Raw genomic sequence first — 57,671 nt, 5'->3', positions numbered from 1 at the left:
AACCTCGCCGTCAGAGAATGGACTTGTCCAATGGTCACGCTACACAGGACCGAGACTATAACAACGCAGCTAAGAACCTATTGAAAGAAAATAGGTTATTATAGCTTCTCAGGGGGGGACTACCTGTTGAGCTAGGAGATGCTTATCTCGGAGAGATCTTGACCCGGAAGCTCCCACTTCAAGATGAATTCAATCCTTTTGAAGTGGTCAGTAGTTCACCTCATAGATATCAGGGAGGTTTCGGTACTTCTCCTGATAATCCAGTCCATAGCCTACCACGAATGTATCTGGCATAGTAAAGAGGCTGTAGTGAACCGTTACATTCAACAGGCGCTTTTTCGGGTTATCAAGCAAAGTGAGCACCTTCAGGCTTTTTGGAGAAAAAGATTCAATATGCTGCAAGATGGTTCCAAGGGTCAGACCGGTACCAATGACATCCTCCAGGAGCAGCACGTGTTTTCCTTTTATGGGAATGGAAAGATCTTTTATGTAGGTGATGATTCTATTTCTTTCTGTATCTCTTTTCACACCGATGGATAAAAAATCAATGAGAACAGGCCTTTTGAGTGCTCTTGTAAAATCAGTTAAAAAGTAGACGGAGCCTTTTAATATGGCCAATATAACCAGGTCTTCATCAGGTGGATACGCTTCAAGAATGATCGATGACATCTCTTTGATTCTCTTTGCAATCTCATCCTCTGTATAGAGGATTTTTCCTAAACTACTCATCTGCTATCTCCCATTTGCCAAATCTTTCTAAAAGATTATGGAATTCATTTTTATAGACAATGCTGACATTGATTTTAGGATAAAGCTTTTTCATAAGACTCAGCTTTTTCTTTTTATCCTGGGTATACTTCTGGTTCATGACGGTGAGTTCGATATAGGTATCAAATTTTGGCAGGTAAAAGTCAGGAGAAAAGGCTTTCGTGATATTGCCTTCAAGATCCCATTCCAGGGGAAAGGTTCGTGGCTCGTAATCCCATTCGAAATCATATAGATCCAAAACCTTGGCAAATTCTTCCTCTGAAGAGTTCTTGAATATCACTGCACCATTTTTTGATACTTCAGGAGCAGACTGATCCAAATGATAGTAATTCTTCAAGAGGGACAGAGCCTCATTCAATGTAATGCTGTCTGTATTTAGTATCAGATCATAAAGAAGAGAATTGGACCAGTCCTCATGATAGAGTAGATGGATATATTTTTTATGTCTTCTGTCCGTAAGCTCCAGAATTCTCTTTGCATCCTCTTCCGCAAGATTATTCTCCATCATGAGCCGATGGGTTCTTTTCTCTACACTTCCATGGATTTTTATATGTCCTACTGAGGTGTGCCTGCGAAAAATAATCTGAGCACCAAGTCCACTGACAACAGCAGGAGCTTCAGAAACTGCAGATTTAAGTTTACTCTCCACAAACTCCTGAAAGGTAGTGCCAGAAGAAGAGGCTTTCAAAAAATAACCAGGGCTTTCTTCCAGCATATGGAGTTCATGTTTTGTAGCAATTTCAGGCAGCCAGTTTTTCAGAGCGTACTCCCGGTTGAAATAGGAAATATCAAGATCATGAGCCAGTTCTTTTGCAATTTGATCTCCCATACTGCCGGCTTCTCTAGAGAAGGTCAAAAGACTTTTCATGAAAAATTCCTCCTGTTCATTCTGTAACTTCATTTTATCATAAAAGCGGTCTTGTGTTGCGGGGTTACATATTTCCTTTCATGAAGAACAAGTCAAGAGTGAAATAGTGTTGACAAATCATCCCTATAGTGTAATTCATAAAAGATTGTGGTATGATTAAAGTTATACAAAACGGTGATTTTGTTTGCGGAATTCTACTATTTATGGAGGTACATTATGGGGATCAAGGCTGTCGTTTTTGACCTGGATGGAGTTTTGGTCGACACGGACAGATTCCATTATCTTGCATGGAAAAAAGTACTGCAGGATTTAGGGGAAGACTTTACAGCAGAAGATAATGAGCAGATAAAAGGGGTGGCCAGATTCAGAGCCCTGGAAATACTGCTGAAAATGAAAAACGTCGAGATGAGTGAAGTGGAGAAAATGCGGATACTCCGCAAGAAGAACAATCTTTATCTGGAACATGTGACAGATATTGATGATTCTGATATTCTTCCTGGAGTGGAAGAGTTTCTGGAGCTTCTGAAGTTCAATGGCATTACTACTGCAATTGCCTCAACCAGTGACAATACATCCATTATTCTGGAACTCACAGGTCTGAAGAAATACTTTGATGTGGTCATTGACGGACACCGGGTTAGATCACCAAAACCAGACCCTGAAGTTTACTTGGAAACTGCAGGAGAACTTAAAGTGTCGCCAGCAGAGTGTGCAGTATTTGAAGATTCCAAAGCAGGGGTGTTGTCAGGGAAACGAGCTGGGATGTGGGTTGTGGCTGTGAGTGAGAGGCCGATTCTTGAAGCGGATAAGTGGGTCAGCTCTCTGGAAGGCCTGACAGAAGCAATACTGAGATTCTAATCTTTAAGTGAAAGGATGGTCAATGATATGCAAACAGCAGCATTTTTTGATATTGACGGAACCTTATATCGAGAAGTATTTATGAAAGAGCTATTCAAAAGAATGATCCGAAGTGAGATTATCCGGGAAGAAGAGTGGTACAAAGAGGTCAAGCCTTATTACGACCAGTATGACCGTAGAGTAGGTTCTTATGATGATTATCTTCTACGTATGGCGACGATTTATACTGATGCAATCAAAGGATACCACCGGAGTTTTATTGAGCATATTATCCATAATGTCGTACGGGACATGGGGCTTAGAAACTATCTCTTCACCAGAAACCGCATCAAATGGCATAAAAATCAGGGCCATAAAGTCCTGACAATCTCAGGAAGTCCCATTGAACTCGTAAAAGAAATGGCAAAGCTTCATGATTTTGATGATTACAGAGGCTCCATCTATCCTGTGGATGATAAAGAGCGGTATACAGGGGAAGTAATTCCCATGTGGGACAGCAAATCAAAGCAGAAGGCGATTTATGAGTTCAAGGAAAAGTATGATATTGACCTTGATGCCTCCTATGCCTATGGGGATACAGCTGGGGATTTCTCCATGTTTCAACTGGTAGGACACCCAGTTCTCGTTAATCCTACGAAGGAGCTTGTGAATCTTGTCTTGAGCGATCCAGAGGTGAAACATAAGGCGGAAGTCGCAGTGGAAAGAAAAGACCTGATTTATCGGGTAAAGATTGAGGAGCTTGCAGTAGATTAAGAAATGAGGGATGCACATTGCTGAAACAGCAAGAAGTCATTCCAGTGGTAGTGCAAGGCAGTGAACAGACGTTGAAATTTCATGGTAAAGAAATTATCAGAAACGCTATCTTTTTTGATCTTGAACATTATTTATACAAGGAGCCCATTGCCATTGGTGTATTTGGTGCTGCGGTTTATGAGGAAGCAGAAAAAGCTGTCATAACCACCCAGTATATGATTGAGAACAAAAAGGATGCCAGAGCTATCCTGGAAATGACAAAAGAGTATTTTATCAATCAGAAAAATAATGGAAAACAGTATTTGGTGACTTTTTCCGGAAATAATGACTTTTTAGTAATCAACCATTTATATCAGAAATATGATATTTCATACAGCTTTGAAGAGGAGTTCGTACTGATTGACCTTCAGAAGGAATATGAGCAGAAATTCCAGAAGAATATTGGATTGAAGAATCTTGAAAAACTGCATCAGATTGATCGTGGTGGAGAGCTGATCTCAGGTATGACTCTTGCTAAAACATTCTCGAAAATCATCAAAGACCAGGGATATTTTGATCGCATGCCCCTAGAGAAAGTGGAAAAGATTCTAAAGTATAATGAAGAAGATGTTGTGAATCTTTTTAACATCATGAATTGCTGGGAAAGTGTGACCATGGAGGATGTACTGATTCTTGAAGAAAAGCTGCAAAAAGAGAAAATGGAGAAACTTGCATTAAAAGCTCTTCTTGAAGAACAGATAGAACAGGAAGAGAGCAATCATCCATTTAAAGGACAAAAAGAAGAATTAGGATATTCATCTTAACAGATGATGAATGTAAGAGTAATGAAAGCCATGATTAAATCCAAACAGGATTTTCATGGTTTTTTTGGACACTGTAGAGCGATACATCCTGCGGGTTATATAAAAGCGTCATGGAACTAGTGTGAGGTGGAATATGGGATTTAATTTTAGAAAGAGAATACGCTTAGGGAAATATTTCAGTTTGAATGTCGGAAAGTCAGGAGTGAGTCTTTCTGCTGGGAGAAAAGGATTCAGGCAGAGTATCAATACCAAGGGTCAAGCCAGAACAACCATTGGCATTCCCGGTACAGGGCTATCCTACAGTAAAACGCTGAATGCAAAGAAGCTGATAAACACTGTGGGAGGGAATAAACCAGTGCATTCCACTTCACGAAATATCTCGTTTGAAGAGGAAGTGAGGCAATTCAACGAAGATCTGGAATATCTTGTCACATTGCATCATGAGGCGGATTATCCGGAAGATATCGCAACAGGGAGTATTTTAGAGGGGGATATACCCTATAAATCAGGAGAAGATGGGCCTCATGCAAGAGCTGCCAGAGAGGTCATCGAAGAGAACAAGCCAGGATTTTTCAAGAGGATTTTTTCTGGAAAACAATACAGGGACGATTCAGAAGAAATGCTGAATCAGGCAAAGGCTGCAGACGAGGAACTTCTTTCAAAATGGGAGAGAAATAAGAAAATATCCGGAGACCTGTTGAAAATGAAAGAGGCTTCCCCTGTGGAAGTTCTGAAAAATATTGGGCTGGAAAAAGACATGGAGTTTGTTGAAGGGTTTGACTGCTCTCTGGATTCAGGAGGATGTTTGAATATTGAGATCACCATCAATCCAGAGTCAGTGGTGCCAAAGGAATACATTACATTAACGCCAACAGGAAAACTCTCTATAAGAGAATACTCAAAAACGGATTATTATAACATCATCAGCCAATTCACAGCTGCTCTTACACTACGTACCGGAAGAAATGTGTTTAATCTGGTTTCACCGACTGAAATACGTCTGCATGTGCATGAAAAGAAGATGAACGGTGTTTCAGGGCTTCAGTCGGAAGTACTCATCTTGTCTGTCCTTTTGGATAAGGAAACATTCAATAAAATCAACTTTGAGCAAAGTCAACCCTTCGATACTCTTACAGAGTTCAGACATGAAGTGGATTTCCTGAAAACAAAAGGATTTAAAGAAGTTCAACGCCTGAACTGATCATTGAGTATTTCAGATCGTTATGTACTGAAAAAGCGGTAAATATATTTGATATTTAACAGTTGTGAGTTACAACATAAAAAAAAACGAGAAGTTTGTGAAAAAGATGCTTTTGCTAAACGTTTTCTTTTTATAAACTGTAATAAAAAAAATAAATATGATTTTTGTGAAAATTGACTTTCAAAATAAATTGTGGCACATTGTATTAGTTAGACTTTTGTTTGAAACCATTGCGTAGAACAGGAGAAAAGATAATTTGTTAATTATCAGACTAGTGTTGGGAAGGAGGATAAACATGAAGAAACTCATTAAGGATATTATAGAACTGGATAAAGCAGCAAGAACTGAACTTGAGCAAATCAAAGAAGAGTTGGACAAAGTTCCTGCTTATGTTGCCAGCCAAAGACCTTTAATTGAGACAAAATATAAAAGGGATATTGAGCAGCACTTGACGGAACTGAAGGGAAAATTGCAAGCTGAGTATGATGATAAAGTGATACAGACATCGGTGAAGTACGAAAAATCTTTAGAGAAACTTAGGAATCAGTATAAATATAACCGGGAGCGATGGCTGAAGGAGATATTTGAGAACTGTATTGACAGCTAGCTGATGAGGAGGAAGGAGAAAAACTATGGGGATTGTGAATAGTCCTGCTCTTGCCGCCAAAGCAAAATCAATGTACGGGCTTAGACTGAAGAAAGAAGATTATGATGAACTCCTCAGAAAAAGTACAGTGCCTGAAATAGCGGGATACCTCAAGAATGAGACAGATTATGGTTCTACGATGCGAGATATCTATGAGAATCGTATCCATCGAGGACAGCTGGAACAGCTGATAAGACAAAACATGTATGAAAAGATCGAAAGACTTCTCAAATTCTCTATGTTGACAAATCATGAGTTTTATAGATTGAATATCGTGAAACGAGAGATTGAAGTCATCCTTTTGATCCTTCGAGCCATCATTCAGGATGAAGAACATGAGGATATACAGTACAGTACACTTATTTCGGAGATCCCATTGGCTCTTTCAGATTATTTTTCATATGATATAGATAAGATATCTGAGACGTCTTCATTAGAGGATATTCTTGATATATTGCAGGGTACTTCATATCGCGCCGTACTGAAAAAGTATATGGACAAGAAAGAAGAGAAGCTGGACTTACCTGCAATAGAGCAAGAGCTCTTCAGTGCATACTATCAGAATGTGTTTCGAGTCATTGAGAAGAACTTCAGTGGAAGAGTGAAAAAAGAACTGATGGATATTTATAAAACTCAGATTGAACTGATGAACATTGTCAAAATATATCGAATGAAGAAATTCTTCAAGGTTTCCAATGAGTATATCGAAAAGACAATGGTTCATATGAAGTCCAGAATGAGTGATACATTCATCAAACATCTCATCGCGCAACCCGATGCGGAAAGTGTGTTGAGAGTTTTAGAATCTTCTAAGTATAAAATGTATGTAGATGATAAAGAATACACATACATAGAGTACTATTCTGACCAAATCAAGTATCACTTGGCAAAACGATATATGAGATTCTCTATAGATTCTCCGGTAATATATACCGTTTATGTGATATTAATGGAATTAGAAATTTCAAATATAACTAATATTATAGAAGCAGTAAGATATGGAACTCAAAAGAGTGAAGTGGAAAGTCTGCTGATTTATTAAGGAAGGAGGAGTAAAGTATGGCAATTGCTAAAATGAAACTGGTCAATATTTTTGCGGATAATGAGCATTTAGATGAAGTGCTGGCGAAATTCATCGAGCTTGACAACTTCCATCCAGAACCGGCTTCTAAGCTTGTAGGAGCAGTGCATGGATTGACTTCTATGTATTATGACAATCCATATTTAAAGATGCTGAACAGAATCAACGAAATTGTCGATAAGATGCATCTTGAGATTGTGCCAAAAGAAGTAAATGTTCAGGAATGCGATTTAAGTAGAATCGAGCGATTTATTGAAAGAACTTACCATAAGTTTGAAGAAATCACATCAAATGAAAATGAAATCAAGCAGCTGATCCAAGAAGACCAGGATGCTCTAAAACAAGTTCGAAATATCAAATCCTTGGATATTTCACTCGATGATTTGTTTTCTTGCCGTTATCTCATAAGCAGAGTCGGTAGACTGCCTTTGGACAGTGAAGAAAAGCTGAAGTTTTATGATAACAGACCATTTATATGGAACTCATTCAACAAGGACAGCAATTACAGCTGGGGTATCTACATAACGACTAATGAATTCGAACGAGAGGTGGACAACGTATTTTCTTCTCTCTATTTTGACAGAATCCATATACCAGATTTTGTACATGGTACACCTGAAGAAGCAGAAGAGAACCTGCTAAAGGAAATCGACAGCTTAAACAAGGATTTGTTAAAGCTCAAAGAAAGTGAACAAGAGCTTCTTGAGAGAACAAGAGACAGATATTCGTTATTTACCGCAGTGCTTTCTAAGGTCAGCATGATCTTTGAAGCAAGAAAGTTTGTCGTGGGATTAGGTGGAAGATTCTCTATCACCGGATTCATGGCTAAAGATGACTTGGATCAAATCCATAAGCTGTTTGAGGGTATTCCTTCTGTTGAAATTGAAGTGCGTCCAGCGAACAATGATAAAAGGCTTACTCCACCAACAAAACTGAAGAATGGATGGTTTTCTGAACCCTTCGGAATGTTTGTTGAGATGTATGGAGTTGCAGATTATAAAGGGATAGATCCTACACCGTTTGTTGCGCTGACTTATACACTGCTCTTCGGAATTATGTTTGGAGATGTCGGACAAGGACTTGTACTTTCTCTTCTTGGATGGGTCATGTATAAGTTTAAGGGTATGAAATTAGGTGCTGTAGGTATACGTATCGGTATTTCTTCAGCAGTATTCGGATTATTGTATGGGTCTGTATTTGGAAATGAACATCTTTTAGATCCGTTCTTCATCAATGTGCTGGGTCTGCCAGGCAAACCAATCCATACCATGGATCCTGGTTTTACAATGACACTGCTGCTTTCTGCCATCGCCATTGGTTCTGTTCTGATTATTTCTACCATAGGTATTAATATCTATGTGAACTATAAGAAAAAACATACAGTGGAGATGTTCCTGTCACATAATGGCGTGGCTGGATTGGTGTTTTACGGCTTTGTGATCATTGGCGCAGGTCTGATGCTTGGTGGCATAGCAAATCCCTTTAATCCAGTAACATTAGTTCTATTCGTAGGAGTACCACTATTGCTCATGTTCCTGAAGGAAGCAATTGAAAGAAAGGTACATGGAGAGGCGATGTTCCCGAATGGATTTGGTGGATTTTTCACTGAAGCATTTTTTGAACTCTTTGAAATTGTGCTCTCTTATATCACGAATACTATGTCTTATATGAGAGTAGCAGGGTTTGTGCTTTCCCATGCAGGTATGATGCTGGTTGTTTCGAGCCTTATGGAAATGACTGGAAATGCAGGACCAATAGTGTTTATTTTTGGTAATATTTTCGTTATGGCGTTGGAAGGGCTCATCGTAGGTATACAGGTACTGAGACTGGAGTTTTATGAAATGTTCTCCAGATACTATACTGGCGATGGAATTCCTTTTAAAACTTTGAAAGAATATTTATAGTGGAGGATAAAAAATGTTAAATATGATCGAATTATTAGTTCCAATGGTACTTATTGTGTTAATCTCTCTTCCTTTAATAAAGGTGTTTAAAGGAAATATGAGCGCTCAGTCCGCAAAAACCAGGCTGATTACTCATATCGTCATGTTCTTTGTTGTAGTGATTGGTTCAGTCCTTTTCTCTGTAGGAGATTTCTCTGTACTTGCAGCAGAAGGTACTGCAGCTGCTGGCGAATCTATAACTGGAACCATCGCACAGGGATTAGGCTTTATCAGTGCAGCCCTTGCTACAGGAATGTCTGCTCTTGGCGCTGGTATCGCAGTTGCAGCAGCAGCACCAGCAGCTATTGGCGCATTCTCTGAAAATGAAAAGAACTTTGGTAAATCTCTGATTTTCGTTGCCCTTGGTGAAGGTGTTGCGATTTACGGATTGTTGATCTCTATTCTTATTATTAACAAGCTGTAAGATAAGGAGGTTTTCATGAGATTTTTTCTAATAAGTGACAATATTGATACTCAAATGGGGATGCGGATGGCAGGAATTGAAGGTGTTGTCGTTCACGAACGTCGTGAAGTGCTTGAAGAGCTGGAAAAGGCAATGCATCAGGAAGATATTGCCATAGTCCTTATTACAACGAAACTCATCGAAACCTGCGCAGATGTTATTTCTGAATTAAAATTAAGACAGCTCAAACCATTGATCGTTGAAATACCAGACCGTCATGGCCAGCATAAGATTGGTGAGACCATAGACAAGTATGTAAGCGATGCAATTGGTGTGAAATTATGAGGTGAAGAATATGAAATATAATACAATCGCAGAGCTGGAAACCTATTTTAGAAATGAAATCGGTAGATTATCACAAAAGGAAATGGATGATGCCAGAAATGAGATTCAAAGAATCAAGAATAGAAGCATAAAACAAATTGAGGACTACGAAGCGAAGAATACTAATGTGTATTTAGAGCATGAAGTAAAGAGTATAGAAAGTGAACATGCGATTGCCATCAGTAAACTCATTGATGAAAATCAGAGGAAGCTGATGCGTATGAGAAATGAGCTGATTGAGGAGCTGTTTGGTGAACTGAAGTCAAAATTGAAGGCGTATACAGCAACTGAAGAGTATCTCAGCAAGATGAAGGCTAAAATTGAAGCGGTCAGTGGAGCATATGGTTCAAAAGCAAATCTGCTGATATCAGAAAATGATATGAAGTATGCGGAAGAACTTGGAGCATGCTTCAAAGGAGAAGCTCAGGTAAAAGCAAAGAAAGAGATTGAGATTGGTGGCTTTATCATTGAATTCTATGAAGAGAATATTTTCATTGATGAAACCTATGATGCAAAGCTGAAAGAGCAGCACAATAAATTCTATGCGAATTCTGAACTGATTCTAAACTGATATGTGGGCGTTGCATTCAATGCAAAGAGGTGATTAAGTGAGTGAAAATTTAATATATTCAATTAATGGGCCTGTAATCACTGTGAAAGATTCTTCTGATTTTGAAATGTTGGAAATGGTTTATGTTGGCCATAAGAAGCTTATGGGAGAAGTAATTTCCATTACGAATAAATTCACGACGATTCAGGTGTATGAAAGTACAACCAGTCTAAAACCAGGTGAGCCGGTTTTCCCAACAGGAATGCCGATATCTGTAACTTTAGGACCTGGTATTATTAAAAATATCTTTGATGGTATCGAAAGACCGTTGAAGGATATTTCTCAGCTGTCCGGTGCTTTTATTGAACCGGGAAGCAATGTGGAGTCTCTGGATAACCATAAAGAATGGGATGTAACCATGAAGATACAAGAAGGTGAGGCACTTAGCCCAGGTCAGATCTATGCGACTGTTCCTGAAACAAACCTTATTGAACATAGACTCATGGTGCCACCACATCTATACGGAACTGCAGTTTATGTGGCGGAGAATGGCAAGCGTAAAATCCATGACTGTATACTGAAGCTGAAGGATGAAAATGGTGTTGTTCATGAACTGACACTAGTCCAAAAGTGGCCAATCAAGACACCAAGGCCTGTAAAAGAGAGGCTTCCAATATCGATACCACTAATTACAGGACAGAGAGTTATTGATACGCTGTTTCCCATCGCAAAAGGTGGAACAGCTGCTGTGCCAGGTGGTTTCGGGACCGGAAAAACCATGACACAGCATCAGCTGGCAAAATGGTGTGATGCAGATATTATTGTTTATGTGGGATGCGGTGAACGCGGAAATGAGATGACTCAAGTTCTTGAAGAATTCTCAGAACTGATTGACCCAAAATCGAACAGACCTCTTTTAGAAAGAACAGTCCTCATTGCCAATACATCAAACATGCCGGTGGCAGCTCGTGAAGCAAGTATTTATACAGGAATCACTTTGGCTGAATATTACCGGGATATGGGGTATCACGTGGCGATGATGGCAGACTCTACCTCACGTTGGGCAGAAGCTCTTCGTGAAATCAGCGGAAGACTTGAAGAAATGCCAGCAGAAGAAGGATTCCCTGCTTATTTGCCAAGCAGAATCTCGCAGTTCTATGAGAGAGCAGGATATGTGAAAAATACAAATTATTCCGAAGGGTCTGTGTCCATCATTGGAGCAGTATCTCCTCAAGGAGCGGATTTTTCAGAACCTGTAACACAGAATACAAAAAGGTTTGTCAGATGCTTCTGGGCGCTAGATAAACAGCTTGCCTATATTCGTCATTATTCTGCAATCAACTGGAACTTATCCTATTCTGAATATGTGGGGGATCTGTCCAGATGGTACAATAAAAACCTTGGACCTAAATTTCTCACACATAGGAATGAGATTATGACTCTTCTTGCAGAAGAAAACAAGCTGATGGAGATTGTGAAGCTGATTGGTAGTGATGTGCTTCCGGATGATCAGAAACTGATTATTGAAATTTCCAAGGTGATTAGAGTTGGATTCCTTCAGCAGAATGCATTCCATAAAGATGACACATACGTGCCTTTAGAGAAACAGCTGAAGATGATGGAGGTAATCCTTTATCTGAATAGAAAAGCCAGAGAATATATCAGCTCTGATAAATCACTGAATATGCTAATACAGACAGGTATCTTTGAAAATGTAACGCGAATGAAATATGATGTGCCGAACGATAATCTTGGAAAACTTGATGAGTACTACGGTATCATTGACAAAGCTATCGCTAAAGTACATTAGTCGAAAGGAGGAAATCAGTTGAGCCTTCAGTATTTGGGACTTAGCGAAATTAACGGCCCTCTCATTGTGTTAGACAATGTGAAGGAAGTTGGTTATGAAGAATTAGTAGAAATTACAATGAAGGATGGCACGGTGAAAACAGGCCGTGTCGTCCAGATAGATGGGCAACGTGTGGTTGTCCAGGTTTTTGAAGGGACCAATGGTCTTTCTTTAAAAAACACCACGTCAAAGTTCACAGGGAAACCGATGGAATTACCTTTGTCAAAGGAAATTCTTGGTAGAGTATTTAATGGGGCAGGTAAGCCTATTGATGGCCTTGGTAAGATTTTTGCAGATAAAATGATGGATATTAATGGCTTGCCGCTAAATCCTGTATCTAGAATTTATCCAAGAAACTATATCAATACCGGAATCAGCAGTATTGATGCCCTTACAACGCTAATCCGCGGACAGAAACTGCCGATTTTCACAGGTTCAGGAATGCCACATAATGAGCTGGCAGTTCAGATTGTGAAGCAGGCGAAAATATCCGAAGGAGACGGAAAAAACTTCGCAGTTGTTTTCGCTGCAATGGGTGTTAAGAATGATGTTGCGGATTACTTCAAAAGATCTCTGGAAGAAGCCGGTGTAATGGAAAATGTGGTGATGTTCTTGAATCTTTCTAATGATCCAATCATAGAACGTATTCTTGCACCACGTTGTGCTCTGACAGCCGCTGAATATCTAGCTTATGAACATGATATGCACATTCTGGTTATTCTAACGGATATTACCTCCTACAGTGAGGCTCTGCGTGAATTCTCCAACAGTAAAGGAGAAATTCCAGGAAGAAAGGGATATCCAGGATATCTGTACTCAGACTTGTCATCTCTTTATGAGAGAGCAGGAATTATTGAGAATGCAAAAGGATCTGTAACACAGATTCCGATACTGACAATGCCAAATGATGATATTACACACCCTATCCCAGATTTAACTGGGTATATTACCGAAGGCCAGATTGTTTTGGATCGAGACTTGAATCAGCTAGGGATATATCCGCCTGTAGGGGTACTGCCTTCACTTTCCAGACTGATGAAGGATGGTATTGGTGATGGTTATACTAGAAAAGATCACTCCTCTGTAGCGAATCAGCTGTTTGCCTGTTATGCGAAAGTACAGGATGCACGAAGTTTGGCTTCTGTTATTGGTGAAGATGAGTTAAGTGATCTGGATAAGCAGTATATGGAGTTTGGAAAACTCTTTGAAAGCCAGTTCCTGAATCAGGGAATGGATACAAATAGAGATATTCTTGAAACTCTGGACCTCGGATGGGATCTGCTTTCGATGCTACCTAAACAGGAACTGGATAGAATTGATTCCGAAATCCTCGATCAGAACTACAATCGAGAGCGGAGCATGAAAAGATTTAAGATTGCTGAAAGGTCTATCATCCGTGAACTAGCAATGGATGGTGAATAATTATGGCAAATAATCAGGTTTTTCCAACGAAGGGAAATCTCATCGCACTGAAAAAATCCAGTTCTCTTGCTGAACTAGGTTATGAGCTCATGGATCGAAAACGAAATATTCTCATCAGAGAGATCATGATTCATTTAGATGAAATAAAGAGTTTGAGAGACCAGATTTCAGTTACGTTCAATAAAGCCTATATTGCATTGCAAGAAGCTAATACCACGCTTGGAATCATCTCTGATCTCGCTGAAATGGTACCCATAGATGATGGGATATCAATCACCTACCGAAGTGTCATGGGTGTGGAAATACCTATGGTTTCTCACGAGAAGCCTCAAATGAAGCTCACTTATGGTATGGAGAGGGCAAATACGAAGTTTGACTATGCGTATAGAATGTTTCAGGAAGTGAAGGAGTTATCTGTAAAACTTGCTGATATTGAGAATTCTGTGTACCGCTTAGCAAATGCAATCAGAAAATCACAGAAGCGTGCAAATGCGTTGAAAAATATTGTGATTCCTGAGTTTCAGCAGAATATCAAGTTTATTACAGAAGCCTTGGAAGAGAAGGAACGAGAAGAATTCACAAGGCAAAAAGTGATTAAAAGCAAAAAAGACCGAAAAATATAAGAAAAGCTCTCTGTTGTGGGATTCGCTTTGGCGATGAACGTGATAGAGAGCTTTTCTCATAAGTGGGGAAGTGTGTGGATCCTGGGAGGAGCATTAAAACTAGGTTAAAATTAGAAAAAAGGTATTTACAAATCTCCCGGGAGGTGGTATTTTAATAACGTACCTGTTAGCACTCACTTGTTTTGAGTGCTAATAAAAGGAGGGGAGTTAGAGTGTCAACAGAAGTGGATCGAAGAAAACTTGAAATACTGAAAGCGATTGTCACTGATTATATTATGACAGGAGAGCCTGTAGGGTCTAGAACCTTAGAGAAAAAATACAAATTAGGCATCAGTTCTGCTACCATCCGAAATGAAATGGCGGATTTGGAAGAACTGGGTTATTTGGATCAGTTGCACTCTTCTTCAGGCAGGGTTCCCTCAGCAAAGGGCTACCGTATGTATATTGATAAGCTCATGACACTTGAATCATTAAGTCCTGACGAGGTGCGATTTATCAAAGATAAAATCATCACTATGGCTGCTTTTGAAATGGACAAGATCATGAAACAGACAGCGATGATGCTCTCTGAGCTGACGAATCTGGCGGTTATCGCCAAGAAACCCAGTCTTTCAAAAGCTCATGTGAAAAATATTCAGCTGATCCAAGTAGAGAAGAATACAATTCTTGCGGTGATCATGGTAGACCATGGATCAATCACCCATAAGCTTATCAAGCTGAATCACACACCAGAACCAGAAGTGCTGACAAACATCTGCAACCTTCTGAATCTGAAGCTGAAGGATATGACCATTGAAGACATCAATCTTCATATCGTCAACAGTTTGAAAAATGATCTGGAAGGGTATGATGAACTGTTTTTATCGATTCTGTCGGCAGTTTATGACAGTTTAAATGAAGAAGCTTCTGAAGATCAGTATTTTGTGGATGGAACATCAAAAATCCTGAACTATCCTGAGTTTTCAGACATCAACAAAATGAAGGACTTTCTGGGACTTCTGGAGCAGCCTGAACTGCTCTTTCATGATATGGAAGATCTGGATGAGGAAATGATGATCACCTTAGGAGATGAGCTGGCGCTTCCTGAAGCAAAGGATTTCACAATCATCACCACAAGTTATCGAATCAATGATGAAAATGTTGGCACCATCAATCTGATTGGCCCGAGACGGCTGGATTATCAGAAGGTAGTGTCTATCATAAATAATGTGAAGAAAGAGCTGAAAAAGAAGCTCAACGAGGAGGATGTAAATGACGGAGGATAAGAATATGAATCCTGAGGATTTGAAGACAGAGGAAGCAGCCACTGAAGAGAATCCTGTGGAAACATTGGAGGAAGAAACAAATGAGGTGGAATCCAGTGAAGAGCATACTGAAGAAAAAGTTGAGAATACGGTAGATATGAAGGAACTGTTCAGAAAGAAAAAGGAAATGCTGGAAAGCATCAAGAAGCTGGAAAATGAAAACAGTGCATTGAAAGACAGGCTTGCAAGAATCAGTGCAGAATATGACAATTATAGAAAGAGAACACAGAAAGAGAAGGAAGGGATCTATGCAGACAGTATCGTAGATGTTGTGAAGGAGCTTCTTCCAGTTCTGGATAATCTGGAAATGTCTCTGAAAGTGGAGGCTCAGGATGTGGAAGCATTGAAGAAAGGTGTCTCTATGACACTGGCTCAATTTCACGATTCTCTGCAAAAGCTGAAAGTTACGGAGATTTCGACAGAAACTCCGTTTGATCCAAATCTTCATGAGGCAGTGATGCATGTAGAGGATCCAAGTTACACAGAGAAAGAAATTGTTGATGTTTTCTTAAAAGGATATCAAAGAGAAGAAAAAATAATTAGATACAGCGTCGTTAAGGTCGCAAATTAGGAGGAAATATAAAATGGCAAAAGTAATAGGAATTGACTTAGGTACAACAAACTCAGTAGTTGCAGTTATGGAAGGTGGAGATCCAGTCATCATCACCAGTTCTGAAGGTGGAAGAACAACACCATCAGTAGTATCTTTCCAGGCCAATGGGGAGAGACTTGTGGGACAGGTTGCAAAGAGACAGGCTATCACCAATCCAGATAAGACCATTGCTTCAGCAAAAAGATACATGGGAACTGACAAGAAGTTCAATATTGATGGCAAAGACTACACACCACAGGAAATCTCAGCGATGGTTCTTGGAAAGCTGAAAGCGGATGCTGAGTCCTACCTGGGCGAAAAAGTAACACAGGCTGTTATTACAGTTCCAGCGTATTTCAACGACTCCCAGAGACAGGCAACCAAAGATGCAGGTAAGATTGCTGGACTAGAGGTGCTTAGAATCATCAACGAGCCAACTGCAGCTTCCTTAGCATATGGCCTGGATAAGGTGGATGAAGCCCATAAGATTCTTGTATATGACCTGGGAGGCGGAACCTTCGACGTTTCTATCCTGGATCTTGGAGATGGTGTGTTCGAAGTTCTTTCCACCAATGGTAACACAAAGCTTGGCGGAGATGATTTTGACGAAAGAGTCATGAACTATATTGCCGATGAGTTCAAGAAGAGCAATGGCATCGATTTAAGATCTGATAAAATGGCGCTCCAGAGACTGAAGGAAGCTGCAGAGAAGGCAAAGGTAGAACTTTCCTCTTCCATGACCACTTCCATCAACCTGCCATTTATCACAGCTGATGCAACTGGGCCAAAGCATATCGATATGACTCTGACAAGAGCAAAGTTCAATGAACTGACAGCTGACCTTGTGAAGGCTACCATCGAGCCTATGAAGAAATCTCTGAATGATGCAGGGCTTACACTGAACGATATCGACAAGGTAATCTTAGTAGGTGGATCCACCAGAATTCCTGCAGTCATCGATGCAATCAAAGACTTTACCGGAAAAGAACCATCCAAGGGTGTCAATGCGGATGAAGTTGTTGCATTAGGTGCAGCAATCCAGGCTGGTGTTCTTACTGGAGAAGTGAAGGATATCCTTCTTCTTGATGTAACTCCACTGACACTTGGTCTTGAAACCTATGGCGGTGTTGCTACACCAATCATTGAAAGAAACACCACAATACCTACCAAGAAGAGCCAGATCTTCACAACAGCGGCAGATGGTCAGACTTCTGTAGAAGTTCACGTTGTGCAGGGTGAAAGACAGATGGCCGCAGACAACAAGACCCTTGGAAGATTCACACTATCAGGAATTGCACCTGCAAAGAGAGGTATTCCGCAGATTGAAGTTACCTTCGACATTGATGCCAATGGTATCGTAAAAGTTGCTGCAGTTGATAAGGCAACGAATAAAGAAGCGAATATCACTATTACAGCTTCTACAAATCTGTCCGATGAAGAAATCGATAAGGCAGTGAAGGAAGCAGAAAGATTCGCTGAAGAAGACAAGAAAAAGAAAGAAGAAGTAGAAGTCAAGAACAATGCAGATCAGGCTGTTTATCAGACTGAGCAGACTCTGGAAGAACTGAAGGAGAAAATCAGTGAAGAGGATCAGGCAAAGATCACAGAGAAGCTTGAAGTGCTGAAGAACATCAAAGACGGCAGTGACATGGATGCTATAAAGAAGGCAACTGAAGAACTGACCAATGAATTCTATGCAGTATCTTCTAAGATTTATCAGGCAGAAGCAGCTCAGAACCAGGGAACACCAGGAGCTGAAGAGGCTGGACAAGCTGGACCTCAAGGTGATAATGTTGTTGATGCAGATTTCAAGGTTGAGGATGACAAATAAAGAGGGTATAATACTCTAGTACTTGGATGAGGGGTGGGCACATGCTGCTCTTCCCTTATTCAGCTGTAATCCGTATTCTATGCCTTGGCTGAAGGCAGTGCATACTAATAGGTGGTGTAAGAATGGCGAAAAAAGACTTATATGAAGTCCTTGGACTTCAAAAAGGTGCCGATGAAAAACAGATTAAGAGTGCTTTCAGAAAACTTGCGATTAAATATCATCCAGATAAAAATCCAGGGGACAAGGAAGCGGAAGAAAATTTCAAAGAAATAAACGAGGCGTATCAGATTCTTTCTGATCCTCAGAAAAAAGCCCAATATGATCAGTTCGGCACAACAGATTTTAATGCTGGTGGAGCTGGAGCTGGATACAATGCTCAGGACTTTGGAGATTTTGGCGACATCTTCGAATCTTTCTTTGGTGGAGGATTTGGCGGCGGTCAAAGAAGAAGGACAGGCCCAAGACGTGGCGCGGATCTGGAGTACCGTTTGGATCTCAGCTTTGAAGAAGCTGTATTTGGCGTGGAAAAAGACATTCATATCACAAGGACTGAGGATTGCGATGTGTGCCATGGCAGCGGTGCTAAGCAAGGAACATCCAAAGAGACCTGTAAAACCTGCCATGGTCAGGGAACTGTCCGTGTACAGAGACAGACACTCTTCGGCAATATGATACAGGAAGCTCCATGTCAGACTTGTGGCGGTACCGGGGAAATCATCACAGAACCTTGCGAACAGTGCCGTGGAAAAGGTCAAGTTCGCCAGAGAAGAAAAATCAGTGTGAAAGTACCTGCGGGAGTAGATTCTGGGAACGTAATGCCGTTGAGAGGCCAAGGGGACAAAGGAGCAAAGGGAGGTCCTTCAGGAGATCTTCATGTTGTCATCCAAGTGAAACCACATAAATTCTTTATCCGAAAAGGAGATGACATTTATGTGGATACACACATCAACATTGCTGAAGCTGCACTTGGAAAAGAAGTGCGTGTTCCAACAATTGATGGGGATGTATCCTATGATATTCCATCTGGAACTCAGTCAGGAACTTTATTCAGACTGAAAGGCAAGGGCGTAACTATGGTAAATTCCAGAAGTGGAGCACGAGGAGATCAGTATGTGAACGTCATCGTGGATGTGCCAAAGAAACTCAATGATGCTCAAAAAGAAGCCCTTTATCAGTTCCTGGAAGCATCTGGTCAGATTGTGGACCGTGAGAACAGAGAAGATAAAAAAGATAAAAAAGACAAGAAAAAATTCGGTATATTCTAAAAAGGATTATCGGAAGAAAAAAAGTCTCAGGAAAACCTGAGGCTTTTTTTCGGGTGTTTCTTTTCATTCTCTGAGAATGTAATATAATAGATTGAAGAAGTAAGGTAACTACAAAGGAATGTCTTTAACAGAATCTGTAAGGCGCTCTGGTGATTAGAACGAGCATAATGCGATAGGAGAATAAAATGAGTACATGGAATGAAATTAAAATTGTTCTTCAGGAAGAAGATCTGGAGTTTATCCAAGGTGTTCTTTATACAATGGATGTAAAAGGGGTATCCATCGAAGACCCCAGTGATATTTTAGGCAGGGAACAAGGTCCTCTCACATGGGATTTTGCTGACATCAATATTTTTGAGTATGGAAAAGACAAGGCGGTGGTTCGCGCATATTTCAACATAGATGTGGATGTCGCTGAAATCGTGAGAGAAATTGAGGAGAAGATTCAGGAAGCCAAATCTTTTGGTGTGCAGTTCCATGAGTATGAAATATTCTCGGAAGAAGTCAATGAGGACGACTGGGCGAATGAATGGAAGAAATATTATAAACCGACGAAGATCGGAGAACGTTTTGTGGTGAAACCTCTCTGGGAGGAGTATGAGCCTAAGGGAGACGAAATCATACTGCATATGGATCCAGGTATGGCGTTTGGGACTGGAACCCATGAGACAACAAGAATGTGTCTGGAAGCCGTTGAAGATTACATGAAAAAAGATACTACAGTCTTTGACATCGGAACCGGATCGGGTATATTGGCCATTGGTGCTTCCAAACTTGGCGCTTCCAAAGTAGTAGGTGTGGATCTCGATATTGTGGCGGTAGATTCTGCAAAGGAAAATGTGGGATACAATTCCCTCGAAAATGTGGAAATTCTTCATGGAAATCTAATGGATGTGGTGGATGGAACAGCAGACATCATCGTGGCAAATATCATCGCAGAAATTATTTTGGTGCTGATACCCGATGTGAAAAAGAAGCTTCATGCGGATGGTGTGTTCATATCCTCAGGGATTATCCGGGAAAAAGAAGAGATGGTCAGAAATGGACTTAGGGAAAATAGATTCATGGTGAAAGAAGTAAGATATGAAGGAGAGTGGGTCTGCATCATTGCGGAGGTGGCTCATGCATAAGTTTTTCACTGAGGATTTGGATGATGTCTTTGCTTATATCAGAGGAGACGACCACAAGCATTTGAGCCGTGTGCTGAGACTGAAAGAGCAGGATGAAATACTGATCAATGATCTCAAAGGTCAGGATTTTCTCGGCAGAATCGAGTCTATAGAGAAGAATGAGACTAAAGTGGAACTGTGTGAAAAAGTAGCGGAGAGCAATGAAAGTCCACTCAAGGTCACCCTTTTCCAAGGGCTTCCAAAAGCAGGGAAAATGGATCTCATTGTTCAGAAATGCACGGAGCTTGGTGTTCAGAAAATCATCCCTGTAGTGACTGAACGTGTAGTGGTCAAGAACTCATCCGAGTTTAAAAAACTGGATCGTCTGAAGAGGATCTGCCTGGAAGCTGCAAAGCAGTCAAAGCGCAGTGTGCTTCCGGAAATCCTGGAGCCCATCGATTTCTCGGATCTTCTGATGGAGATGAAAAAGCTGGATGTCCTTGTGGTCCCTTATGAGAACCAGGAAGATTATGGATTTGTTACGCTTAAAAAGGAGCTGTCGAGTCTCAGTTCCATGGGGATATTTGTAGGTCCAGAAGGTGGTTTTACTGAAAAAGAGATTGAGCTATTAAAAGGCAGAGGCGCTAAGATCCTTACTTTAGGCAACCGGATTTTAAGAACTGAAACAGCAGGGTTTACAGCTGTGGCCATGGCCCAGCTTTTGTATGGAGATATGGGAGGAAAATAATTGATGAAAGTCGCATTTCAGACCCTTGGCTGCCGTGTCAATGTGTATGACTCAGAGGCCATGATTGAAATGTTCAAGAAAGACGGGTATGAGCTGGTTGATTTCAATGAATCAGCCGATGTGTATGTGATCAATACCTGTACCGTGACGAACATGGGAGATAAAAAGTCCAGACAGTACATCAGCAGAGCCAAGAGGAAGAATCCTCAAGCTACCGTCGCTGTAGTAGGCTGCTATTCACAGGTGAGCAAAGATGATGTGATGGCAATTCCAGGGGTAGATGTCATACTGGGTTCCAGGAATAAAAGTGATATTGTCTATCATGTGAACCAGGCAAGAGCAGAGAAACGTCAAATCGTAGAGGTTACCGACAAACTGATTTTAAACTCAAAGTTTGAAGATTTAGGGGTGACTGGATATGAGGGAAAGACGAGAGCTTTTTTAAAGATTCAAGATGGATGCAACCGATTCTGCACCTACTGTATTATTCCTTACGCAAGAGGAGGATTATCCAGCAAGAATCCCGAAAAAGTTCTTGATGAAATCCGAAAACTGTCTGAGGAAGGGTATACTGAGGTAATTCTTTCAGGAATTCACATTGCATCTTACGGACATGATCTTCAGGAAAAGTGGGATCTTTTGGACCTACTGGATAAAATAGAAGAGATAGATGGTATCAGAAGAGTTAGAATTGGCTCCATTGAGCCCATGTTCTTCAAAGAAGGAAGAATGGACCGTATTGTGAAGCTGACAAAGCTTTGCCCTCATTTTCATCTATCACTCCAGTCTGGATCAGACAGTACTCTAAGGAGAATGAATCGCCGTTATACGGCAAGAGATTTTGAAGAGGTTGTATCGGAGCTTAGGCAGAAGAAGCCTGATGTTTCCATTACTACGGATGTGATTGTTGGATTTCCAGGCGAATCTGAAGAGGAGTTCCAGGAGACCTTTGATTTTCTTGACCGACTGAATCTGACAAAGGTGCATACCTTTAAGTACAGCCAGAGAAAAGGAACACCAGCTTATCAGATGAAAGAGCAGGTTTCGGGTGAGCTTAAAGATATACGAAGCAAACGCATTATGAATCAGAGCAATGAGAAAGAAGCATTATTTCATGAGTCATATCTAGGGAAATCACTTGCAGTTCTTTATGAGGAAGGAAAAGATGGGGTTCATTTCGGATATTCAGCGAATTATCTGAAGGTAAAGGTAGAGAGCATTTTGGATATTCAAGGAGAATACCTGGAAACGAAGATCATAGGGTTGAAAGAGGATTACCTGATCGGAGAGATTATCTGAAATTGACTTCCCCCAGACATGGTTTATTTGATATACTGAATCAAGAAGTAAAATAAGAAAGGTGGATCAGAATGGATTGTTTATTTTGTAGAATTATTCAAGGAGAGATCCCATCTGAGAAAATTTATGAGGATGAATTTGTCTATGCATTCAGAGACATTGATCCTAAAGCGCCAACTCATGTGCTGATTGTACCCAAAAAGCATATTTCGTCGGTGAATGAGCTGGAAGCAGAAGATACCGCTTTACTTGGAAATGTATATAAAGCAGTACAAACAATAGTTGTGGCCGAAGGTATTGATAAATCAGGGTATCGCGTTGTCGTGAACACTCTATCTGATGGCGGGCAGACTGTGGCTCATCTTCATTTCCATCTGCTGGGTGGAAGAAGTCTCACTTGGCCGCCGGGCTAAAAACGTTGACTGTTTTGAAAATATGTACTATAATTACTAGTGTGTTATTTTGCCCGAAAGGCTGATATTTATATTTTTAACTAGCGGAGGGAGGGATAATGAATGTCAGAAATCAAAGTTGGAGAAAATGAATCTTTAGAGAACGCACTGAGACGCTTCAAGAAGAAGTGTGCAAGATCCGGAATTCTTGGTGAAGTAAGAAAGAGAGAACATTACGAGAAGCCAAGTGTTAAGAAGAAGCTTAAGTCCGAAGCAGCAAGAAAGAGAAAGTTCAAGTAGTTTTCTTTTTTTAGAAAAGGTGTGATCAAACTATGATCAAAGAACAGATTCAGAATGATTGGAAAGAAGCGTTGAAAAGCAAGGATAAGGGGAAAGCCAGTGTTTTAAGTATGGCGAAATCTGCAATCCTATATGCTGAAAAAGATGCTCAAACCTCACTGTCTGAAGAACAAATCATTGAGATTCTCGCTAGAGAAGTGAAAATGAGAAGAGATGCTGTAGCTGAGTTTGAAAAAGGTCAAAGAGCTGACCTGGTTGAACAAAGCAATTTCGAAATAGAAACTTTATTAAGTTATCTACCAAAGCAGTTAAAAGAAGATGAAATAATTGAATTGGTTGAGAATACAGCTAAAGAAATCGGAGCAAATAACATGAAAGACATGGGGAAACTCATGGCAGCACTCAAGCCGTTGATTACAGGTAAAGCCGATGGCAAACTTGTGAGCACTCTGGTGAAGAATTATTTAACGAAATAAAAAATGGCTCATCTTGTTTCTGTGAAATAAGATGAGTTTTTTTGTCTCTAAACAAGGTGTAAGAAATCTTGAAAAAGGATATAATAAAGGGAAAATACTTGAGGAAGGGGAACATATGAAAAGAGCATTGATATTGGAAAAGATGGAGGATGGTTCTGTACTAAATTATCAAAATATAGATCTTCTGAATCTTTCAGATGGAGAAGTGAGAATCAAGGTGTCTTATACAGGCATCAACTATAAGGATAGACTTTCTGTGGATGCTTCAAGTAAAGTGGTGAGAAAATATCCAATGGTTCCTGGAATTGATTTTTCGGGGATTGTTGTGGATAGTAAAGCACCAGACTATTCTGTTGGAGACCAAGTACTGGTCACAGGATATGGCTATGGGACAGACCATCCAGGAGGGTATCAGGAATCCGTCGCTGTAAAGCAGGAACATCTGATCAGACTCCCTGAGGAAATGACGTTGAAAGACGGAATGATTTATGGTACTGCCGGGTTCACAGCAGCTTTATCTGTGGATGCCATGGAGAAAGTCCTTGGAAATCTCGAAGGGAAAAAGATTCTTGTTACAGGCGGAAGTGGGGGTGTTTCTTCCCATGGCGTGCTGATACTTCATAAACTAGGTGCCAAGGTATCAGTTGCAACGAGATCATTGGAGCATAAAGAGTATCTGGAATCTCTAGGCGCTCATGAGGTGCTGTTATTTGATGGTTTGCTGGAAAAAAGAAGAGCTTTATCCACAGAGAAGTGGGATGGGGTACTGGATACAACAGGTGGAGAAGCCTTAGGGAATATTCTTACGGAGGTAAAATACGGTGGAATTGTCTGTACCAGTGGGAACTTATCAGGAATCAGGTTTGAGAGTACAGTCTTTCCGTTTATTTTAAGGGGAATTACTTTAAAAGGAATCGATAGCGTGATGGTGGACCATACCATAAGAAATGACATATTTAAAAAGCTTGCTACCTCTTGGCATTCTGAGAATCTTGGAAGAACAGTGAAGAATGTGATTTCTTTCAATGAGCTGCGAGAGGAGCTTTTGAATCCTTCTGAAGGTGTTGGCAGAGTTGTTGTTGACATGAACATATGAGTTCAATCAGTGGTATTTCAGAGCATAGTTTGATAAACTGAATATATAATAAAGTGAAGATGCTATGGAAGTAGAAATTTAGTTATTGAACGTAATACACTGAATATCCTGATATTTAAACATACGATAACATAAGGAGCTGCAATGAGAATAGAAAGAAAAACCTGGTGGAGATATGGAATTTTTCTAGTATCCATCATCGTAACATTTATTATCCTTCTGACGAGTATCGTGAATAAAAAGTATGATCTTAAGGTTGGAGATATTGCGCCTGTTGATTTCAGAGCAAATGTGGATTTGGTGGATGAAGTGACAACCAAAGCCTTAATTGAGGATGCGGTAGCCTCTGTTCAGAATCAGTATACCCAGGAACTGGAAGTAAGAAGAAATGCACTGAAAGAAAGCAATGATTTCTTCAATGGAATCATCAACTCCAGAAATCCTATGGTTTCTTTGGATGAGATCGCCACAGTTTTGTCGGAACGCGGAACATATGGGATAAGCCAAGAGGGATACTTTGCACTGCTTTCCATCGACAACAGTGATTTGAGGTATGCCTTAAACACAATAAATAATGGAATCAACAAAATATATGAGACACCATTAGAAGAAGATGATGAGAACAAAATCACCCGGTCGAGAACTGAAATGTCTGATATTGTGGACAGTTTCAGTTTTAATGAGGCTGCGAAAAATGCCATCAAGCAGTTTGTAGTGACCTTAGTGAAACCAAACTATTTCTATGATGAGGAAGCAACAGCAAGACTGAAGGAAGAAGCTGAAAACAGTATAACCCCTGTTCTCATCAAGAAGAACCAGACCATAGTCAAAGAAGGGGATCCAGTCAATGCCAATCAGCTGGAGATTCTCTCAGAACTAGGATATCTCAGTGAAAGTGGCTTCAATGCTCTACCCTACAGTGGTTTAGTTGTTGCAGTGCTCAGTATTCATCTGATCATTGTTTTTTATCTCATGCGTTTTTATAAAGTTATTTATGATGACACAAAAAAGATCGCGCTGATATTCCTTCTTATGAATCTTGCACTGGCCTTAGCAAGGGTGATGGTGATCATCAGTCCGTTTATTGTTCCCTACACATTCCTTCCAATGCTTTTGACCATTCTTGTGAAAAAACGTGTGGGACAAAGCTTGGCTCTTTATAGCGCTGTTTTTCTAAGCATTGTGACGGGGTTCAATGTACAGGTTCTGCTTCTTCTGATGCTGACATCTATTCTTAGTGTGATTTTTATCAATAAAGTGGAAGAAAGAAATGATATTTTAAAGTCAAGTTTTTATATATCAGTGGTTACTTTTGTGGTTTCACTTTCTTTAGGGTTCCTGCTGTCCAACTCTGTCACGGATTCCATAAGGAATTCCTTGTTTGCTGCAAGTGGTGTAATTTTATCCGGAATTCTTGTGATTGGGTTTTTGCCGCTCATTGAGAATACCTTTAATGTGGTAACAGAGATTAAGCTTCTGGAACTGGCAAATCCAAATCATCCATTGTTAAAGAGGCTTCAGATGGAGGCGCCTGGGACATATCACCACAGTATTATGGTGGGAAATCTTGCGGAAGCTGCAGCTGAAGAGCTGCATGCGAACAGTATTTTACTTCGCGTTGCAGCGTACTATCATGATATCGGCAAGCTTTCAAGACCTCAATTCTTTAAAGAAAATCAGATTGGGTCTAAGAATCCTCACGATGAAATCTCGCCAAACCTCTCCACGCTGATCATCATCAATCATGTGAAGATTGGTTTAGAAATGGCTGAAAAAGCAAAATTGCCACAGGAAATCAAAGATCTGATCGCTCAGCATCACGGTACAACTCTTGTGAAGTATTTTTATCTGACCATGAAGAATAATGCAGAAGACCCAGATTCCGTGAAGGAAGAGGACTATCGATACCCTGGTCCTAAACCCAAAACCAGAGAAGCAGGGATTATGATGCTGGCTGACAGTGTTGAGGCAGCGGTCAGAAGTATTTCAGATCCCACTCAAGGGAAAGTGGAAGCTATGGTCTATAAGATATTTAAAGACAAATTAGAGGATGGACAGCTTGATGAGTGTGACATTACCTTCAGTGATGTATCAAAGATCAGAAAGAACTTTTTGAAAACATTTGGCTCTATTTATCATGAACGAATCGAATATCCAGAGGATAAGAGAAAAAAAGCCAACAGTTAGGAGATAACAATGATTATTATTGAAAATGAACAAGATCAGATTGAGGTTACGGAATCTCTACTGGAAAGCATAAAGGGAGCAATCCTTTTTACTTTGAAAGACCAGAGCGTTGAAGAGGAAGCGGAGATCAGCATGCTTCTTGTGGATAATGATACGATAAAAGAAATGAATAGAGAGTATAGAAACATGGACAAAGAGACGGATGTTCTTTCTTTTCCGATGATTTCCTATGAGGAAGGAAAAGTTTTTGGTGACATATATCTGAACTATAAATTTGGTCCTGAATTTTACGACGGAGATGCTCTTCTTCTTGGCGATGTGGTGCTTTCCATGGAAAAAGCCAATGAACAGGCTTTGGAGTTTGGGCATTCTATCAAAAGGGAAGCATGCTATCTTACGATACATTCGATTCTGCATCTTCTGGGATATGATCATATGACAGATAAAGATAAACAAAGAATGCGTGAAGCTGAAGAACGGATTCTTCAGGCTCTAGACATAACCCGTGAATAAGGTGGTGCTATAATGGATTTAAAGGGCCTACTGGACAGTTTTAATTATGCGATTTCTGGGTTCATCTATGCTGTAAGAACTCAGCGGAATATGAAGATTCATATGGTCGCTGCAATTGTGGTTATACTCTTTTCACTTTTCACCAATATCACAAAGGTTGAGCTTCTGATTCTATTTGTCAGCATGACCTTGGTGATGGCCACAGAACTTCTGAATACTGCGATAGAAAGTGCTATTGATGCCACTACGAATCACTATCATCCATTGGCAAAAATTGCCAAGAACACGGCAGCAGCAGCCGTGCTTCTGACAGCTGTGAATGCATTGGCTGTGGGTTATTTTATCTTTTGGGAGGAAATCACCACATTTACCTATCGGGGAGTACAGCTTGTCAAACATTCAAGTCCTTATCTTGTCATTGTCATACTTGTTATTGTGGCTCTTTCTGTAATTCTCACAAAAGCTGTTGTGGGAGAAGGTACGCCATTAAAAGGAGGTATGCCATCTGGACATGCTGCTGTGGCCTTCAGTTTGGCTACAGTCATCAGCTATCTGTCTGACTCCACCATAGCCATTACACTCAGTTTTATCATGGCACTTATTGTAGCGCAGTCAAGAGTAGACTCGAAGGTGCATTCAATTAAAGAAGTTTTTGTTGGAGGGCTTTTGGGCTTTCTCATTACAATTCTTTTATTCAGAGTTTTCGGTTACTAAATTTTAGAAATGAGGGATAATATGTACAAAAAATTGATTGAGGCAGCTCTCGAAGCCAGAGAACATGCCTATGTTCCATATTCAGGCTTTAAAGTAGGATCTGCAGTGCTTATGGAGGATGATTCCATATTCAGTGGATGCAACATTGAAAATGCTTCCTATGGTGCTACCAACTGTGCAGAGCGTACTGCGATATTCAATGCAGTATCCCATGGGCATCAGAAAATTAAAGCCATTGCTGTGGTTGGGGATATCCAGAATTTTACATATCCATGTGGAATCTGCAGACAAGTAATTGTGGAGTTTGCTGAAAGCAAAGAAATTCCGATCATTATAATAAAAAGCAAAGAAGAGTACATTGTAAAAACAATGGAAGATATTTTGCCAGGCGCTTTTACTAAGATTGACCTCGATAAAGAGAAGGAAGTTAAAAATGTTTAAATCAGGATTTATTACAGTTGTAGGCAGGCCTAATGTAGGAAAGTCGACACTAATCAACCATTTAATGGGAGCAAAGTTATCCATTGTTTCTAACAAGCCCCAAACTACTAGAAAGAATATGAATGCAATTTATACAGATGACGATGCTCAAATTATCTTTGTGGACACTCCGGGAATTCATAAAGCAAAGAATAAACTGGGTGAGTATATGGTTCATGTTGCTAAGGAGAGCTTGAGTCAAGTTGATCTGGTGATTTTCATCACAACTGCATCAGGAGAAATTCATCCTGGTGATGCGCTTATTCTGGAAGAACTGAAAGGGCTTAAAACACCTAAGTTTCTCCTGGTGAACAAGATTGATGAGTTCACGCAGGATAGAGTGGCTAAAACTCTAGAACTCTATGGTAAAGCAGCAGAATTCAATGAAATCATTCCAATTTCAGCGCTGAAAGGTAAGAATACTGAAGACATTCTTGCCCTTGTGAAGAAATATCTGCCTGAAGGTCCTATGTATTATCCTGAAGATATGGTGGCGGATGTCCATTTGAGATTCATGGCGGCTGAAACAATCCGTGAAAAGGCATTGAAGCTTCTTCAACAGGAGATACCTCATGGTATTGCTGTTGAGATTACAACAATGAAGGAAAAAGAAAATGGGAACTGGTATATTGAAGCAGATATTATCTGTGAGAAAGACTCCCATAAGGGGATCATTATCGGCAAAGGTGGCCAGACGCTGAAGAAGATCGGGACATGGGCTCGGGAAGATATGGAAGTATACCTGGAAGGTAAAGTGGATCTGAAGACTTTTGTAAAAGTACGTAAGGAATGGAGAGACAATCAGACGCTACTGAAGGAGCTTGGGTATAAAGAATAATGCAGGTGAAAGCAAAAGGTATTGTAATCAAAACCATGGATTACAAAGAAAAGGATAAGATTCTATGGATTTTTACAGAAGAGCTTGGTAAAGTTTCTGTTTTGTGTAAAGGTGCACGATCTCCTAAATACCGGTACCAGTTCATGACACGTCCAATGATTTTTGGGGATTTCTTGTTATTTAAGGGGAAATCACTCTATAATTTCAATGAGGGTACTCTGATACACGGTTTTTCTGAAGTAACTTCATCTTTGGAACTTCTGACTTATGCATCCTATTTTTTGGAAATGATTGACATTGTGACATTGGATGAGGAAGTGCAGCCTTATCTTTACAGAAATCTGGTGACGGCACTGTACCTCTTGGAGTCTGAGGCAATAGATGTTGAGGTAATTACGCTGGTTTATGAAATCAAACTCATCACCTTGACGGGATACCGCATTGGACGTCAATCTGTTCCCTTTGCTGTTTCAAATGAAGCGCTCCAAGCAGCGGAGTTCTTTTTGAGGAATGAATATACCAAGAGTGCGGACTATCAGATGGAGCCTGCAGTAAAGGCTGAACTCCAAAGAATCACATCCTTTATCATTAAAGACAGTTATCAGCGTAAACCTAAGAGTCTGGATATGCTAAAATATATGTAAAGTCCATAAGGAGGTAAAAGATGGAACTGCAGAATGAAATGCTTGCGAAAGTAGATGAGGTCAGAAAAAGAAAGAAAGTGACTTATGAAGAAGCAAAAAATGCGTTGGAACAAAGTGGAAATGATGTACTTGAAGCTGTAATCTATCTCGAGAACTTGAAAGATGAAAGATTTGATGAGATACGCGATTATAAAGATAAGACGGTGGAGAGTATTCGAAAGACGACATCAGAGATGGTAGATTTTTCCTATAAAGGACAATCGCTTGAAGCACCTCTGCCTGTGGCGGTTATAGGGACCTTACTGCTGGCCCGGAAACCAAAGATTTTATTAGGTGCTGTGGGTGCGTTATTCTTGCTTGGCATTGATGTGAAAGTGAAATCAGACCGTAGAGAAATAGAACTGACAAAACCGTTGAGAGCAAAATTTTTTGGAATGGCCAATGCTTTTAGTCTGTCAAAAGTTTCGGTTTCCAGAAAGATGGATGACTTTACCAACAAAATCCATTTCAAAAAAGAGGATAAACATGAAGATGATTTCGGTGGATATTTCTCTTCAGATCTATACTAAATTTGCATAAACTTCATCTTTACTTAAGACTTCTCTGTTATGATGGAGAGGTCTTATAATTTGTCGATTTATTGGATATTATAGCACAGACTGTAATCGTATCCATGGGTTGTACCGCCAGTAATTAATGAATAAACTAAAAACCATTAGAAATGTTGTACAATTCACTTAGGACTTATGCTATAATATATGAGGATTTTGAAGCGTTTTGCTTCATAATTTCGTGAACTCTCGGTTCTACCGGATTCAAATATATGTGGTTACACATAAAAGATTGAAAGTGAGGGAAATCTATGTCAAAGAAGTATGTATACCTTTTTAGTGAAGGTGATGCTACAATGAAAAACCTCCTTGGAGGTAAGGGTGCCAACCTGGCAGAAATGACTAACATCGGAATTCCAATACCAATGGGATTCACAGTTACTACTGAGGCTTGCAACAAATACTATGATGATGAAAAGGTTATTACACCTGAAATCATCGAAGAGATTCATGCAACCATGAACAAGCTTGAAGAAGTTACAGGAAAATCATTTGGTGGAACAGTTAATCCACTGCTTGTTTCTGTACGTTCAGGTGCAAGAGCTTCCATGCCTGGTATGATGGACACTATCCTGAACCTTGGTCTGAATGATGAGACAGTTGAAGTTGTTGCTAAGGAAACTGGCAATGAAAGATTTGCTTATGACTCTTACAGAAGATTCATCATGATGTTTGCAGACGTAGTTATGGATGTTGACAAGAAGGACTTTGAAGAAATTCTTCATGAAATGAAGGAAGAAAAGGCCGTAGAACTTGACACCGAACTATCTGCTGATGATCTGAAAGAACTTGTAGTGAAGTTTAAGAACTACTACAAGGAAAGAAAGGGAGAAGACTTCCCACAGGATCCAAGAGCACAGCTGATTGAGTCCATTACTGCTGTATTCAGAAGCTGGGACAACCCAAGAGCAAATATTTACAGAAGAATGAATGATATTCCTTCCAGCTGGGGAACCGCTGTTAACGTACAGGAAATGGTGTTTGGAAACAAGGGTGAGACATCAGGATCTGGTGTAGCATTCTCCAGAAACCCTGCTACAGGAGAAAGAAAGATTTTTGCTGAGTATCTGATGAATGCACAGGGTGAAGACGTTGTTGCTGGTATCAGAACACCACAGCCAATTGAAGAACTTGAAAAGCAGATGCCTGAAACATACAATCAGTTTGTTGACATCGTAAACAAGCTGGAAAACCATTATCACGATATGCAGGATATGGAGTTTACCATTGAAGAAGGAAAACTGTACTTCCTACAGACAAGAAATGGTAAGAGAACTGCTCAGGCAGCTTTAAAGATTGCCGTTGATATGGTCGAAGAAGGACTTGTTACAAAAGAACAGGCGATTCTTATGATGGATCCAAAGCAGCTGGACACACTGCTTCATCCAGCATTCGACACAGAAGAAATGAAGAAGCATGAGATTATTGCAACAGGACTTCCAGCATCTCCAGGAGCTGCTACAGGAAAGATTGCATTCTCCGCTCTTGAAGCTAAAGAAAGACACGAAGCTGGTGAAAAAGTTATTCTTGTTAGACAGGAGACTTCACCAGAAGATATCGAAGGAATGATCGCTGCAGAAGGTATTCTGACTGTTAGAGGTGGAATGACTTCTCATGCTGCTGTAGTTGCTAGAGGTATGGGGGCATGCTGCGTAGCTGGAGCAGGTTCAATCAAAGTTGACGAAAAGAATAAGACCATGACTGTCAATGGAAAGGTATACTCTTCTGATGATTATATCTCCCTTGATGGAAGCGCTGGTGACGTATATGAAGGAAACATTGCTACAGTTGAACCAGAAATATCTGGACACTTTGGTACTTTCATGTCCTGGGCTGATGAAATCAGATCACTCAAGGTTAGAACAAATGCGGATACACCACATGATGCTGAACAAGCCATCAAGTTTGGGGCAGAAGGTATTGGTCTGACAAGAACCGAGCATATGTTCTTTGCAGAAGACAGAGTCTTCATCATGAGACAAATGATCGTAGCTAGAACAGAAGAAGCAAGAAGAGTCGCTCTTGAGAAGCTTCTCCCAATGCAGAAGGGTGACTTCAAGGGGATTTACAAGGCTATGCAGGGACATCCAGTAACTGTAAGATTCCTGGATCCACCACTTCATGAGTTCCTTCCAACCAAGGAAAAGGAAATTGCAGATCTTGCAAGCGAACTGAAAATGTCCGTAGAAGATCTAAACAATGTTATCTCTGAACTGCACGAGTTCAACCCAATGATGGGTCATAGAGGCTGCAGACTTTCAATTTCTTACCCAGAGATTGCAGAAATGCAGACAAGAGCAGTTATTGAAGCTGCCATCGAAGTAAATGAGGAAATGGGATGGAATACTGTTCCAGAAATCATGATTCCGCTGGTAGGTGAAGTAAACGAGCTGAAGTATGTAAAGAACATCGTTAAGAAAACAGCTGATGCCATCATCGCTGAAAAGGGCGTTGAACTGAAGTATCTGGTTGGTACCATGATTGAGATTCCAAGAGCTTGTGTAACAGCTGATGAAATCGCAAAAGAAGCTGATTTCTTCTCCTTCGGAACCAATGACCTTACACAGATGTCCTTCGGATTCTCTAGAGATGATGCTGGAACATTCCTGAAGCACTACTATGATAAGAAGATCTATGACTTTGATCCATTTGCAAAGCTTGACCAGACTGGTGTTGGACAGTTTGTGAAGATCGCAGTTGAAAAGGGTAGAGGCGTTAAGGAAAACCTTAAGCTTGGTGTTTGCGGAGAGCACGGTGGAGATCCATCCTCTGTACACTTCTTCCATGAAAACGGACTGGATTATGTTTCCTGTTCACCATTCAGAGTACCTGTAGCTAGATTGGCTGCAGCGCAGGCTCAGGTTAAGAACCCAAGAAAGTAATTCATTTAGTGATACGATTCACTGATTCAATTTAAAAAAGAGGATGATATGGCTGTGACGACAGCTGTATTATCCTCTTTTCTTTTAGTTTGGACTAAGTGAAACTTCTAAATCTCCATATAGTCCATACAATTTGTGGGAATGTGTTATCTCAGGAAAAACTTCAATCCGAACCCAGGTGAAAAAAATCATGACAGGAACAGGCCAACAGAACTCTAGATTAAATCCTTCATAAGGCGCTTATGATGATAAGGAAGTGTGCAGCAAAAGAAAGGTTCACATTGAATAGTAAGATTAATATTGTGATGGAAGATGTACTTGAGGTACATGAAGTGTGATATTTTTATGAGTTTATGCTTATGTTAAGGTGAGGCGTTATAATTAGAACCACTATATCAACATCTTGGTTTCTAGTGAACTTGCGCCAAGCTCAGCAATAGAATAAAGAGATGATTACAATAATGAATAGAATTAGTATAAGTAAACATTTACAAAGCGATAATGAGAAAAGAACAGGAAACGTTTACAGACACTCAACCGATTTGGCTGACTGTGTTATCTACTAGAAAAGGGTATTTCTTATAAAGAAATATACGATTATATGGACTGCTGTCAGCGAAGGAATGAGCAAAGTAAAAGTTATATGTTTGGTTTTATGTCTGAAAAACAGCATTCCAAGAAAGACGCCAGCACTTCCTCCGAGAAATGCGAAAGTAAACAAGGTTTTTTCTGGAATTCTTCGTATTGATTTTCTTGCTGATTGCTTGTCATATAACATAAAAACGAAACCAATGACATTTATTAACAGCATGTAAACATTTAAATAGAGCATAGTAACCTCCTAAAATACAAAAACTTAAATCTGTATTTGAATACTTATGACTTTTTCTGCATATTATTTATAATATGGTAACTATTATCCTATAATAAGTTCAAAAAAAAAATTAAAAACTCATTAATTATCAAGATTACCAGTAATGAGATGCAAGTGTTATCAATTTCTATGTATAGAAGCGGTATTACTGATGAAAATAGCAATAAACGACCAATACAGAATCCGTGAAATCTGTCAGATTATGAATATAGTATAAACAAAAAGTTTCTGTTTTCCATATGTTGTGGTAAAATAGGACTAAGCTTTATTGATTGATGATTTTTGTTTCTGTTTATTACATTATTGAAAACGCTGGTAACGACAAAATCTGACCAGATCAGCTCTCGTTATTTGAAAAGTAAATAATTATGCCTAATAAGTTGAATTATGATTTGTTAAAAAAGTGCACTATTTATTGGCTTATTTTCAGTAAAAATGTTCCATTGTACTTGTTTACTGATAAATTGATTAAGAAAACGTTCTATTTTTGAGTCAAAAATCAGAGATTATGAACTTTTATTAAAAATTAGTTGATAAATTGTACGTTTTATAATAAAATGAGTAATATCTTAAGCAACACATTCTCAATTACATATTGTTCGGTTTTTAGCTGTTGGAGACATCAGCTTAAAATAAAAGATTATTCAAGGAGGAAGAAAGAATGACAAAAAAGAGAATAGGCTTACTGTTAGCACTTACACTGGTTATGTCAGTTGTATTTACTGCTTGCAGTCCTAAAGAAGAGACTCCTGAGACACCAGGGGGAACTCCAGGCACCGAAACTCCAGTTGTACCAGAAGAACCATCAGGTGAACCATCCGGTACATTGAAGGTTGGTATCACTGAAGCATCAGGTAACTTCAATCCAGCATACTACTCCTCATCCTATGACGGATATGTAGTAGATCTCGTGTTTGAAGGACTTGCTACACTTAACTTTGAAGGGGATGAATACATTCCTGTTGTTGCTAAAGATTGGGATATCTCTCCAGATGGTAAGGTTATTACATTCAATCTGAGAGAAGACGTTGTATTCTCTGATGGAGAACCACTTACAGCTAATGACGTAGTTTGGACGTACAAGCTGCTCTCCGACCCTTCCTACACTGGAAGATACGGTTCAGTAGTTAAGGACCTTGAAGGTTATGAAGCTTATGCAGCTGGCGAAACCGAAGAGTTCCCAGGTGTTGTTGCAGATGGAGACTACAAAGTAACATTTACTTTTGCTGAAGGCAAGAGAACAAACTTTGCGAACACAACATTTGCTATCATGCCAGAACACTACTATGGTGAAGGCGTAACATACAAGAATACAGCTCCAGTTGAAGAAAAGTCCGCAGCTCCTGTTGGTTCAGGACCATACAAGCTGGACAACTTCACAGAAGCTCAGTTTATCTACCTCGTTAGAAATGACAACTTCAAGGGCGAAGGCTACATGATTAAGGAAATCCTTCTTCAGTTCGTAGACCAGTCCACAGATATCGTTCAGCTGATGAACGGTGAAGTTGACCTTCTGAACGGTGTTATCGAACCAGCTAAGATCAAGGAAGCTAGAGATGGTGGATTCTCCATCAACGAATATCCAAGATCCGGTTACGGTTATGTTAACTTTAATACAGAAGCTGGACCAACTGCAGAAGTAGCAGTAAGACAGGCTCTTACTTATGCTTTTGACACAGAATCCTTCGTAAACAGCTATTACAAAGATCCAGACTCAGGATTAGTACTGGCTTCCACACAGAATCATCCATTCTCCCAGATTTCTTGGGTAATGAGTGATGAACTGGTTAGCTCCCTGATTGACTACTCCTATGATATCGAAAAAGCTAAGTCCATTCTGGATGAAGCTGGTTGGGTAGTTGGAGCAGACGGAATCAGAGCTAAGGATGGAAAGCTTTTAGAGCTGAACATCGCTGCAATGCCAGAACATGACATTCTTGCTACACTTATCCCAATGTGGGAAAAATCATGGGGACAGGAACTCGGCGTTAAGCTGAATATTTCTTACCTGGAATTCAACACCATTCTTGATTATGTTATCTACAACTCTGATGCGAACGTTGACAAGTGGAGCTTGTTCTTCCTTGCAACTTCTATCACAAGTGCTGACCCAGACTCCATCTACTCTGAGTTCCACTCAAGTGATGTAGGTTCAGGTAAGGACAACACTTCAAGATACAAGAATGCTGAAGTTGACAGACTTCTTGATGAAGCTAGAAAGATTATGGATCCAGAAGAAGCTAAGCCACTTTATGCTGAAGTTGTAAAGATTCTAAATGAAGAAATGCCAAAGATCGTAGTTTATGCAAATACCTACTTTGATCTTTACAATTCAAAGGTTAAGAATTTCAAGACCAGCTCACTGTATCAGTGGACAAAGGCTGTAAAGGATGCTTACATCGAAGAATAGAATATTATTCTAATTTAGAAGTATTAAGGCAGTCTGTTTCAGACTGCCTTTCTACTACAAAAATATATAGGAGCTATGGGGAGTGAAACAATGTTAAAATATATAGCAAGGAGATTGCTGCACCTGATTCCTGTTATGATCGTGATTTCCATGGTCATCTACGGAATTATGGAGCTTATGCCAGGTGATGCTGTCCAAGCCTACTTGGGTGTTGGGTCAGGTGTTACTGCAGAGCAGCAACAAGCGTTAAAAGAACAGCTTGGATTAAATGGAAATATTGTAGAAAGATATATTAACTGGATGGGAAGAACTCTGCAAGGGGACTTTGGACGTTCTATTCTGAAAAGAGCGCCAGTTAGAGATATCATTGGAGAAAGTGTTTGGAATACTTTCTTGATCAACTTTATAGGGATGATTTTTGCTTTTGCGATTTCAATACCAGTTGGTATAAAGTCTGCAGTAAATAAATATAGCAATTTCGATAATTTTTGGACGGTATTTTCCCTAATTGGTGTTTCCATGCCTTCCTTCTTCTTTGCGATGATTCTGATTTTCTTCGTTGGAATTCCATTGAAGCTTCCACTGACATTAATGAGAGATCCAATGATGGTTGTACGTGGATATCCTAGTTTGTGGGCAGAAATTGTAGACGTAGGAAGACATATGATTATGCCTCTGATTGTACTTGTTATCTCATCTCTTGCTAGTTTGACTAGATATGTGAGAAATGCAGTACTTGAAGTAATTAATCAGGACTACATCAGAACCGCAAGATCCAAAGGACTTTCTGAGAAAGTTGTTATTTACAAGCATGCATTTAGAAATGCTCTTTTACCGATTGTTACATTGCTTGGTAGCTACATTCCTTCATTATTTGGTGGTTCTCTGATCCTTGAAACCATTTTTAAATGGCCAGGAATCGGAAATACCCTACATGAAGCAATTTTTAAACAGGATACTTCATTAGTTATGGCAATCAATATTTTCTACGCAGTGCTCATGCTTGCAGGAAATCTGCTTGCTGACATCAGTTATGCACTGGTGGATCCTAGAGTAAAGGTTAGTTAGGAGGGTTTATTATGGAAGACAATAAGAAAAACTATGAGAAAACTACCCAAGCTGCCAATATCGTAGGACCATGGATGATTGCCTGGGGTAGATTTAAGAAAAATAAAACAGCAATGTTCGGTGCAATATTGTTTATACTAATAATAGTGGCCATCATTTTTGTACCGATATTTTCTAAGTTTGAACTGAATGATTTTATACTGGATGACAAGAAGTTGCCACCATCTGGTAAGTACTGGCTAGGTACGGACGAGCAGGGAAGAGACGTATTTACTAGACTGTTCCTAGGCGGCAGAACATCTATTATGGTTGGTTTGATTGCAGCTGGATTCACCGTTCTCATTGGAGCACTGGTTGGTGGAGTTGCTGGTTATTATGGCGGAATTGTAGACAATATCCTGATGAGATTTGCGGAAATTGTTTACTCCATCCCATTTACTCCAACTGTTATTACCATTTCTGGTGCACTCATGTGGGTGGAATCAAAATACAAGATGTACCTTGTTATGTTCCTGATTGGTATCTTAAGCTGGCCAGGCCTTGCTAGAATGGTCAGAGGACAGATTCTATCTCTTAGAGAGCAGGAGTTTATGCAAGCTACTGAAATCCTGGGACTTTCCACGAGATCCAGAATTGCCAAGCACCTTCTTCCAAATACATATGCATATATAATTGTAAGTGCAACACTTGGAATGGCTGGTGCAATTCTGACTGAGGCAAGCTTATCTTACCTGGGTCTTGGAGTAACACCTCCGACACCAACATGGGGTAATATGATTGAAAGAGCCAGAAACTCAGATGTATTCAGAAATATGCAATGGCTTTGGGTACCACCCGGTGTAATGATTATGTTGACTGTGTTGAGTATAAATCTGCTTGGTGAAGGGCTGAGAGATGCTTTTGATCCAAAGGAAATTAGGTAGGGTTGATTATGAAGAAAGTATTAGAAGTAAGAAACCTTAAGACACACTTCTTCACAGATAAGGGTGTTGTTAAGGCTGTAGACGGTGTAAATTTTGACCTGTATGAAGGGAAAACTCTAGGTATTGTTGGAGAATCCGGATGCGGAAAGAGCATTACCTCCATGAGTATTCTTAAGCTTATTGATAAGAATGGTAATATTGTTGACGGAAGTATTATGTATGGGGATAAAGACATCGTAAAGCTTCCTGTGGAAGAAATGAGAAAAATCAGAGGAAATGAAATTTCTATGATTTTCCAGGAGCCAATGACTTCCTTAAACCCTGTATTTAGAATTGGAGATCAGATTATCGAGTCGATAAAACTTCATCAGGATTTAAGTAAACAAGAGGCTCATGATAAAGCAGTAAATATGCTGAAGCTTGTTGGTATTCCAAGAGCTGAGAGAGTAGTTTACGACTACCCACATCAGTTATCCGGTGGTATGAGACAAAGAGCAATGATCGCCATGGCCCTTGCCTGCGATCCTAAAGTACTTATTGCTGATGAACCTACTACTGCATTGGATGTAACAATACAGGCGCAGATTCTGTCTCTGATGAATGATCTGAAAGAGAAGACCAACACTGCGATCATGCTGATTACTCATGATTTAGGAGTAGTTGCACAGATGGCAGATGATGTCATTGTTATGTATTCTGGAAAAGTTGTAGAGTCAGCAGAGGTTAAAGAACTGTATGGTAATCCGAAGCATCCATATACTCAAGGACTTCTGGATTCCATTCCAGATCTTAAATCAGAGAAGAAGAGACTGAACAGTATAGAAGGTGTTGTTCCTAATCCTATGGAACTTCCAAAGGGTTGTTACTTTGCACCAAGATGTAAGTTTGCCATGGATAAATGCTGGCAGGAAGAACCTGGAGTATATTTCATAGACAAAGAGAAAAACGGTGAGACGCATCAGGTTAAGTGCTTCTTGTACGAAGATAAGTAGGAGGGAAATATGAACGAGAATAATAGAGTATTGCTTGAAGTAAATGATATTAAAAAATATTTCCCAGTGAAATCTGGTGCTTTTGGTAAAAAGTCCTTTATCAAGGCTGTAGATGGTGTAACCTTCAAATTGAACGAAGGGGAGACCATCGGGCTCGTAGGAGAATCAGGGTGTGGAAAATCTACCCTTGGACGAACCATCGTAAGACTATATGACCCAACAGATGGGCAGATTATCTATCATGGTAAAGCCATTGATGGTGATATTGCAACACTTAAGGGAGCTCAGCTGAAGTCACTGAGACGTGAAATGCAGCTGATATTCCAGGATCCATACAGCTCTCTGAACCCAAGACTTAATGTAAGTAACATTGTGGGTGAATCATTACTCTCCCATAATCTTGTAAAGCCTGGAGAAGAGTATAAGAACAGAGTAATGGAGATTATCGAGATGTGTGGTCTTTCACCATATCACATCTATAGATATCCTCATCAGTTCTCTGGCGGACAGAGACAAAGAATTGGAATTGCTAGAGCTCTTGCTTTAAATCCAGATTTCATCGTGGCAGATGAGCCAGTCTCAGCTCTTGACGTATCAATTCAATCACAGATTCTGAATCTGATGATGGACCTTCAGGAAAGAATGGGATTATCTTATCTCTTTATCTCCCATGACCTTAGTGTTGTAAAACACATCAGTGACAGAATTGGAGTTATGTATCTAGGCTCTCTGGTTGAGTTAGCTGGCAAGCATGAGCTTTATGATCAGCCAACGCATCCATATACAAGAGCACTCCTAGCAGCGATTCCAGTTCCTGATCCAACACATCTAAGAAAAATGGAGCCAATCATTGGTGAACTTCCAAGTAATGTAAATACTCCACCTGGATGTAAGTTCCATACAAGATGTCCTTATGCAAAGGATATCTGTAAAGAGCAGATTCCAATACTCAGAGAGTTTAATCCAGTGAAGAATCCAAATCACTTTGTTGCTTGTCACTTTGCAGGCGAAATATAAAATTTGTAACTCATAGGTTCAAAAGGAGGGATAATCTTATGCAGATTTTTGGGAAACATCGATTTGATGATGTGGAGCCCGATATGGAAGCAGATGTAAAGCTTGAAAGAGGAGATCTGATGGCAATGGCATTTGCGATGGCTACCTATCTGTTCCCGATTGTTGTCGGTTTCTATGCTTTCTTTGCCCTCCTGACATGGATTATGTTTTACTAAGTCTATATAAAACTTGCTGCTTAGCAGCAAGTTTTTTTATTTATATTTTATTTACATAGTAAATTCATGAATGAGTGAAAATACATAGAAGCATAATAGTTATATAGTGGTATCCTTCGAATACAAATAAAGGATTCAAGGGATTTTTGTAGAATAATAAAATATAGGGGGTGGAATATTGAGTATTCGAGAGAGAATTGAACAAAACGAAGAACTGACTTTGATTAAAGAGGCCTGTTTTTCCAAAAACTCAAAAGGAAGAGAAGTGGAAGAAGAACTGGATTCATATCGTACATGCTTTATGCATGACCGTGATAGAATCATACATTCAAAATCCTTTCGAAGATTAAAGCACAAAACTCAAGTATACATCAAAACCACTGGCGACCATTATCGCACGAGGTTAACGCATACACTTGAGGTCTCACAAATAGCAAGAACCATTGCTCGTGGCATCGCTGTGAATGAAGATCTGGTTGAAGCCATAACATTAGGCCATGATCTTGGTCATGTTGCATTTGCTCATAATGGAGAAGAAGTACTGGATGAAAGACTGCCTGGGGGCTTCAGGCATAATGAGCAGTCTGTACGTGTTTTGAAGAAGCTTGAGAAAGATGGAAAAGGACTTAATATAACTTTTGAGGTGCTAGATGGAGTGTTGCATCATAGCGGTCTGAAATCTGCCGAAGCCAGCAGCACGATTGAAGGACAGATTGCGCGGTTTGCTGATAAAATCGCTTATGTCAATCATGATATCGACGACTCTATCCGTGCTGGTTTATTGAATATTTCAGACTTACCAAAGGAACATATTGAAGTTCTGGGGTATACCCACAGCAAGAGAATAGATACACTAGTACGCAAGTTGGTGGATGAGACCAATAGAAATATTTCTAAAGGGGATTTCACAGTAGCTCTACCTGAAGATACCTTCAACGCTCTATATGGTCTTAGAGCATTTCTATTTAAGAATATCTATAACGGGGAGCATTTGAAAGAGGAGAGAGATAAAGCCAAATTTCTCCTGGGACAGCTCTATGATTATTTTCTGAAGAGAATAGAAGAGATGCCTGAACTGTATCGGATCATTGCCGATGAAGAGGGGAAAGAGCGTGCGGTGGCAGACTATATTGCTGGAATGACGGATGATTATGCCATAATTCTGTTCAATCAGATATTTGTGCCCAAAATTGTCATCTACTGAGGTTAATGGTATAATTTATGTTTGGGACTAATAAGAAAAGGTGTGAATGCATTGTACGTGTCTGAAGAGATCATTGAAAAAATTAAAGACAGCAACGATATACTAGATGTTATCTCTGAAACCGTGCCGCTTAAAAAATCAGGTAGAAACTACTGGGGATTGTGTCCATTTCATAATGAAAAAACGCCCTCCTTTAGTGTCACACAGGATAAGCAGCTTTTTAAGTGCTTCGGATGTGGTGAAGGAGGAAATGTCATCACATTCATCATGAAAACCCGTAATCTTGGGTTTAATGAGGCTTTGAGAATCCTTGCTGAGAGGGCAAACATCCCATTTGAGGAGAGCCCTGAAAAGAAAAGAGAAAAGGATAGACTTGAGGTTTTTTATAAGATGCATGTAGATGCAGCACGATTTTTCTTTCAGAATCTCTCGAATAATAAAGAAGTTCGGGAGTATCTCTATAAAAGAGGGATAAAGGACCAAACCATAAGATCTTTTGGATTAGGCTATGCACTGAATTCCTGGGACAGTTTACTGAAATATCTTCGTTCCAGAAGATATAAAGAAGAGGATATCGTTAAGTGCGGCCTAGCAACAAAGAGTGAAAAGGGCAAGGTATATGACCGGTTCAGAAACAGGATTATTTTTCCTGTTTTTGATATTCGAGGAAGAGTGATTGCTTTTGGGGCACGAGTTCTTGATGATACAAAACCCAAGTATCTGAATTCTCCAGAAACACCCATTTACAATAAAGGCACCCATTTATATGGATTGAATTTTGCGAAGAAAAACAGCAAAGAAACGAGCCTTATTATGGTAGAAGGGTATTTGGATTTAATCAGTTTAAGCCAAGCAGGCATTCAAAATGTAGTTGCTTCTCTAGGAACAGCATTAACTAAGATTCAGGGGAGGCTTTTACGAAGAAATTCTGAAGAAGTCTACATCTGCTATGATGCAGATACAGCTGGACAAAAGGCAACCGTAAGAGGTCTGGAAATTCTCCAGGCAGAAGGTGTGAAGGTAAAGGTTGTGCAAATTTCAAAAGGAAAAGATCCGGATGATTATGTACGTGAACAAGGAGCGGAAGGGTTTTTGAAGTTACTTGAAAATGCATTGCCGCTGATGGATTACAAACTGCTTCAGGAGAAAGAAGGACTTAATCTTGATTCTGATGAGGGGCGGATTACTTATACGAAACGGATTGCCGAAATATTGAATGAACTGGATCCTATTGAGAAAGAGGTATATATGCAGAAGGTTTCGGAAGATGCAGGCATTTCTGAACGAGCCATTAGAAAGTACATGGGAAGTCAGAATGAAAATTCTTCATCGGAAGTGTCGTATCCAGAGAATCTTGCTGTATATATTGAGCAAGGGCATGTGAAAGCAGAGAGGAATCTTCTTAAGATTTTATCTGAGAACCGTTCTTATCTCAGCGAACGAATCAGTTTAAGTGATTTCATTGTACCAGCACATCAGAAGATATACCGGATTCTAGAAAGTTATGAAGAAGGAGAAGTCAGTCTTCAAAGTTATATGTTGAGCCAATGCAATGATGCGGAAAGTTCGAAAGAATGGTCACTGATTGGACAGGTAGCAGACATACCTGAGGTGGATGTAGAAGTTCTTATTGATGACTTCTTAAAAACAATCAATCATTATAAGGGTAAAATAAAACAAAAAAAATTACAGCAAGAAATAAAGGCTTTAGAAAAAGCCGGAAATTTTGAAGAGTCGGTAAAACTTGCTAATGAGCTGATTTCTCTTCAAAAGACTTTAGGGAGGTATTGATATGGCTACAAAAAAGAAAATAAGTACAGACAATATGGAGAGCGTTGTTGAGGATCTGGTGACAGAGAATCAGGAAGAGGTACAGAAACCAAAAGCAAAGAAGTCGGCGAAAAGTGTGAGCGCTGCTTCTGTCGCAGGCACTGCAAAAGAGCCTGCGTCTACAAAAGTGCGAAAGAAAAAAGCTGTTCCAAAGAAGGACGAGACGCACGATGATGAAGAGAATCTGGACAGTGATGATGTTTTAGATGATATCAATAAGGACGAAAAGAAAGTACAAGATAAAGAATATCAGATGTCAGTGGTTAAGAAATTAATCGACAAAGGCAAGAAGGCCGGAAACATCACAGAGAAGGAAATTCTTGATGAACTTCAGGAAATTGATCTTTCTCCAGATCAGATTGATAAGATTTATGAAACCCTCGAGGGTTTGAACATTGAAATCATCGGAGATGTGGAAGAAGAGGAAGATACAGAAATTGATCTTTCAGTTCCGGAAGGTGTGGCAATTGATGATCCTGTCCGAATGTATCTGAAAGAAATCGGTAAGGTACCACTTCTCACATCAGAAGAAGAAGTTGCTTTGGCGAAACGAATTGAAGCTGGCGATGAGTATGCCGCAAAACAGCTCGCAGAAGCAAATTTAAGACTCGTTGTTTCTATAGCTAAGAGATATGTAGGAAGAGGTATGCTGTTTCTAGACCTAATTCAGGAAGGTAACTTAGGACTGATTAAGGCTGTTGAAAAGTTTGACTTCACAAAAGGGTTTAAATTCTCAACATATGCTACTTGGTGGATCCGTCAGGCAATTACTAGAGCGATTGCAGACCAAGCGCGTACCATCAGAATTCCAGTCCATATGGTAGAAACCATCAATAAGCTCATTCGTATCGAACGTCAGTTATTGCAAGAACTTGGGCGTGCTCCACAAGCGGAAGAAATTGCGGAAATCATGGAAATGCCTCCTGAGAAGGTAAGGGAAATCATGAAGATTGCTCAGGAACCAGTATCATTGGAAACGCCAATTGGTGAGGAAGAAGACAGTCATTTAGGTGACTTCATCCCAGATGATGATGCATTGGCTCCAGCGGAAGCAGCAGCATTTACAATGCTCAAAGAACAGCTCATCAGTGTATTGGATACATTAACTCCCCGTGAGGAGAAAGTGCTCAGACTCCGTTTTGGACTAGATGATGGCCGTTCCAGAACCTTGGAGGAAGTAGGAAAAGAGTTCAATGTCACAAGAGAAAGAATCAGGCAGATTGAAGCAAAAGCGTTGAGAAAACTAAGACATCCATCCAGAAGCAAAAAGCTGAAGGATTATTTAGATTAACAAATAAGCACCTTCGGGTGCTTTTGTTCTATATAAACAGGAGATGCAGGGTGCAGTTAGAAATGATGAAGAAGGTAGTATCTGATTCCTCTCAGAGGGCATAAAATCAAAGGTATCGGTGCTGCTCAATATATTCAGTCTGTTATATTATTTTGGAAATAGCTCAGGAAACCAGGCAATGAGCCATTATATGCTATAATTACAATAGGTGATGAGAATGAAATTTTATCCTGAACGATCCCAGTTCATGAATAATCTGATTATGACACTCATTGGTTTTTTAGTGACAATGGGCTTTATTTTGCGTTTCAGCGAGAGTATTCTGTTGAAAAGTCTTATGATGCTTCTGATGTTTATACTTATTATACTGTCAGGTTATTACTTTGTTCTTTTGAAGACGCTGTATTATGAAATAAATGACGATAACATTGTTATTGGAAGTGTCTTCAGATTTTTAAATCATACCATTCCCTTAAAAGATATCCGTTTTTTTACAGAGAGAATCACGTTACTCAACCACAGCGGTTTGGCAGGAATGCTAAGCAAGAGATTTTCAGTGGGAAAAGGGTATATGCGAGGACTTGGGAAAGTTGATATGTACATTACCAGTTCTAGAAAGACCATATATTTTGGTACGGATTATAGGAATTATGCCATATCCCCAGAGAATATGGCAGCATTCTCACAAGCGCTGCTGAAAAAAGGAATTCCCGAAAAATTTCCTCAAAGACCACTTTTGGAATCCGATATTCTGGAAAGTGATGAAAAACTGAAACAGTATTTTATTCTGAATACATTGATGATTCTAACCTATATTGGAGTGCCTCTAATTCTGTTTTATCAGAATTCTCTACCAGAATATATGTCCACACATCAACTGGATGCTTCAACAATTTCTTATTTGCCTGTGAAGGTTTTTCTTGATAGAATCGTAATGGTTGGTAGTAGCGCTTTCTTTCTGAATTTGCTGGTCTTATTTGGAGGAAAGGTCTATGAGCGGATTGATCGAATTTACTATTATAGAGTAATGCTGATTCCGCTTGTTATTTCATCATTACTGCTGCTGAATCTGGCAAATGTTCTTATACCAGTATTTCTGTAGAATAGATGGTATAATTGAAAAGAATTATACTGAATTAAAGGAGCATATATGGATCTGAGCAAAAGATTGCAAAAAGTTTCTGAGATGGTGCCCATGTGCCACACTGTGGCAGATGTTGGTACGGATCATGGGTTTGCATTGATTTCACTGTTGAAAAAGGGGAAAATTAAAAAGGGTATTGCTTCTGACAATAAAGCGATGCCTCTGGAGAAAGCTAGGAGAAATGCTGAAGAGGAAGGTCAATCAGAGTTTATGAGCTTTCGGTTAGGAAATGGATTTGAGACGCTGGCACCTGGTGAAGCAAATGGAGCAATTCTCGCTGGAATGGGAGGAATACTCATGGTGGAACTGTTGGAATCAGCTCGGCCTGTGGTTGATCTGTTTGATTTTTTGCTTCTGCAGCCAGCACAGAACCCTGAAATACTGAGAAGATACTTGTACCAGAATAATTTTGAGATTATGGATGAGGATCTGGTACAAGAGGAACGAAGATTTTATGAGTATTTTTTGGTGAGAGTATCTAAAAAAAAGATGGATCCTAATCCGTCTATTTGTGACTACTCTATCGGGAACATATTACTAGAGAAGAAGCATCCTTTGATGAAGGTGTATATTGAGTCAAAAATTCAGGAGCTGACAGTTATTTCTGAAAAGATTCATGGGACCACAGAGAATGCGAAGATAAAGATGGAACGTCTTAACCATAAAATGACAGAGCTAAGGAGAATTAGAGATGAGTACTTATGTTAAGGATTTTATGAAGCTTGTGGAATCCCATGCACCCGTTTCTTATAAGGAAGATTATGATAATGTGGGACTCATGGTGGGTGATGATAAGGCTGAATTGAAAGGGATTTTGTTTTCTATGGACACCACCTTGGATGTGATTCAAGAGGCAAAAGAAAGAGGAGCGAACCTGATTGTTTCTCATCATCCTATGCTTTTTATCAAGCCAACCACCGTTACCAATAAAACCCTTCAGGGAAGAAAGATCATTGAACTGATTAAAAATGATATATCTGTGTACGCTGCGCATACGAATCTGGATTCAGTGAAAGATGGCATGAATGATACAATTGTGCGTATGTTTGATTTTATTGATTATGATATTATTGAACAGTGTCCTTTTGATTTTGATTCAGGTATCGGAAGAATTGTGTATCTTAGAAGACCTGTAAAACTCATTGACTTTATTGAGAAAACTAAAAAGGTTCTTGAAGTTCAAAACTTGAGATATGTAGGGAATCCAGGCCAAACCATCAGACGTGTGGCCATTATTAATGGCAGTGGTCAGGGGTATATCCGTCAAGCTTTGAGAGAAGGGGCCGACTGTATACTGACAGGAGATACAACATATCATCATGTGCAGGAACTGGAAGAGCAAGGGATAGCTGTAGTGGATCCTGGGCATTTTTTCTCCGAGAAAAAAGTATTCTTTAAAATCATGGAGAAAATGATGAAAGAATTTTCTGCTGTACACGATGTGCCCTATTTCTTCTCTGAAAGAGAAGAAGATCCTTATAAGTTCATCTGATGCTTTTCAGATAGAAAGTCATTGGCCGTAGAGTAAATACTTAGATATGAATTCAATTGAATTCAATTCATATCATCGGAGAGCGCTTCGTTTTACAAATCAAGAAAACTCTGATATGATAAATGAGCAAGTAAGCCAGATAATCGCTGCTGATGTAAGTCAGGAGAGGAAAGTCCGAGCATTATAGAGCAGGGTGCTGGGTAACTCCCAGTGAGGGTGACCTTAAGGAAAGTGCAACAGAGAGATACCGCCTCAATTGAGGTAAGGGTGGAAAGGTGAGGTAAGAGCTCACCAGCGCATTGGTGACTTTGCGGCTATGTAAACCCCACTTGATGCAAGGCCGAATAGAGGGACATGAAGAGGCTGCTCGTCTCGTCCCCGGGTGCGCCGCTTGAGTCCTTTAGTAATACTGGACCTAGACAGATGATTATCAAATACAGAACTCGGCTTATAGGCTTGCTTGCGAATTTTCATTGGGAGACAAGGCTTTTCGAAGCCTTGTTTTTTTAGTTATGTACCATGTATTGCAGATAGGATTCCTCCAGACTTAGCGAAAGATGGACGTTCCTGTCATTTGAAAATTCATATCTATAATCACAATTGGTTACAATGTTATAGTAAATAATATGTAAAAATAAACTATTGAACATGATTTGAGTACTTATGTCCAATATGTTTTGTTACCATAGTATAAACCAAGGTAAATTTAAAATCAAGGATATAAGACCTTATAAGCGATATAAAGTATGATTTTATAAACAATGAAGAAGAAGGTTGATAAGAGTGTGTTTACGAATTTATGATAGTCCAAATACAGTAAAATTACATTTGAGATTGATAAACACGCGTATAAATATTAATATAAAAACTTCTTCAGTATACTAACAAGAGTTCAATCTTCAATACCATTCTTAAATATAAAGTTAAGTGTAATGTGACTTCCACATGGATAATAGCAGCAAAGAAGATATCGCAGCGGGTAGAGACTATTTGAAAAAATAATTAAAAACAAAAAGTGAAAGCATAACAGAATCTGCTATGCTTTCACTTTTTACCTACTCTTTGATTGTGATTTTCACTTTGCATGCAGTTCGAGTTTCTCCAAAGTCATCAGTAACGTAGTCAAGACTTGGATTAAACGAAATTGGAATACTATCGTTATTTAGATTTGCTATTAAACATACTGATTTTGCAAGGACTGCTGCTGAGGTCCCTAAAGCTGACAATTCAACATTTTCACCATTCTGAAGCATATATAGGACTGAGGAAGCCACTTTAGATGGTTCTGAATTTTTACCTACTCGAACAACTCTTTTTTCTTCCATAATTTTAATCTCCTTCTACAATAAATTCTGTAAACTTTTATAGAAGTTCTTAATATAGAATTTCAAGTATTATTTCAAACTTATTAAAAAATACGATGTAACGATACAGATGATTCAACAATGAACTATCCGAAATTAACACTATTGTACGTTTGAAGAAGAGGATGGAATTTACTTTATTTTTTGTTGTTTATTGATGGTGTGCAATACAATTATGAATCTACTCTATTCGACGATTGCATGAAGAGTTTGAATTCATCTTATAAGAAAACTGTATAGTGATAGTTTCATAAAACAAGAAAAATATCCACCGACAACGACTGAGATTGCAAATTTAGTATACTATCAGATACTCTTCAAAATACCGCAAAAATCTCTTGTTCAGGTTAAAGAGGTTTTTTCCGTTTTTTAGGATTGATGAAAGTAGAACTCTATCCAGATTCTGTATCATATATGTTGATGGTCGATACTCTTTGCCTCGACAATTACGAAAAGTGGTAATCGTAGTTGCGTTTGAATTTACTTTTTTTAAAAAGTCTGTGTTTATTATTTCGTTCAGAATTGATTTTCCATCTATATCCATCAGTTGATTGTAAAGGTCCAGTTCGTTAACATCAAAGCTCTTTTGGGAATTATTTAATATGGCTGTTTGTCTTATTCTCAGATAATTTGATAATGAATTCTTATTATTTTGTAAATCAATTATTATTGATGCGAGGTGTTCAAAAGACATTGTTATTTTGGGTTTATTAATTTTACCGAGATACTCGTCATTTAGCACATGGATATTTGAGGCGATAAAATCTATTGGATACATGGATAAGTGAACACATAGTGTATTGTCGATGTCTGATTTTCCTATAATAGTCTGCTGATTATTACTAAAATAGTACTGATTAGACTCCTGAATGTAGTTAGCCACTGCTTCAAGGGAGACATATGCCTTTTTTACAAGGTTTCTCACTTTCATTGTGATTTCTTTGTCAGTTGATGCTCTTCGCAAATCTATTGTTCCTGACTTACATTCGAAGATGATAAGTTCCTTATCGGTCTTTGTTATAATATCTGTTTCAATTTTTTTCTTATTTGGCGGATAGTAATACATTCCATGGCCCGTATCCGAAAATTCTGTTTGAAGAAGGCTATAAGCAAGATTTTCAAAAGCTAAGCTTTTTCTTTGTTGGTACTGCGAAAATTCTCCATCTTTACAGGAGGTTCTATATAGGCTTTCAATTTGAAATAACATATAATCGAGAAACTCTTCAATACTCAATATAAACAGATTACCCTTTTTGCTATAAAGTTTTTTGATTTCAGGTTCTGGGTATTCATGCATATCCAAATTATAAGCGAATAAATCGAGAAAGATATTATAGCTTTTAAGTGTTATCTTTCCACATACACGTTGTAAGTCATCTAATCTAAAATAAAAGTCTTCACTACCAAGTAACCATTTCTTTTGGCTATTGGTTATCTTCAAGTTCGAAAAAGCATAAGTCTGTAAAAATAGTGCGTAAAGTGAAATAGATAAGACTAACTGGCTTAAATCTGTACGGTTCATTTTTAATGACTCAAAATAATCATCAGGTATGGATTTGATTACTAAGTCAATATAGATAAATCTAAGAAATATAGATTTTGGTTGTGGTATTTCTTTTATTAAAGGGTAATTTTGAAAAGTTTCATCACCAGTAAGTTGTTGTTTAGACATACATAGTTGATTATATTTTCTGAATTTATCAGAAATGTTCCCATATGGAAATAAAACTTCCTGAAGCATTTTTAGGGCAGCAATATCACTTATAGTGCTGTTATCTTTTTGTCCAAAATTATTATATTTTTCATACAAAAACTTTAAGATTCTAATCTCCTCCTTTTAGCTATATAATATATTTACAGTGATTTAATTGTAAACCTTTTAAGTTTCAGATTATAGTATAATTTTGGAGTGATAAAGATGGAAAATAAGCTAATGATACAAGAAATTCCAGAATTGATAAATTATCCTGGTATTATCAGAGCAGCAAAAGAGGGGACATTGGTCTTCTTCATTGGTGCTGGAGTATCAAAACTTTATGGTTTACCTGGATGGGACCAATATGCAAGAAATGAGTTAGAGCAATTATTTGAAGGTGGTCTTATTGATTATCAAACAATGGAAAAGTTATTACAGAGTAGAGATGCAAAGAAAATTCTTACATTAACAAGAATAATAAAAAACAGAACTTCGACTCAAAAAGAGTTTACATCAACGTCAAAAGATATTTTTAGCGTAAAATCAGGGAAAAACAGTGGATTAGAGAATAAAATTTATAAAGAACTCTTTGACTTGGACGCGATTTACATAACTACCAATTATGATGATTGTATCGATGTTTTTTGGCATAAACGAAATCAAATTTTGAATGAAGTCAAAGATGAGATATCAAAAAGCAATAGTAATGAGTTTGAGCAAATCAATGCGAATGGTGACTTAGAAGGTAGGATTATATTTAAAAAAGAGGATATTATCAAGTCGAAATTAGATACTTCTAATATTATACATTTACATGGAAGCTATGTTGATGAAGCAACAATGCTTGTAACTATTCCTGATTACTTGAACTTTTATGGGGTAAAAGGAACACAGGACAATCCTGGAATTGCAGATTTTTTGGATACTTTGTTCAATTCAGCCTATACAGTTGTTTTTTTAGGATACGGTCTTGAAGAATTCGAAATTCTGGAATATATGTTACAAAAAGTTGTGGATAGTAAAGTAGACCAGAAACATTTTATGCTTTATCCAACTTACCCATCTGAGAAAAAAATTATAGATTATTATTACGAATACTATAAGAATTTTGGTATTGAGATTATACCGTATGATATATCAGAAAAAGGATACATACAATTACAAGATATTATTAGTAACTGGTCATCAATACTTACAGACTTATGTAAACCCAAAAGTAATTATGTAAAAATCAAAGAATTACAGAAACTGATTAAAGAAATAAACGAAGATAGTAGCAAAGCTACACACAAAGTTAATACTGTAATAGATTATCTTGAAAGCAATAAAAATTTGGAAGTACATTTCTTTCTCAAAGAATTTGTTCCTAAGCTATTTCTTGACCTGGAAACAAGCGGTTTTTTTCAGTATTCAACTATTGGGAGAGTTCAAAATGAAGCGAAGTGTATTATTGAATATTGGCCTCAATCTAAGTACTTATTTGATTTAGTTGCACATGAAAGTAGTACTACTGACATCAAGTTAAAAGTAATAGATATTTATATGAATATAATGTCGCAAATGCTGATGGAACCTAAGGACTTAATAGATTATTCTGTCTTAAATAGTTTATTTGAGATAGTGACTTACTTAAAACCTAATGAAATTACAACTGATGTTTTGAGACAAATAACAATGTGTCTTGAGAAACCAACTCTAATTTCGTCAAATATCTTCAGAAAAAGCAAGGATGTTTTGAAGAGTTTAATATCTGAGGGAAACACGCTAAAAATTCAAGAAATGATATATATTGCATTTTTGTTATTAGAAGCAAACTTTGTATTTATATCATCTGTACAAGAAAGATATGATTCTGAGTTTTTGCTTCAACTTTCAGGGTTTATTGACAAGGAAACTCTTAAAAGGGTTATACGCCATATTGAGAAGTTTTTCGAACAAAATATCGTTTACTCAGTTATAAAGAATGAAGATGGAGTTGAAGAATTACTGGTAATTGTTACAAGGGGTAAGGAAGGTTTTCAAATCGAGACCCGGGAGTTTGGGTCATATGATGCTGATAGCTTCTTCAACAAGAACTTCACACGATATAAGTTGAAAGATAAATTTACCGTCAAAGGTTTAACCAGAGACGAATTTGTCCATCAAACCAGCTCTATCATAAAAGATTATGATATTGACTGGAATCAACTGTACACATCATTCTACGTACAATCAGCATATCAAGATATTTTAGTTATTTTGAAAGACACAAATAATTTGAAGATAGAATCTTTAACATTAATGAGAGATTTAATACATAGCACTATTTTGTCTGAGGTCAATTATAGAATCATACATGAACTTCTTGATGTTCTATATAAAAGTGAATACTTGGTTATGAAAAAAGTAGCTGTTAATCTATTAACTGAGTTCTTGGTTAAGCATCCATCGAAGAGTGACGATGTATTGAGGTTAGTTGACTTTGAATTCGTCATAACCTCACCGTATCTGAATGCTGAAGTTAAAAGATTGCTAAATTCTATACCGACTAATGTCAATGATGTGATATTGGGTAATATAATTACAATTATTGAACGATACCAGTCTGTTGATGAGGAAGAGAAACTGGTATGGAGATTTAAGAGGCTCAAAGAATTGAAGCACATTCCTAAAGTCTCCAAATTAATTGACGAGTCATATTCAACATTAAATCCAAACTATGAGATGATTCCTTTATTAGGTGAAATCGAAGGATTTGTGGTTGAAGAAAAGTCGCCTATTAGTGATGAAGAACTTTCTGAGTTATCAATTGATGTTATTATAGACTTTACATATGAGTTTAAAGAAAGTGGTAGATGGGAACAGCCATCGATTGCCGGTCTTGAACTTGCATTATCAAGGGATGTGAAGAATAATCCTAATAAGTATTTTTCAAGTATAGACAAACTACTAAAGATTGATACGAATTATTATTATAAAATCATATCGAGTCTTTTTGATTGGGATGAAAAGAATAATCTGAAAGAAGCCATAGTGTTACTTGGAAATGTGAATGATTATATTTCACTGTTTTTGACAGGAGTATTGAAAAATAAGGATTCAAATGAAATGGCTTCAGTTTGTAGGAGAGTATGCGAGTATATAGACAAGGGGATTGGTGATAACAAATTTGACGAGGAAGAGGTTAAAAAGATTGCACAGTTATTGTTAGTACTCCTTGAGAAAAGTAATGATGTAGAGTTACCAAGGACTGATTTAGAAGGTATAACTCTAACAATCAATTCTCTTCAAGGAAGCATAATCAAAAGTACAATAATGTTTTTGGATTATACATCTAAAGATAAATACAATGATTTAAATATCGAAGAAAGAATATTTATGTATTTTAATAATTACTCTATTCAAAAATCTGTAGAATTTTATGTATGGTTTGGTGTTTACTCCAGTTATTTTAAAAATCGTTTCCTTAGTTTTTATCGTAAAGTATTTTCAATGATTGAAAAAAATTCATCTGAATGGATTAATTTTCTTGAAGGTTACTTATATAGTTCGAGGGTAAATAGGAATGTTTATCAAGATATGATTCCTCACTATATTGAAGGTTTCAGTGATATAAAGTTAAACACAAACAGTAAGAGGAGAATTGCGGAACATTTAGTAATCGGATATATAAATGATTTTGATACTTCGATGAGTATAGAAATGCTATTGAATACTTTGCTCAAGAAGGAAGAATACAATAATATTCTGCTTATAATTAATAGTATTAGTGATTTTTATTCACGAAGCGAAGAGGATAGATTATCTGGAATTTCCAAGACTGCTCAGAAGGTTTGGAATTATATTTACAGGAAATGTAGTTCTAAAGGAACAGAAATTGAAGGACTAAGAAGAATAGCTGAAAATTCATTGAAGCTTATGAAATGTATTGGTACATTAAACTCTACAAATCTGAGTGAAGTTTTATTTTTTATCAAACATATTAATTCTGAATATGTTATTTACGATGTATATACTTGGTTATACGAGTTATTTGAATCGAATTGTTCAGTTGAAAACACAAAAAATATTGCTACTGTTTTATTGGGCATGTCGAAAGTAATTAATTTTACCTTCGACTATGACCATCCTATTAAAGATTTTATCGAGTCTCTACTCGTACATGCTGATGAAAACACAAAGGATATTATACAAGACATTCAGAATGAGTTCGCTAAAAGAAACGATACCAGGTTAATTGATATTAAGGTGAATTGATAAGTTCTTTGTATTTTTATTAAATCAGATATTTTTGTTCATAGAATAATCTTTATTGTTGACTATCTTCGAGGATTATTAATTATGATGAAGAGTACGTTTATCCTGAATCTGTTTCCTTATAATGTATGCATTCTGAGATTCCATGAACAAAGATGCATTGATGATGTCTTCAATTAAAGTTCTTCCTAAAACTTAATCCTTGTTTATCATCGTTGATAATTAAGATGCAAACAACAAATATAAATACAAGGTCGCTCCATTGCAGGGCTATCTTTCTATTTTTCCTTTGGAAGATAAGCCTCATTCAAGCTCATCCTATACCACAACTAAATTAAAATGCGGTTCTGGTCCTGGGAGCTCCGTCTGATGCACAGAATATTGAAATCAACACATCTATTAAAAAGAAACATGCGATTATGGTTGAAAAAGTTATAGTAAAAACATAAATTTATAGTAAATATGATGTATAAAAGAATGCAAATAAGCACCCTAATCAGAATGAAGACCACTCCAAACAGGAGTGGTTTTCTACATTTTCAAGTCACTTAAGAAGTGAAACCAGGTTAAATGAAAGAATTCAAGAGATATTAATGGCTGAGGAATTACAATTGAAATAATTGGTTCGTGCAGAATTTATCATGTTTTTACGGACGAAGTGCAGAAACTATACCATTTTTCTGTACAAAGTGCATAAATCATAGAAATTTGAGGGACGGACATTTAAAGATATAGCTGTAATTCCAACCTCCCGCTCCGTACGGAGCGAATTTCTCTGAAAACTTAGTTCTCGTTTTCACCTAATAGAAGTTTTGTAACCGCTCCGCCATCTCTGAAGCTGTTGCTTCCGAGATGCCGTCGCTGCTGTATCTCTTATTCATAATATGGCTATTTTAAGCTCCTTTATTCTCTCAACTTAAATCCATTAATCTTCTCCCATAAAATATTATAACTATCGAATAGAGATGGATAAAACAAGAATGAATATTGAGCGAAGTTTATCCCATTGTTCTCTATTTAAACTTTGCACAGCTTCGCCATACTATGGCATTGACAGAGAAATAATGAATAATCTCCTTTACACAATCCTATGAGCTCCCTGATTATTCTATAAAAAAACATCCCTAAGTGATATGGAAGAATGGTTTATGGGCAATAAAACTATAAAATCTGTTTCTAAAACCAGGAAGTAGATGGGAAAAGGTCCTCAAAATGGATTTTGAGGACCAGAGAGGCTCCTTTGAGCACCCCTATAGGCACATATCTATTTTCGCCATCAATTAGGACAAGTAACGTATAGGAGTAAGAAAAGGATGCCGACGGCTTGAAATGGATATAAAAACTTACAATAACTATATGAAGACCGCTCCATTATGGAACAGTCTTTCGCATTCCTCAGATAAATCACTGAAAACCTCCAGCTCCTCCCTGTGAGCTCCTACCAAATGATTTCCAATACGAATTCCATTTCCTCCAACCGTCTATAAGGCCAGTTCTACTTCCTTGTAAATTCCAGTATTTTCTCCAATACAAAAGCATATTTGCTTCCATTGTTCAGCTCCCCTGAGACCCCATTTTAATAACGAAAGCCGCTCCTATTTTTTCTCATTTACAGATTAATATTCTGTTCGCTCTCCTGATTTTTCCCATTTAACCGGCCGGGATAAAGAGAAACTATCCTTCTTAAAGCACTTGAATTCATTGTCATCCATGTCAAAGTTTCATGATAGTTATAAAGAAAATCAGACCTATTAAAATCAATTATTCGTTATGCCTATTGGAGTATGAGACCACAGGATGGATGCGAATGGGTCTGCCCAACAGGGTTATCGTGAGCAACTGTTGTAGTGGGCGAGATGCAATTCCGCCTGCATCCTTTTGGCCAGAGGCCATGAATATCAAGGAAAGTATAATGGGAAAACTTCTCCACGAAGGTTTAATGGACTTATGAAGAGAGCCTCTAAGCACCTCAAGATAGTCCCCAAAGGAGAAGTTAGGTAAGAATGACGATAGCAGTGAATATGCAGCTCTGGACGGCTATGCCGGCCTTTTCTAAAAGGGAAAGGAAAGGGAAGAGTAATGATGGAACACCACCCACAAGGGATTGTGGGGGTGTAAGAATGGGAGATAAAAGGGACGTTGGATGGGGAAATTGAGGAGAAAAAGAAAGGAATAGGCTTCCACAGAGGGCTGTGAGGCCTAAAGAGATAGGGTGAGGTGGTGGTAATCTGAGGGAGTTCGGATTGAAAGAAAGTGTGATATTGGATGAATTAATTTAGTCCATTAAAGGGATATAAAAGGACTCCTGAAGGGGTGATTGAAGGAACCAGGACGTGTTTACTGCATGAAAAAACGCCCCACAAGGGGCGAGATATCCAAGATATTTCACGTTAATGAGATGACTGATTGCGATTTTTCAGGACGAAGTTGAAATTGCTTATGACCATTCCACGAAGTACATCCAAGGGTGATAACCGAGATT

52 protein-coding genes and 1 other RNA gene (1 of these 53 running past the window's edge) are annotated in these 57,671 nt (G+C 38.6%); 47 read left to right on the top strand and 6 right to left on the bottom strand.

What is annotated here, in order from left to right:
* Positions 1 to 207: 207 nt before the first annotated feature.
* Both hpt and T487_RS0101680 read right to left on the bottom strand, forming a co-directional pair.
* Positions 208 to 729, bottom strand: coding sequence for a hypoxanthine phosphoribosyltransferase (gene hpt / locus T487_RS0101685; protein ID WP_031573242.1), 522 nt, complete (start codon positions 727 to 729; stop codon positions 208 to 210).
* Positions 722 to 1,636: a cytidylate kinase family protein gene (locus T487_RS0101680; RefSeq protein WP_031573239.1), complete on the bottom strand. Its 915-nt coding sequence runs from the start codon at positions 1,634 to 1,636 to the stop codon at positions 722 to 724. The genes hpt and T487_RS0101680 overlap by 8 nt, the downstream gene beginning before the upstream one ends.
* 216 nt (positions 1,637 to 1,852) lie before the next feature.
* On the opposite strand from T487_RS0101680, the gene pgmB reads away from it, so the two are divergent.
* From pgmB to ppdK, 32 genes are all read left to right on the top strand, one after another.
* Positions 1,853 to 2,494 carry a beta-phosphoglucomutase gene (gene pgmB / locus T487_RS0101675; protein WP_031573236.1) on the top strand — a complete coding sequence of 214 codons (642 nt, stop codon included), beginning with the start codon at positions 1,853 to 1,855 and terminating at the stop codon, positions 2,492 to 2,494.
* Positions 2,495 to 2,521: 27 nt separating this feature from the next.
* Entirely contained in the window at positions 2,522 to 3,247 is a 726-nt protein-coding gene (locus T487_RS0101670) for an HAD-IB family hydrolase (RefSeq protein WP_031573233.1), read from the top strand.
* 17 nt (positions 3,248 to 3,264) lie between these two features.
* Complete coding sequence (locus T487_RS15270) at positions 3,265 to 4,050, top strand: ribonuclease H-like domain-containing protein (protein WP_074542575.1); 786 nt, start codon at positions 3,265 to 3,267, stop codon at positions 4,048 to 4,050.
* Between the two features lie 133 nt (positions 4,051 to 4,183).
* Complete coding sequence (locus T487_RS0101660; RefSeq protein WP_031573228.1) at positions 4,184 to 5,251, top strand: DUF4236 domain-containing protein; 1,068 nt, start codon at positions 4,184 to 4,186, stop codon at positions 5,249 to 5,251.
* Between the two features lie 295 nt (positions 5,252 to 5,546).
* Complete coding sequence (locus T487_RS0101655; RefSeq protein WP_031573226.1) at positions 5,547 to 5,858, top strand: hypothetical protein; 312 nt, start codon at positions 5,547 to 5,549, stop codon at positions 5,856 to 5,858.
* Positions 5,859 to 5,883: 25 nt separating this feature from the next.
* Positions 5,884 to 6,939 (top strand): V-type ATPase subunit, encoded by a 1,056-nt coding sequence (locus T487_RS0101650; RefSeq protein ID WP_031573223.1) that lies wholly within the window; start codon positions 5,884 to 5,886, stop codon positions 6,937 to 6,939.
* A gap of 17 nt (positions 6,940 to 6,956) precedes the next feature.
* Positions 6,957 to 8,882, top strand: coding sequence for a V-type ATP synthase subunit I (locus T487_RS0101645; protein ID WP_031573221.1), 1,926 nt, complete (start codon positions 6,957 to 6,959; stop codon positions 8,880 to 8,882).
* A 13-nt stretch (positions 8,883 to 8,895) separates the two neighbouring features.
* Complete coding sequence (locus T487_RS0101640) at positions 8,896 to 9,345, top strand: ATP synthase subunit C (protein WP_031573219.1); 450 nt, start codon at positions 8,896 to 8,898, stop codon at positions 9,343 to 9,345.
* Between the two features lie 15 nt (positions 9,346 to 9,360).
* Positions 9,361 to 9,669: a V-type ATP synthase subunit F gene (locus T487_RS0101635; RefSeq protein WP_031573217.1), complete on the top strand. Its 309-nt coding sequence runs from the start codon at positions 9,361 to 9,363 to the stop codon at positions 9,667 to 9,669.
* Between the two features lie 10 nt (positions 9,670 to 9,679).
* A complete protein-coding gene (locus tag T487_RS0101630; RefSeq protein WP_031573214.1) occupies positions 9,680 to 10,279 on the top strand; it encodes a V-type ATP synthase subunit E family protein in 600 nt (199 codons plus the stop codon).
* A 37-nt stretch (positions 10,280 to 10,316) separates the two neighbouring features.
* Complete coding sequence (locus T487_RS0101625; protein WP_031573211.1) at positions 10,317 to 12,068, top strand: V-type ATP synthase subunit A; 1,752 nt, start codon at positions 10,317 to 10,319, stop codon at positions 12,066 to 12,068.
* 18 nt (positions 12,069 to 12,086) lie between these two features.
* Positions 12,087 to 13,529 carry a V-type ATP synthase subunit B gene (locus T487_RS0101620; protein ID WP_031573208.1) on the top strand — a complete coding sequence of 481 codons (1,443 nt, stop codon included), beginning with the start codon at positions 12,087 to 12,089 and terminating at the stop codon, positions 13,527 to 13,529.
* A gap of 2 nt (positions 13,530 to 13,531) precedes the next feature.
* Positions 13,532 to 14,152, top strand: coding sequence for a V-type ATP synthase subunit D (locus T487_RS0101615; protein WP_031573205.1), 621 nt, complete (start codon positions 13,532 to 13,534; stop codon positions 14,150 to 14,152).
* A gap of 212 nt (positions 14,153 to 14,364) precedes the next feature.
* Positions 14,365 to 15,417 carry a heat-inducible transcriptional repressor HrcA gene (gene hrcA, locus T487_RS0101610; protein ID WP_031573202.1) on the top strand — a complete coding sequence of 351 codons (1,053 nt, stop codon included), beginning with the start codon at positions 14,365 to 14,367 and terminating at the stop codon, positions 15,415 to 15,417.
* Entirely contained in the window at positions 15,404 to 16,027 is a 624-nt protein-coding gene (gene grpE / locus T487_RS0101605; protein ID WP_031573200.1) for a nucleotide exchange factor GrpE, read from the top strand. The genes hrcA and grpE overlap by 14 nt, the downstream gene beginning before the upstream one ends.
* A 13-nt stretch (positions 16,028 to 16,040) precedes the next feature.
* Positions 16,041 to 17,879, top strand: coding sequence for a molecular chaperone DnaK (gene dnaK, locus T487_RS0101600; RefSeq protein ID WP_031573198.1), 1,839 nt, complete (start codon positions 16,041 to 16,043; stop codon positions 17,877 to 17,879).
* A gap of 122 nt (positions 17,880 to 18,001) precedes the next feature.
* Complete coding sequence (gene dnaJ / locus T487_RS0101595) at positions 18,002 to 19,144, top strand: molecular chaperone DnaJ (protein ID WP_031573195.1); 1,143 nt, start codon at positions 18,002 to 18,004, stop codon at positions 19,142 to 19,144.
* 185 nt (positions 19,145 to 19,329) lie between these two features.
* Entirely contained in the window at positions 19,330 to 20,274 is a 945-nt protein-coding gene (prmA, locus tag T487_RS0101590) for a 50S ribosomal protein L11 methyltransferase (protein ID WP_031573191.1), read from the top strand.
* Positions 20,267 to 21,001 carry an RsmE family RNA methyltransferase gene (locus T487_RS0101585; protein WP_031573188.1) on the top strand — a complete coding sequence of 245 codons (735 nt, stop codon included), beginning with the start codon at positions 20,267 to 20,269 and terminating at the stop codon, positions 20,999 to 21,001. The genes prmA and T487_RS0101585 overlap by 8 nt, the downstream gene beginning before the upstream one ends.
* Positions 21,002 to 21,004: 3 nt before the next feature.
* A complete protein-coding gene (mtaB, locus tag T487_RS0101580) occupies positions 21,005 to 22,300 on the top strand; it encodes a tRNA (N(6)-L-threonylcarbamoyladenosine(37)-C(2))-methylthiotransferase MtaB (protein WP_031573187.1) in 1,296 nt (431 codons plus the stop codon).
* A gap of 71 nt (positions 22,301 to 22,371) precedes the next feature.
* Positions 22,372 to 22,713 carry a histidine triad nucleotide-binding protein gene (locus T487_RS0101575; protein ID WP_031573185.1) on the top strand — a complete coding sequence of 114 codons (342 nt, stop codon included), beginning with the start codon at positions 22,372 to 22,374 and terminating at the stop codon, positions 22,711 to 22,713.
* 102 nt (positions 22,714 to 22,815) lie between these two features.
* Positions 22,816 to 22,992 carry a 30S ribosomal protein S21 gene (gene rpsU, locus T487_RS0101570; protein WP_031573182.1) on the top strand — a complete coding sequence of 59 codons (177 nt, stop codon included), beginning with the start codon at positions 22,816 to 22,818 and terminating at the stop codon, positions 22,990 to 22,992.
* A gap of 32 nt (positions 22,993 to 23,024) precedes the next feature.
* Positions 23,025 to 23,468, top strand: a complete 444-nt coding sequence (locus T487_RS0101565; protein WP_031573181.1) for a GatB/YqeY domain-containing protein — start codon at positions 23,025 to 23,027, stop codon at positions 23,466 to 23,468.
* Positions 23,469 to 23,583: 115 nt separating this feature from the next.
* Positions 23,584 to 24,564: an acrylyl-CoA reductase family protein gene (locus T487_RS0101560; RefSeq protein ID WP_031573179.1), complete on the top strand. Its 981-nt coding sequence runs from the start codon at positions 23,584 to 23,586 to the stop codon at positions 24,562 to 24,564.
* Positions 24,565 to 24,708: 144 nt separating this feature from the next.
* Entirely contained in the window at positions 24,709 to 26,751 is a 2,043-nt protein-coding gene (locus tag T487_RS0101555) for an HD family phosphohydrolase (RefSeq protein ID WP_051651425.1), read from the top strand.
* Between the two features lie 9 nt (positions 26,752 to 26,760).
* Entirely contained in the window at positions 26,761 to 27,264 is a 504-nt protein-coding gene (gene ybeY / locus T487_RS0101550; RefSeq protein ID WP_031573173.1) for an rRNA maturation RNase YbeY, read from the top strand.
* 12 nt (positions 27,265 to 27,276) lie between these two features.
* Positions 27,277 to 27,978: a diacylglycerol kinase gene (locus T487_RS0101545; RefSeq protein WP_031573171.1), complete on the top strand. Its 702-nt coding sequence runs from the start codon at positions 27,277 to 27,279 to the stop codon at positions 27,976 to 27,978.
* 21 nt (positions 27,979 to 27,999) lie between these two features.
* Entirely contained in the window at positions 28,000 to 28,419 is a 420-nt protein-coding gene (locus tag T487_RS0101540) for a cytidine deaminase (protein WP_031573168.1), read from the top strand.
* On the top strand, positions 28,412 to 29,296 hold the full coding sequence (gene era / locus T487_RS0101535; RefSeq protein WP_031573166.1) for a GTPase Era: 885 nt from the start codon (positions 28,412 to 28,414) through the stop codon (positions 29,294 to 29,296). The genes T487_RS0101540 and era overlap by 8 nt, the downstream gene beginning before the upstream one ends.
* Entirely contained in the window at positions 29,296 to 29,940 is a 645-nt protein-coding gene (recO, locus tag T487_RS0101530) for a DNA repair protein RecO (protein ID WP_031573165.1), read from the top strand. The genes era and recO overlap by 1 nt, the downstream gene beginning before the upstream one ends.
* Before the next feature lie 20 nt (positions 29,941 to 29,960).
* Positions 29,961 to 30,509 carry a UBA domain-containing protein gene (locus tag T487_RS15690; protein WP_031573161.1) on the top strand — a complete coding sequence of 183 codons (549 nt, stop codon included), beginning with the start codon at positions 29,961 to 29,963 and terminating at the stop codon, positions 30,507 to 30,509.
* A 293-nt stretch (positions 30,510 to 30,802) separates the two neighbouring features.
* On the top strand, positions 30,803 to 33,433 hold the full coding sequence (gene ppdK, locus T487_RS0101520) for a pyruvate, phosphate dikinase (RefSeq protein WP_031573159.1): 2,631 nt from the start codon (positions 30,803 to 30,805) through the stop codon (positions 33,431 to 33,433).
* A 562-nt stretch (positions 33,434 to 33,995) separates the two neighbouring features.
* Here ppdK and T487_RS0101515 read toward each other — a convergent pair.
* Positions 33,996 to 34,244, bottom strand: a complete 249-nt coding sequence (locus T487_RS0101515; protein WP_278245020.1) for a DUF1294 domain-containing protein — start codon at positions 34,242 to 34,244, stop codon at positions 33,996 to 33,998.
* 724 nt (positions 34,245 to 34,968) lie between these two features.
* Between T487_RS0101515 and T487_RS0101510 the strand changes: the two genes are divergently transcribed.
* The 13 genes from T487_RS0101510 (at position 34,969) to rnpB (ending at position 48,360) form a co-directional block, all read left to right on the top strand.
* Positions 34,969 to 36,717: an ABC transporter substrate-binding protein gene (locus T487_RS0101510; RefSeq protein ID WP_051651424.1), complete on the top strand. Its 1,749-nt coding sequence runs from the start codon at positions 34,969 to 34,971 to the stop codon at positions 36,715 to 36,717.
* A gap of 90 nt (positions 36,718 to 36,807) precedes the next feature.
* Entirely contained in the window at positions 36,808 to 37,785 is a 978-nt protein-coding gene (locus T487_RS0101505; RefSeq protein WP_031573151.1) for an ABC transporter permease, read from the top strand.
* An 8-nt stretch (positions 37,786 to 37,793) separates the two neighbouring features.
* Positions 37,794 to 38,708 carry an oligopeptide ABC transporter permease gene (gene opp4C, locus T487_RS0101500; RefSeq protein WP_036909034.1) on the top strand — a complete coding sequence of 305 codons (915 nt, stop codon included), beginning with the start codon at positions 37,794 to 37,796 and terminating at the stop codon, positions 38,706 to 38,708.
* Positions 38,709 to 38,716: 8 nt separating this feature from the next.
* A complete protein-coding gene (locus T487_RS0101495) occupies positions 38,717 to 39,700 on the top strand; it encodes an ABC transporter ATP-binding protein (protein ID WP_031573147.1) in 984 nt (327 codons plus the stop codon).
* Between the two features lie 9 nt (positions 39,701 to 39,709).
* A complete protein-coding gene (locus T487_RS0101490) occupies positions 39,710 to 40,717 on the top strand; it encodes an ABC transporter ATP-binding protein (RefSeq protein ID WP_031573144.1) in 1,008 nt (335 codons plus the stop codon).
* Between the two features lie 38 nt (positions 40,718 to 40,755).
* Positions 40,756 to 40,932 carry a hypothetical protein gene (locus T487_RS16365; RefSeq protein WP_155953233.1) on the top strand — a complete coding sequence of 59 codons (177 nt, stop codon included), beginning with the start codon at positions 40,756 to 40,758 and terminating at the stop codon, positions 40,930 to 40,932.
* 178 nt (positions 40,933 to 41,110) lie between these two features.
* Entirely contained in the window at positions 41,111 to 42,136 is a 1,026-nt protein-coding gene (locus tag T487_RS0101480; protein WP_031573142.1) for a deoxyguanosinetriphosphate triphosphohydrolase, read from the top strand.
* A 42-nt stretch (positions 42,137 to 42,178) separates the two neighbouring features.
* Entirely contained in the window at positions 42,179 to 43,927 is a 1,749-nt protein-coding gene (gene dnaG, locus T487_RS0101475) for a DNA primase (protein WP_176758070.1), read from the top strand.
* 1 nt (position 43,928) lies between these two features.
* Positions 43,929 to 45,257, top strand: a complete 1,329-nt coding sequence (gene rpoD / locus T487_RS0101470; RefSeq protein WP_169738434.1) for an RNA polymerase sigma factor RpoD — start codon at positions 43,929 to 43,931, stop codon at positions 45,255 to 45,257.
* Positions 45,258 to 45,474: 217 nt separating this feature from the next.
* Complete coding sequence (locus T487_RS0101465; protein WP_031573135.1) at positions 45,475 to 46,359, top strand: PH domain-containing protein; 885 nt, start codon at positions 45,475 to 45,477, stop codon at positions 46,357 to 46,359.
* A 48-nt stretch (positions 46,360 to 46,407) separates the two neighbouring features.
* Complete coding sequence (locus T487_RS0101460; protein WP_031573134.1) at positions 46,408 to 47,109, top strand: tRNA (adenine(22)-N(1))-methyltransferase; 702 nt, start codon at positions 46,408 to 46,410, stop codon at positions 47,107 to 47,109.
* Positions 47,093 to 47,893, top strand: a complete 801-nt coding sequence (locus T487_RS0101455) for a Nif3-like dinuclear metal center hexameric protein (protein WP_031573132.1) — start codon at positions 47,093 to 47,095, stop codon at positions 47,891 to 47,893. Before T487_RS0101460 ends, T487_RS0101455 begins: the two co-directional genes overlap by 17 nt.
* Positions 47,894 to 48,020: 127 nt before the next feature.
* An RNA gene (rnpB, locus tag T487_RS15785) (RNase P RNA component class A) lies at positions 48,021 to 48,360 on the top strand.
* Positions 48,361 to 48,948: 588 nt separating this feature from the next.
* On the opposite strand, the gene T487_RS0101450 is transcribed toward rnpB, so the two are convergent.
* Complete coding sequence (locus tag T487_RS0101450) at positions 48,949 to 49,218, bottom strand: stage V sporulation protein S (protein ID WP_031573130.1); 270 nt, start codon at positions 49,216 to 49,218, stop codon at positions 48,949 to 48,951.
* Between the two features lie 334 nt (positions 49,219 to 49,552).
* On the bottom strand, positions 49,553 to 51,067 hold the full coding sequence (locus T487_RS0101445; RefSeq protein ID WP_031573129.1) for a hypothetical protein: 1,515 nt from the start codon (positions 51,065 to 51,067) through the stop codon (positions 49,553 to 49,555).
* Positions 51,068 to 51,175: 108 nt separating this feature from the next.
* Here T487_RS0101445 and T487_RS0101440 point away from each other — a divergent pair, with 108 nt between their 5' ends.
* Together T487_RS0101440 and T487_RS16360 are read left to right on the top strand one after the other, a co-directional pair.
* Positions 51,176 to 55,189, top strand: a complete 4,014-nt coding sequence (locus T487_RS0101440; protein ID WP_031573128.1) for an SIR2 family protein — start codon at positions 51,176 to 51,178, stop codon at positions 55,187 to 55,189.
* A gap of 2,003 nt (positions 55,190 to 57,192) precedes the next feature.
* Positions 57,193 to 57,345, top strand: coding sequence for a hypothetical protein (locus tag T487_RS16360; protein ID WP_155953232.1), 153 nt, complete (start codon positions 57,193 to 57,195; stop codon positions 57,343 to 57,345).
* Between the two features lie 234 nt (positions 57,346 to 57,579).
* Here T487_RS16360 and T487_RS0101415 read toward each other — a convergent pair whose 3' ends face one another.
* A protein-coding gene (locus T487_RS0101415) for a hypothetical protein (protein ID WP_031573126.1) crosses the window boundary here: on the bottom strand, positions 57,580 to 57,671 show its end. Its footprint extends 265 nt past the window's final position; only the last 92 of its 357 coding nucleotides appear in the window; the start codon falls outside the window, past its right edge; its stop codon occupies positions 57,580 to 57,582.

This window comes from Proteiniclasticum ruminis DSM 24773, from assembly GCF_000701905.1.
GTDB lineage: Bacteria > Bacillota > Clostridia > Clostridiales > Clostridiaceae > Proteiniclasticum > Proteiniclasticum ruminis.
This window is presented reverse-complemented; position numbering and strand designations above follow the sequence as displayed.

What these genes read in the sequence shown, in the direction of transcription:
- hpt (WP_031573242.1), bottom strand. Translation starts at nt 729, where the DNA reads ATGAGTAGTTTAGGAAAAATCCTCTATACAGAGGATGAGATTGCAAAG.
- T487_RS0101680 (WP_031573239.1), bottom strand. Translation starts at nt 1,636, where the DNA reads ATGAAAAGTCTTTTGACCTTCTCTAGAGAAGCCGGCAGTATGGGAGAT.
- pgmB (WP_031573236.1), top strand. Translation starts at nt 1,853, where the DNA reads ATGGGGATCAAGGCTGTCGTTTTTGACCTGGATGGAGTTTTGGTCGAC.
- T487_RS0101670 (WP_031573233.1), top strand. Translation starts at nt 2,522, where the DNA reads ATGCAAACAGCAGCATTTTTTGATATTGACGGAACCTTATATCGAGAA.
- T487_RS0101660 (WP_031573228.1), top strand. Translation starts at nt 4,184, where the DNA reads ATGGGATTTAATTTTAGAAAGAGAATACGCTTAGGGAAATATTTCAGT.
- T487_RS0101655 (WP_031573226.1), top strand. Translation starts at nt 5,547, where the DNA reads ATGAAGAAACTCATTAAGGATATTATAGAACTGGATAAAGCAGCAAGA.
- T487_RS0101650 (WP_031573223.1), top strand. Translation starts at nt 5,884, where the DNA reads ATGGGGATTGTGAATAGTCCTGCTCTTGCCGCCAAAGCAAAATCAATG.
- T487_RS0101645 (WP_031573221.1), top strand. Translation starts at nt 6,957, where the DNA reads ATGGCAATTGCTAAAATGAAACTGGTCAATATTTTTGCGGATAATGAG.
- T487_RS0101640 (WP_031573219.1), top strand. Translation starts at nt 8,896, where the DNA reads ATGTTAAATATGATCGAATTATTAGTTCCAATGGTACTTATTGTGTTA.
- T487_RS0101635 (WP_031573217.1), top strand. Translation starts at nt 9,361, where the DNA reads ATGAGATTTTTTCTAATAAGTGACAATATTGATACTCAAATGGGGATG.
- T487_RS0101630 (WP_031573214.1), top strand. Translation starts at nt 9,680, where the DNA reads ATGAAATATAATACAATCGCAGAGCTGGAAACCTATTTTAGAAATGAA.
- T487_RS0101615 (WP_031573205.1), top strand. Translation starts at nt 13,532, where the DNA reads ATGGCAAATAATCAGGTTTTTCCAACGAAGGGAAATCTCATCGCACTG.
- grpE (WP_031573200.1), top strand. Translation starts at nt 15,404, where the DNA reads ATGACGGAGGATAAGAATATGAATCCTGAGGATTTGAAGACAGAGGAA.
- dnaK (WP_031573198.1), top strand. Translation starts at nt 16,041, where the DNA reads ATGGCAAAAGTAATAGGAATTGACTTAGGTACAACAAACTCAGTAGTT.
- dnaJ (WP_031573195.1), top strand. Translation starts at nt 18,002, where the DNA reads ATGGCGAAAAAAGACTTATATGAAGTCCTTGGACTTCAAAAAGGTGCC.
- prmA (WP_031573191.1), top strand. Translation starts at nt 19,330, where the DNA reads ATGAGTACATGGAATGAAATTAAAATTGTTCTTCAGGAAGAAGATCTG.
- T487_RS0101585 (WP_031573188.1), top strand. Translation starts at nt 20,267, where the DNA reads ATGCATAAGTTTTTCACTGAGGATTTGGATGATGTCTTTGCTTATATC.
- mtaB (WP_031573187.1), top strand. Translation starts at nt 21,005, where the DNA reads ATGAAAGTCGCATTTCAGACCCTTGGCTGCCGTGTCAATGTGTATGAC.
- T487_RS0101575 (WP_031573185.1), top strand. Translation starts at nt 22,372, where the DNA reads ATGGATTGTTTATTTTGTAGAATTATTCAAGGAGAGATCCCATCTGAG.
- rpsU (WP_031573182.1), top strand. Translation starts at nt 22,816, where the DNA reads ATGTCAGAAATCAAAGTTGGAGAAAATGAATCTTTAGAGAACGCACTG.
- T487_RS0101565 (WP_031573181.1), top strand. Translation starts at nt 23,025, where the DNA reads ATGATCAAAGAACAGATTCAGAATGATTGGAAAGAAGCGTTGAAAAGC.
- T487_RS0101560 (WP_031573179.1), top strand. Translation starts at nt 23,584, where the DNA reads ATGAAAAGAGCATTGATATTGGAAAAGATGGAGGATGGTTCTGTACTA.
- T487_RS0101555 (WP_051651425.1), top strand. Translation starts at nt 24,709, where the DNA reads ATGAGAATAGAAAGAAAAACCTGGTGGAGATATGGAATTTTTCTAGTA.
- ybeY (WP_031573173.1), top strand. Translation starts at nt 26,761, where the DNA reads ATGATTATTATTGAAAATGAACAAGATCAGATTGAGGTTACGGAATCT.
- T487_RS0101545 (WP_031573171.1), top strand. Translation starts at nt 27,277, where the DNA reads ATGGATTTAAAGGGCCTACTGGACAGTTTTAATTATGCGATTTCTGGG.
- T487_RS0101540 (WP_031573168.1), top strand. Translation starts at nt 28,000, where the DNA reads ATGTACAAAAAATTGATTGAGGCAGCTCTCGAAGCCAGAGAACATGCC.
- era (WP_031573166.1), top strand. Translation starts at nt 28,412, where the DNA reads ATGTTTAAATCAGGATTTATTACAGTTGTAGGCAGGCCTAATGTAGGA.
- recO (WP_031573165.1), top strand. Translation starts at nt 29,296, where the DNA reads ATGCAGGTGAAAGCAAAAGGTATTGTAATCAAAACCATGGATTACAAA.
- T487_RS15690 (WP_031573161.1), top strand. Translation starts at nt 29,961, where the DNA reads ATGGAACTGCAGAATGAAATGCTTGCGAAAGTAGATGAGGTCAGAAAA.
- ppdK (WP_031573159.1), top strand. Translation starts at nt 30,803, where the DNA reads ATGTCAAAGAAGTATGTATACCTTTTTAGTGAAGGTGATGCTACAATG.
- T487_RS0101515 (WP_278245020.1), bottom strand. Translation starts at nt 34,244, where the DNA reads ATGCTGTTAATAAATGTCATTGGTTTCGTTTTTATGTTATATGACAAG.
- T487_RS0101510 (WP_051651424.1), top strand. Translation starts at nt 34,969, where the DNA reads ATGACAAAAAAGAGAATAGGCTTACTGTTAGCACTTACACTGGTTATG.
- T487_RS0101505 (WP_031573151.1), top strand. Translation starts at nt 36,808, where the DNA reads ATGTTAAAATATATAGCAAGGAGATTGCTGCACCTGATTCCTGTTATG.
- T487_RS0101495 (WP_031573147.1), top strand. Translation starts at nt 38,717, where the DNA reads ATGAAGAAAGTATTAGAAGTAAGAAACCTTAAGACACACTTCTTCACA.
- T487_RS0101490 (WP_031573144.1), top strand. Translation starts at nt 39,710, where the DNA reads ATGAACGAGAATAATAGAGTATTGCTTGAAGTAAATGATATTAAAAAA.
- T487_RS16365 (WP_155953233.1), top strand. Translation starts at nt 40,756, where the DNA reads ATGCAGATTTTTGGGAAACATCGATTTGATGATGTGGAGCCCGATATG.
- rpoD (WP_169738434.1), top strand. Translation starts at nt 43,929, where the DNA reads ATGGCTACAAAAAAGAAAATAAGTACAGACAATATGGAGAGCGTTGTT.
- T487_RS0101465 (WP_031573135.1), top strand. Translation starts at nt 45,475, where the DNA reads ATGAAATTTTATCCTGAACGATCCCAGTTCATGAATAATCTGATTATG.
- T487_RS0101460 (WP_031573134.1), top strand. Translation starts at nt 46,408, where the DNA reads ATGGATCTGAGCAAAAGATTGCAAAAAGTTTCTGAGATGGTGCCCATG.
- T487_RS0101455 (WP_031573132.1), top strand. Translation starts at nt 47,093, where the DNA reads ATGAGTACTTATGTTAAGGATTTTATGAAGCTTGTGGAATCCCATGCA.
- T487_RS0101450 (WP_031573130.1), bottom strand. Translation starts at nt 49,218, where the DNA reads ATGGAAGAAAAAAGAGTTGTTCGAGTAGGTAAAAATTCAGAACCATCT.
- T487_RS0101440 (WP_031573128.1), top strand. Translation starts at nt 51,176, where the DNA reads ATGGAAAATAAGCTAATGATACAAGAAATTCCAGAATTGATAAATTAT.
- T487_RS16360 (WP_155953232.1), top strand. Translation starts at nt 57,193, where the DNA reads ATGACGATAGCAGTGAATATGCAGCTCTGGACGGCTATGCCGGCCTTT.